Origin of the sequence: Mycobacterium asiaticum, from assembly GCF_001673315.1 — a bacterium.
Classification (GTDB): Bacteria; Actinomycetota; Actinomycetes; order Mycobacteriales; family Mycobacteriaceae; genus Mycobacterium; species Mycobacterium asiaticum_B.
Genome location: NZ_LZLQ01000065.1, coordinates 1 through 57,671 on the forward strand (window position 1 = coordinate 1; position 57,671 = coordinate 57,671).

The window sequence follows — 57,671 nt, forward strand, 5'->3', positions numbered from 1 at the left end:
GTACTGCGGTTCTGCTGGGCTGTATCCGGGGTGGATCAGCGGCACGAGTTTGGCGGACTGGGCGAGTTCGGCCAGCAGGTCCGGGGTGATAAGGCCGTCGGCGCCGATCTCGGCAGCCGGGGCGGTACCAGTGCCGTTGAGCGTGGACTGCTCGGCGATGACGTGGATGACGACCGGCGATACCGGCTTTACCTGCGCTGCAGTGCAGTCCAGGCGCCCGCAGCGACAATCCAGCCGGCCGCCCCCGGCGGCCAGCGCACCTAGGGCGTCGGCACGGCGTTGATCGCGGGTGCGCGGATCGTGCGGGCACACAGAAGCCGCCAGCGCGGACAGCTTGGCGTCCAAGGCACGTGCGTCAGGACTCGCCAGACTGCCATGGATTTCCGAGGTGCCCTCACAGTCCGCACTGATGTAAATCTCGCGGTCTTTGTGATTCTTGCGGCGGCGGTGCACCGCGTCGAGATCGATTCGGGCCACGATCGCATCGACTTTCCTCGCCAAACGCGCCGGGGTCAGCGAAGGCCAACGCGTCACATTGACGGCGATGCGCTCATCGACACGGGCCATTGCGTCGTCGTCCGTGATCAGGTCGGTGTGGCACACGATGGTGGCGAACGCCGAAAAGTTGATATCGCCGGCTACAAATACCTGGGCCACCTTGGGCAAGCGCTCCCGCATCGCCCGCGCATAGCGCACTTTCGACTGACCCAACCCCTGGCTGATCTTTAGGCCCGCAGCCACCTCCGCTGCGACCGCCGCCATCGTGTCGATGGCCCATCCCTCGGTCTCTGCACTGCGGGACAGGCGGTAGCTGAACAGTTGCCCGACCGCGACCAATTCCATTGCAGCGGCCTGGTTCTGCACCCGCGCGGCCGACTGGATATGCGCTACCCAAGCAGCGGACTCCGCGGTGGTAGCGCTGAGCCCTTCCCGGTGATCGATCACCGCGTCCATCCACTCCCGGAATCGGGCGAGCTTCTCCTCGGCCGACAACCCATGCTCTGTTTCGAACATACATTCGATATTACCTCACGGCACCGACATTCTGATTCGTGAGAAATTCGCAGGTCCGAGCCGGTTGGGTCACAACCACAGGGACCTACGAGCAATTCACAGGACCTTACACAGTTAGCCTAAGTAAAAAGTCCATATGGACAATTTCGCACGCGTCGCAGTGACGACGACGGCAATCGTCGTAGGTATCGGGTTGTTCGGCGTGGGAGCGGCTCAGGCGCAGCCTGGACCGCCCCCGCATTGGTGCCCAGGTGATTTCTGGGACCCGGGATGGGGTGCGAATCTGAACCCGTTTGCCTGTCACGACAACCCACAGGCGGCCGACCCGAACCTCATCCCCGACCCGAACGTGCTCGTTCCCGGACCCGTCGTACCCGAACACCACCCCTATCCCGGCCAGCCTGGGAAGCCCTATGGTTCGGATGGACCCGGGTACCCGGGCGGACCTGGTGGAACTCCTGGCGGTGCGCCGGGTGGGCCCAGCGGAGCGCCGGGTGCGCCGGGCGGTCCCGGGGGTGCGCCAGGTGGTCCCGAGGGTGCGCCGGGCGGTCCCGGGGGAGTTCCGGGTGCTCCGGGTGGCCCCGGAGGCGCTCCGGGTGGTCCCGGGGGTGCTGCGGGCGGTCCTGGGGGCGGCGGCAGCATCGGCGGTGGGCCGAGCGGCGGCGGCGGTGCGCCGGGTGGCGGTGCGCCAAGCGGTGGCGGCGGAAGCATTGGCGGCGGTGGCAGCAGCAGCGGCGGCAGTAGCGGCGGCAGCAGCGGCGGCAGTAGCGGAGGCAGCAGCGGCGGCGGTGGCAGTAGCGGTGGCAGCAGCGGTGGCAGTAGCGGCGGTGGCGGCAGTAGCGGTGGCAGCGGCGGTGGTGGTGGCGGTGGCGGCAGCCATTGATTCATTCAAGGCGCTGACCGAGTAACAACAGAGAAGGCTAAAGACGTTCGGCTAACTGAGTCATAGGGTGGGTATGCGCTGCTGAGAGAGTGAGATCAGACGGACCCAGAAGGGGAGAAGTATGTCGCACCCATCCAACGAGCCTGAGACTGCCACCAAGCGCCACCACGTCGTCATCATCGGAAGCGGATTCGGCGGCTTGAATGCGGCCCGAAAACTCAAGCGCGCCGATGTCGACATCACCCTGATCTCGAAAACCACCACCCACCTGTTCCAGCCGCTGCTGTACCAGGTGGCCACGGGCATCCTGTCCGAGGGCGACATCGCCCCGACCACCCGCCTGATCCTGCGCAGGCAAAAGAATGTGCGGGTGTTGCTCGGCGAGGTCAACGAAATTGATCTGCACGGCCGTACGGTCACGTCCAAGTTGATGGACATGGAGACCGTGACTCCCTACGACAGTCTGATCGTGGCCGCCGGCTCGCAGCAGTCCTACTTCGGAAACGACGAATTCGCGACGTTCGCGCCCGGCATGAAGACCATCGACGACGCTCTGGAGCTGCGGGGCCGCATCCTGGGCGCATTCGAGGCCGCTGAGGTGAGCACCGACGCTGCCGAGCGGGAACGTCGTCTGACCTTCGTGGTGGTAGGCGCCGGACCAACCGGCGTCGAGGTGGCGGGCCAGATCGTCGAACTTGCCGAACGCACCCTGGCCGGCGCCTTCCGCACCATCAAGCCCAGCGAGTGCCGCGTCGTCCTGGTCGATGCCGCTCCTCTGGTGCTGCCGCCGATGGGCGAGAAGTTGGGCGGTAAAGCGCAACGGCGGTTGGAAAAGATGGATGTCGAGATCCAGCTCAACGCGATGGTGACCGCCGTCGACTACAAGGGCATCACCATCAAGGAAAAGGACAAAGGCGAACGCCGCATCGAATGCGCGGTCAAAGTCTGGGCGGCGGGCGTCCAGGCGAGCAAGCTGGGCAAGATGGTCGCGGAACAGTCCGACGGAACCGAGACCGATCGCGCCGGACGGGTTGTCGTGGAGCCCGACCTGACCGTCAAGGGCCACCCCAACGTCTTCGTCATCGGTGACCTCGCATCGGTGCCGGACGTGCCCGGCATGGCTCAGGGAGCAATCCAGGGTGCGCACTATGCCACCAAGGTGATCAAGAACATGGTCAAGGGCAAAGACGACCCGGCCAATCGCGAGCCGTTCAACTACTTCAACAAAGGCAGCATGGCGACGGTCTCGCGGTACAGCGCCGTCGCACAGGTCGGCAAGCTGGAGTTCGGCGGTTTCATCGCCTGGCTGGCATGGCTGGTGCTGCACCTTGCATACCTGGTCGGCCACCGGAACCGGATCGCCGCACTGTTCTCCTGGGTGATCTCTTTCTTGGGGCGGACTCGTGGGCAGATGGCCATCACCAGTCAGATGATCTACGCGCGCGTGGTGACCAAGTGGATGGAAGAAAGCCAGGGTCTCTCACCTAACGAGAGCCAGGGCGCATTGGCCGCCGCCGAGCAGGCGGAAAAGGCGGAGCAGAAAGCCGGTTAGCTCAGGGCCTGGTCGATATCGGCGATCAGATCGTCGGTGCCTTCCAGGCCGACGGAGATCCGGACCACGCCGTCACCGAGCCCGATGGCGGCACGCCCCTCGGGACCCATCGCCCGGTGCGTCGTGGTGGCCGGATGGGTGACCAGCGACTTGGTGTCGCCGAGGTTGTTGGAGATGTCGATCAGCCGCAGCTTGTCCAGCACCTCGAAGGCGCGTCGTTTCGCTGTGTCTTCGCGGCCGTTCTGGCCGCTTTCCAGCTCGAACGTGACAACCGTTCCGCCGCCGGTCATTTGGCGCTTGGCCAGATCATGCTGCGGATGTGACGGCAGGAACGGGTAGCGAACCCAGCGCACCGCGGCGTGGTCCTCCAGGAATTCGGCGATGCGCTGCGCCGAGGCATTGCTGTGGTTGACCCGAACCGCCAGCGTCTCAAGGCCTTTCAACATGATCCAGGCGTTGAACGCGCTCATTGCCGGGCCGGTGTGCCGCATCAGCTTTTGCACCGGACCATCGATGTACTCCTGGTCGCCGAGGATGGCCCCGCCCAGTACTCGGCCCTGGCCATCGATGTGCTTGGTACCCGAGTACACCACCACGTCGACGCCGAGCGGAAAACCCTGTTGCAGCAATGGCGTGGCAAAGACGTTGTCCAGCACCACTTTCGCCCCGGCAGCGTGGGCCAGTTCGGTGACGGCCGCGATGTCGACGAGCGACTGCATCGGATTGGACGGCGTCTCGAAGAAGACGGCCTGGGTGGGCACCGACAGCGCCCGCTCCCACTGCTCCAGGTCGTCGCCGTCGACGAAAACGGTTTCGACGCCCCAACGCGGCAGGATCTCGTTGCACACCACGAAACAGGAACCGAAAAGGCTGCGCGCCGCGACCAAACGATCGCCGGCACCCAGTAGGGCCCCTAGCGAAACGAACACCGCTGCCATCCCGCTTGCCGTCGCGAAAGCGGCCGGAGCACCCTCGATCAGACGCAGCCGCTCCTGGAACATGCTCACGGTCGGATTGCCATAGCGGGAGTAGACGTAGTGGTCCACCTCGCCGGTGAACGACTGCTCGGCGACGGATGCGGACGGGTAGACGTAGCCGGACGACATGAACAGCGCCTCGGCGGTCTCCTCGAACCCCGAACGCGTCAGTCCCCCGCGCACCCCGATGGTCGCCTGGTCGACGCCTTCCGGGAGCGGGTTGTAGGTGCGAATTGAGTTTGGACCGGTCATCCCTGCGGACCTGTTACTAGCCCTGCTACTAGCCTTGTTTCCAAGGCAGCCCCACCGCTCGCCACCCCGTGTCCCCGCGGTGACCGTGACCACCGAGCTGACCTTCGAAGCCGTCCAGCACGTTGTATGCCGGCGTGATGCCTGCCTCGGTGGCTACTTCAGCCGCACCGATGGATCGGTTTCCCGAACGGCACAGGAACACCACTGGCCGCTCCCCCTCGGTGGCGGGCAGCTTGTCCTGCAATTGCGCGAGGAAATTGTCGTTGTGCTGTCCGTTGGACCGGTTCCACTCGATGTAGACCACGTCGCGCCCGAGGCTGGACAGATCGGGCACCCCCACGAAGCGCCATTCGGCGTCGGTGCGCACGTCCACCAGCACGGCCTGAGGGTTGTCCGTCAGCAATTTCCACGCCTCGAGAGGCGTGATATCTCCTGCGTAGCTCACCCGCGTGAGTCTCGCACATCCAGCCGCGACGCGACCTCTCGGGCGCGGTCGCGCGCGGTGGTCACGTCGGGTGCCGTGGCCAGCGCCACGCCCCAGCTGCCCGAGGCAGCACCGGGTTGCTCGCCGACGGTCGAGCCGAACACCCGAAGATCGCTCTCGGGCACCGCGAGCGCAGCGGTCAGCGCGTCACCACTCGGGGCCACACCCCGCCGAGTCGCCCCCTGCTCGATGACCCGGACGGCGCCCGGGGAGACCATCATGGTGTCTACCGCTACTCCCAGGACGGTCCGGGCCTGCAACTCGAATGCCGAAAGGCGCTGGCTGCGCAGCGTGACCCAGGCACTGTCGGATAAACCAGCAGTGACCTCCGAAAAATAGACTTCGTCGCCGTTGATCATCAGTTCCACGCTGTAGACGCCACGCCCGTCCAGCGCCTTCACGATGCGCGCGGCTATCGATTTCGCGGCGTCGAGCGCCGCTGTGGTCATCTCTTGCGGTTGCCAGAACTCCGGCGCGTCAGCGTCGCCGCTGGGGTGACCGATCGGTGAGCAGAATTCGATGGCCTGGCCGGACGTGCCCGCACCGCGAACCACGATCAGAGTGACCAGAAACTCGACATCGACCACCGTCTCGGCCCAGACCCGGCCGGCTCCACCTGCCGTCGCGCGTTCCCAGGCCGCAGCGACCTCGCCGGGCTCGCTAACGACCCCGCGATTTGCCCCGGTAACCGACTTGACCACCAGCGGGAAGCCGGCGTGAGCGGCCACTGCCTCGAGTTCGGCGAGCGATTCGACGAACCAGAACGGCGCGGTCGGCAGGCCGAGTTCGTCGGCCGCCAATCGGCGCAACGCTTCCGGGTCCGCGCAGAGTCGCACGCCGCGGGCACTGGGGACCAGCTCGGTGTCCAGCGCTTGGAGGCCCTCGATCGAAACCGCGTCCACAGCCCCGGGAAGCGTCACCACGAAATCCGGTTGCAGCCTCTGTACCACCGCTGCGAGCTCGTCGGCGTCGCCGCGCGTGGCCGCGTCCGCGGTGATCACCTCAGCGCCTAAACGCTGCAAGGCAACCGTGAGCTCTTCGCCCGCCTCGTTCGACCCGAGCATCAGCACCCGTGGTCCGACGTCGCCCCCGGTCTCGGCTGGTTCCTGCGGCGCAGCAATCTCTCCGACCGACAGCGCCGTCGTGCCTTCTTCGAGATCCGCCGGACGCTCGTGGTCGTCAGTCACCGTTCCAGGATATGGGCGGACGGCAGAAACCACGCGGCTGGACTCTGTGCATGAACATCTGTGAAACTCTTGTGAAAATTTGCAAACCGGCACCGTGCTGTCTCGACGACGAGAAACGCGCGCGTGCCGTGACGACCGAGCCGAGGGGGCACAGCGCGTGCTGGACAGGGAGTACGGTGCGCTACCGCCCGAGATCAATTCGGCCAGGATCTATTCCGGCCCTGGGTCGGCTCCGCTGATCGAAGCCGCCACCGCCTGGGAAGGCCTGGCCAGCGAACTGAATGCCACCGCGGAGTCCTATGCAACCGTGATCGCAGGGCTCGCCAGCCAGGAGTGGTTGGGTCCGTCGTCGATTTCGATGGCGGCCGCGGTGGCTCCGTATGTGACCTGGATGCGGGCTACCGCGGCCCAGGCCGAGCACGCCGCGGCGCAGGCGCTGGCCGCGGCAAACGCCTACGAAACCGCCTATGCGGCGACCGTCCCGCCGGTAGCCATCGCAACCAACCGCAGCACCGTCATCTCGTTGGCCCGTAGCAACATCTTCGGCCAGAACACGCCGGCCATCGCTACCAACGAAGCGGACTACGGCGAGATGTGGGCCCAGGACGTCGTCGCGATGGAAGGCTACGCCGGTAGCTCCGAAGCGGCTGCTCAGTTGGCGCCGTTCAGCCCGCCGCCCGGGTCCACGGACCCGGTGGTACTGGCCAGCGAAGCGTCCCCCGCCGCCGCGGCGCCGGCAGCGCCCGTCATTCCCTTACCGACTCCCTTCGAGGACCTCGACCTGCTGGTGCTCGCCACCGCGGGTCTGGCGGGTGCGAGCTTGATCGTGGCATTGGGGCAATTCAGCGAAGAGGTTCGCAGCGACGAAATCCAGGAAGAAGAACTCGAAAAGGGAAACGAGCTGGAAGAAGAAGAACTCGGCGAGGGCGAAATCGCCACGACCGGGCAGACCTTCGCCGGCCGGGATCAATTTGCGGTGCGGGGCGCGGGGGCACGGGCCGCCGCGCTCGCCGGTCAATCCGCCAATGTCGGCGCGCTTTCGGTGCCGCAGAGCTGGTACATGCCCCCGGCGGCACGCCAGGTCGCCGCGCTGTTCCCGGGCACGACTCCGCTCGTGATGACCGGTGCGTCGGACGGCGGCTACACCGGCCTGGCGGCAGCCGGGCTGGCCGGAACGGGCCTGGCCGGCCTGGCGGCACGCGCCAATTCGTCGGCGACCCCGACGCAGGCGGCCCCCGCGGCCAGCGGTGCTGGCGCCGCGGCGACCCGGCCCGCCGCCAACACCCCGTCCATCCCGGCGGCCGCGACCGCCGCGAACTTCCCAGGGTTGCCCGCCGGGCTCCCGCCAGGAGTGGTGGCGAACCTCGCCGCGACGCTGGCGGCGATCCCGGGTGCGACCATCATCGTGGTGCCCCCGGATCCGAATCAGGGCTAAGGCTGTCCGGGCAACAGCTGCACCATCAGGCCGTTGCCCTCGGCCAGCACCGCCTCGTCGCCGTCCACCAGTTCGGCGGAGACAAACGCCTTGCGGCCTTCAGTGCGGGTCATGCGTCCGCGGATCACCAGTGGCGTATCGATCGGGGTGATCTTGCGGTAGTCGACGTGCAAAAACGCCGTCCGGCTGATCGGTCGTCCGGACACATGCGAGATCGTGCCGAACACGTGGTCAAACAGCAGCGGCAGCACACCGCCGTGCACCGCCGAGTTGCCGCCTACATGAAACCGGCTGAAATGCCCCTTCATCTCGACACCATCCGGTTCGTAGCGCGTCAGGATCCAGGGCGGCATCAACAGGCTGCCCATCCCCGGCAGATCCGGGGTTCGCCCGGCCGGCGCCGCGCCTTCGGGCGCTTCGAACGGGGCCAGCAGCTCCACCAGGGCGGCTGCTCGCTGGGCCGCCTCGTCCCAGACCTCGTCACCGGGATCAGCGGACACCGCCAGGTCCTGCAGCCGTCGCATATTCGTCACAAACTTGCCGAAACCCGGACCTGGATCCGCCGCGCCGTATTCCGGGAACCCGCCGTGGTGCTCGTAGTCCGGGTCTTCGCTTCTGGGGTCGAACTCGCCCGGCTGTATGGCGGAGTAATGCGTCACCGGCGCGCCTGCAGGATATCCCGTCGCACGATGGTCTGATCCCGGCCCGGACCCACGCCGATGCACGAAACATGCGCTCCCGCAAGCTCTTCCAGCCGCAGTACGTAGTCGCGCGCCTTGGCCGGCAAGTCGTCGAACTCCCGTGCCCCGGAGATGTCTTCCCACCACCCCGGCAGCTCTTCGTAAACCGGCTCGGCGCGGCACAGCAGGCTCTGGGTCATCGGCATTTCCGGGGTTTGTTTGCCGTCGATCTTGTAGCCGACGCAGACCGGCACCGTCTCCAGGGTGGACAACACATCGAGCTTGGTCAGGAAGTAGTCGGTGATGCCGTTGACCCGGGTGGCATACCGCGCGATAACAGCGTCGAACCAACCGCACCGCCGGCGCCGGCCGGTGGTGACGCCGAACTCGCCGCCCGTCTTGGACAGGAACTCGCCGTTCTCGTCGAACAGCTCGGTCGGGAACGGACCGGAACCGACGCGAGTGGTGTAGGCCTTCAAAATCCCCAACACCGTGGTGATCCGGGTGGGGCCGATGCCGGAGCCGACGGCCGCGCCCCCGGCGGTCGGATTCGACGAGGTGACATACGGATAGGTGCCATGGTCGACGTCGAGCAACGTGCCCTGCGACCCTTCCAGCAACACCGTTTCACCGGCCTCCAGCGCGGTGTTGAGCAGCAGGCGCGTGTCGGCGATGCGGTGCTTGAAGCCCTCGGCCTGCTGCAGCAGCGACTCCACGACCTGTTCGGGCTCGAGTGCCTTGCGGTTGTAGATCTTGACCAGGATCTGGTTCTTGAGCTCTAGCGCCGCCTCGATCTTGTGTGCCAGCTGCGTGGGATCCAGCACGTCCGCGGCCCGGATGCCCATCCGGGCAATCTTGTCCTGGTAGCACGGCCCGATGCCCCGCCCGGTGGTGCCGATCTTCTTGCTGCCCATGTAGCGCTCGGTGACCTTGTCGATGGCCACGTGGTACGGCATCAGCAGGTGTGCATCGGCGGAGATCAGCAGCTTCGAGGTGTCGACGCCGCGATCTTCCAGCCCTTTCAGCTCGTCGAGGAGCACGCCGGGATCGATCACGACGCCGTTGCCGATGACGTTGGTGACCCCGGGCGTCAGCACCCCCGACGGGATCAGATGCAAAGCGAAGTTCTCGCCGCTGGGCAGCACGACCGTGTGCCCGGCGTTGTTGCCGCCCTGGTAGCGGACCACCCACTGCACTCGTCCACCGAGCAGATCCGTGGCCTTACCTTTGCCCTCGTCGCCCCACTGGGCGCCGATCAGGACGACTGCCGGCATGACGTGCTCCCAACTCGTCTCGCAGGTTGGGCCGCTTATTGTGGTCCAGCCGGTGACCTACCCTACCCAGCGGTGCCCGAGGAGTGTCATGAATGCGGCGGAGACGGCTTCCGGCGTGGCGGTTTTGCTGTTCGGCGAGGCGAGCCTGCCGCGCCCGTTGGGCGGCCTGCCCACCGTGTCGCACGACCTCGCCGATGTTCCGGGGCCTTATCGCCGACTCGTCGTGGTCGGCTCCGACTCCGATCTGGCCGCGGTGCTGACTCGGCTGCTGCGCAGCGACCGTCTCGACGTCGAAGTGGCGTATGTGCCGCCTCGCCGTACCCGGGCCACCAGGACCTACCGATTGCCGTCGGGCTTACGCGCCGCGCGGCGCGCCCGCCGCGGGTCCGCGCATCGAGTGCCGTTGATCCGCGACGAAACCGGGACGGCGATCGTCGGACGCGCCGCATGGTTGCCGGCTGACGATTCACGCTCGATTCACGGCGAGGCGGTCGTCGACGACACGGTGCTGTTCGACGGCGACGTGGCGGCCGTCTGGATCGAACCGACGTCGGCGCTGCCGGGACTGCGGGCGGCCCTGGCGCGCCGCTGGCCTCGCTGGGTCAGCGGGCGCGCCGCGCAGCTGGGCACGACGGGTGCTGCAGTGGTGCGCGACGGCGTCGCCCTCGCCCGGCCGGTCCGCCGATCGTCGTTCTACCGCAACGTCGAAGGGTGGCTACTGGTTCGGTAGTTTCGACCAGTGCGGCCCAGCCCGATCTTCCTTGGCCTGGTCGGTCTGACGGCCGCCGGCGCGGCACTGGCCTGGGCGGCGGGGTCGGTGGTGCGCCCGCTGGCCTACGCCGGGGTGTTCATCTTCGTCATCGCCGGTTGGCTGGTGTCGTTGTGCCTGCACGAGTTCGGGCATGCCTACACGGCGTGGCGCTTCGGTGACCGTGACGTCGAGGTGCGCGGCTACCTCACCCTGGACCCGCGGCGCTACAGCCACCTCGCGCTGTCGTTGGTGCTCCCGATGGTGTTCATCGCGCTGGGCGGCATCGGCCTGCCCGGCGCGGCGGTCTACCTGCATACGGGTTTCATGACGCCCGCGCGCCGGACGCTGGTGAGCCTGGCCGGTCCGGCAGCCAATTTGGTGCTGGCCGTGCTGCTGCTGACCGCCGTTCGGCTGGCCTACGATCCGGCGCACCTGGTGTTCGCGGCTGGGCTCGCGTTCTTGGGATTCCTGCAGATCACCGCGGTGGTGCTGAACCTGTTGCCGATCCCGGGGCTGGACGGCTATGACGCCGTCGAGCCGCATCTGAGCCCGCAGACCCAGCGCGCGTTGGCGCCGGCCAGGCAGTTCGGCGTGTTCGTGCTGCTGGTTGTGCTGCTGGCGCCGGGGCTGAACCGGTATTTCTTCGGGGCGGTGTACTGGCTCTACGAGCTGTCCGGGGTGGCGCCCCGACTGTCGATGGCCGGCGCCGCGTTGACCCGATTCTGGGGCGCCTGGTTCTGACGGCGAGTGGTTTCGTCGAAACTGCATGCAGGCACACGCCGAGCGGCGTGTCGGGTGCGTGGTGGCAGTGTCGGCGAGCGGCGAGCGGCGAGCGGGGGGCAGAAGACGGGGAGCGGGCGCCAGGCGCGCACCGGCTGGAACCCAACTATTGCGATATATGCGACTCTATGCATATATTACTGCGCATGGGTGCCGGGCACAGTCACACTCCCGCGGAGGCGGACGCGTCGCGGATGATTCCGCGGATGATCGGCGCGGCAGTCATCCTGGGGACGTTCTTCGTCATCGAGCTGACCACCGCACTGTTGATCAACTCGATAGCGCTACTGGCCGACGCGGGCCACATGCTCACCGACGTGGTCGCGGTGTTCATGGGGTTGGCCGCCGTGGTGTTGGCCCGCCGCGGCAGCTCGTCACCGGATCGGACCTACGGGTGGCACCGCGCCGAGGTATTCACCGCAGTGGCCAACGCGGCCCTGCTCGTCGGAGTGGCGCTGTTCATCCTCTACGAGGCGGTCGACCGGCTCGACGGAGCGCCTGCGGTGCCCGGCGTCCCGATGATCGTGGTGGCACTGGCCGGTGTGGGCGCCAATTTCCTGGTGGCGATGCTGCTGCGGTCGCATTCGGACGAGAGCTTGGCGGTAAAGGGCGCCTACATGGAAGTCGTCGCCGACACCGTCGGCAGCGTCGGGGTCCTGATCGCCGGCATCGTGACCGTCACTACCCGCTGGCCCTACGCCGATGTGGTGGTGGCGGTGCTGGTCGCGCTGTGGGTACTGCCCAGGGCGATCGCACTGGCCAGAGCCGCGCTGCGGATATTGTCCGAATCTTCGCCTGCACACATCGACGTGGAGGAGCTGCGATCAGCGTTGAGCGACGTCGACGGCGTCACAGACGTGCACGACCTGCACGTGTGGACGCTGTCGCCGGGCAAGGACGTGGTCACCGCGCACTTGACCAGCGACCGCGACTCTGCCCAGGTGCTGAGCGACGCACGTGCGGTGCTGTCGGCTCGCGGCCTGGCCCATGCCACCGTCCAGGTGGACTGTCCGGACGGGCACTGCGAAGAAACGTTCTAAAGACCCAGCGCCGACCGGGCCTCGGGATCGCAGTCGTCGAGCAGGTCCAGGCAACGCTGGTACTCATCGGTCTCCCCGATCGCGTCCGCTGCCCGTGCCAGCGACGCCACGCACCGCAGAAACCCCCGGTTGGGCTCGTGCGCGAAAGGCACCGGGCCGAAGCCGCGCCAACCGTTGCGGCGCAACTGGTCCAGCCCCCGGTGGTAGCCGGTGCGGGCATACGCGTAGGCCGTGATGGCGCGGTCGTCAGCCAGCGCCTCCTCGGCGAGCGTCGCCCAGGCCAGCGACGCCGACGGGTGCGCGGCGGCGACGATGCCGGGGTTTTCGCCGGCGAGCAGCGCGGCCTCGACCTCGCTGTCGCCGGGTAGCAGGATCGGATCAGGTCCCAGAAGATCGCCGGTCGGCCTCATGGCTCCATCTTGCCAAGCCTGTCGACGACGACGTGCACGCCAACCGCGATCCGGGTCGCTAAGCTCCATTCATGCCCAACGCACCTGAGTCCGACCGCGACGGCACGGAGTCCACCGCCAGGCTGAACGAGGCTACCGAGGCCCATCCCGTCAAGGGTGGAGACGCAGAAACCGAAGCCATCGCCATCACCAAACGCGACCCGGACGACACCGCAGGATCCACCGGCGCGGACGAGCCCGAGCGGCGGTTCACCGCGCCCGGCTTCGACGCCAAGGAAACCCAGGTAATCGCCACAGCGCCGGAAGCAGCCACCGAAGCCTTCGAAACCCGGCCCGGGCCGCCGCCCGGCTCGGCTACCCCACCGCCGCCCAAAGCCGCAGTGCCACAGTCTATTCCGCCTCGCGACGCGACGAAATCGACAGCCAAGCACCGCAACTGGGGCTGGGTGCTGGCGATCGTGGTGATCGTGCTGGCGTTGGCCGCCATCGCCATCTTCGGCACCGTGCTGCTGACCCGCACCAAGCACGCCAAGCCCTCGCAGATCGAGGAGGTACGCCAGACCATTCAGGGCTTCGACGTGGCGGTGCAGCGCGGCGACCTGACCGCGCTGCGGGGTCTCACCTGCGGCACCACCCGCGACGGCTACGTGGATTACAACGAGAAGGCATGGTCAGAGACCTATCGCCGGGTTTCGGCGGCCAAGCAGTACCCGGTGATCGCCAGCATCGACCAGGTGGTGGTCAACGGCCAGCACGCGGAGGCCAACGTCACCACCTTCATGGCTTACGACCCCCAGCTTCGCTCGACGCGGAGTCTGGATCTGCAATTCCGCGACGAGCAGTGGAAGATCTGCCAATCCAGCTAGTTCCGCGGTTAGTCCCGGATGCAGACCTCAGCCGGCGAGTGACTTGCCGGCGCAGTGCAGGTCATTGCACGCCTCGATAACCCGCTCGGTCATGCCCGCCTCCGCCTTCTTGAGGTAGCTGCGCGGGTCGTAGACCTTCTTGGAGCCGACGTCCCCGTCCACCTTCAGCACACCGTCGTAGTTGCTGAACATGTGACCGACGATGGGCCGGGTGAACGCGTACTGGGTGTCGGTGTCGACGTTCATCTTGACCACGCCGTAGCGCAGCGCCTCCTCGATCTCCGACTTCTCCGAACCCGAACCGCCGTGGAACACGAAGTCGAACGGTTTGGCGTCGTCGCCGAGCCCCAGCTTGTTGGCCGCCACCTTCTGCCCCTGGGCCAGGATGTCGGGGCGCAATTTGACGTTGCCGGGCTTGTAGACGCCGTGCACGTTGCCGAAGGTCGCTGCCAGCAGGTAAATGCCGTGTTCGCCGTGGCCGAGCGCGTCGATCGTCTTCTCGAAGTCCTCTGGCGTGGTGTAGAGCTTGTCGTTGATCTCGTTCGCGACGCCGTCTTCCTCTCCCCCGACGACGCCGATCTCGATCTCCAAGATGATCTTGGCGGCAGCGGCCTGCTTGAGGAGCTCCTGCGCGATCTCGAGATTCTCGTCGATCGGCACCGCCGAACCGTCCCACATGTGGGACTGGAACAACGGATTCTTGCCCGCCGAGACCCGCTCGTTGGAGATTGCCAGCAGCGGGCGCACGTAGGAGTCGAGCTTGTCTTTAGGGCAGTGGTCGGTGTGCAACGCCACGTTGACCGGGTACTTCGCCGCCACGATGTGGGCGAACTCGGCCAAGGCCACCGCGCCGGTCACCATGTCCTTGACGCCCAGGCCGGACCCGAACTCCGCGCCGCCGGTGGAGAACTGGATGATGCCGTCGCTGCCGGCGTCAGCGAAGCCTTTGAGGGCCGCGTTGATGGTTTCCGAGGAGGTGCAGTTGATGGCCGGGAAGGCGTACGCATTGTCCTTGGCGCGTCCCAGCATCTCGGCGTAGATCTCGGGCGTTGCGATGGGCATGAAGGGCTCCTCCTGAAGACTTGGTCTACTCAGTATGGCAACGCCGGTATGTTGAAGCGTCATGAGCACCACCGTGCTGGCCCTGCCCAACATCCTCGACCCCATGTACTGGGTCGGACCCCAGGGCTTATTCGCATCGGCAGTGCTGCCGACCATCCTGGCCATCGTGTTCGTCGAGACAGGATTGCTGTTCCCGCTGCTGCCGGGCGAGTCGCTGCTGTTCACCGGCGGGTTGCTGGCCTCCAAAGGAACACTGGACATTTGGGTGCTTGCACCGGCCGTCGCGCTGGTTGCCGTCCTCGGTGACCAGACCGGCTATTTCATCGGCCGCCGCATCGGTCCGGCGCTGTTCAAGAAGGAAGACTCGCGCTTCTTCAAGAAGCACTACGTGACCGACTCGCACGCCTTCTTCGAGAAGTACGGGCCGTGGGCGATCATCCTGGCCAGATTCATGCCGTTCGTGCGGACGTTCACACCGGTGATCGCCGGGGTGTCCTACATGCGGTACCCGGTGTATCTCGCCTTCGACATCGTCGGCGGCGTCCTGTGGGGTGCCGGCGTCACGATCGCGGGCTACTTCCTGGGCAATGTGCCATTCGTGCACCAAAACCTGGAGAAAATCATTCTCGGGATCCTGTTCGTGTCGCTGTTGCCGGCGTTCATCGCGGCCTGGCGCAGCTACCGATCGCGGCGCCGCGGACGGCAGGACGAAGCCGACCCGGTAGCGCTACCCGACTGATACCGCGTGCGCGGCTTCCATCAACATCCAGCCCGACAACTGCACCGACAGGTCCCGCTCGGGGGTCTCCGAGCTGTTCACCGCGCCCGCCACGAACTGCGCCTGCCGACCGCCCGCAGTGGGTAGTTCCGCGTCGCGGTCCCAGAACGCCCCGAATACGGGCAACCCGTCGACCGACTGCCGGTAGTCCCAGGCCGATTTCGCACTGGCCAGCACGATATTGCGGGCGGTATCGCGGGCCACCGCGTCGTCGGGGGAATCACCTGGCAGGTCGGTGGCGACCAGCGCCAGGTAGCGCGCGGTGATACCGGCGAACAGGCCGCCGTCACCGCCGCCGGCACTCTTGAGCACACCCGACGGAGCCATCTCTTCCTGTACGGCCGCGACCAGGCGGCGCACCCGCATCAGATGCCGCTCCCGCGCTTCGGCGCCGGTGCGCTTGGCCAACTCGGTCTCCAAGCCGAGCACCACGCCCTGGCAGTAGGTGTACTGCGCGCGCACCAGCGAGCCGTCCTTGATGCCGTCGAACACCAGATGCGTTTCGGGGTCGATCAGCGTGCGGTCGATCCAGTCGCTCATCTGGTCTGCGCGTTGCACGTGGTCTGCGTAGCGAGCCAGGAAGATTCCGGCCGGACCGTTGGACGGTGCGTTGAAGAATCGCTCGCCCCCTTTGCGCCACGGAATGCCGCCGCCGTTCTCCGGGGCCCATGAGTCGAGGAACTGGCCGGCGAGCTTGCGCAACGCCCGGTCGCGCTGCACCCCGGTCACCTTCGTGGCACGTTCCAGCGCCAGCGCCAGCCAGGCCATGTCGTCGTAGTAGTTGTTGGTCCAGAAGAAATTGTTGCGCAACCGGTGACTGCGCATCTGCCGCTTGATTCGGGTGTTCCGCTCCGGTTGCGGGTCACGCAACTGGGCATCGACCAGGCAGTCCAGCAGGTGCGCCTGCCACCAGTAGTGCCAGGTGCCGAACAACCGGTCGCTGCGTTCCGACGGCCACGCCACCACGCCCAGCTGTGTGCCCGGCAATCCCCACAGTCGCGTCAGGTGCCGTTGCGTGACGGCGGTTTCGGAGCTGCCCGCCCGGTTCGCCCATACCTGATCCATACTGCGATCCTGCCTTACCAGGCGCGGTCGAGGTCGCCGTGCTGCCGAATCCAGGCGTGCATCGCGATCCCTGCGGCCACACCGGCATTGATGCTGCGCGTCGAGCCGAACTGGGCGATCGATACCGTGATCGACGCCCCGGTGCGCGTGTCGTCGGTGATGCCGGGCCCCTCCTGGCCGAACACCAACAGACATTCGCGCGGCAACGAAACCTGTTCCAGCCGAACGGCACCGGGGACGTTGTCCACCGCGACCACGGTCAGCCCGGCACCGGCCGCGAAGTCCATCAACTCTGCGGTGCTGTCGTGATGACGCAACCGTTGATACCGGTCGGTCACCATGGCGCCGCGACGATTCCACCGGCGCCGGCCGACGATGTGCACGGTGTCCACGGCGAATGCATTGGCGGTGCGCACCACCGAGCCGATATTGGCGTCGTGGCCGAAGTTCTCGATCGCGACGTGCAGCGGGTGGCGCCGGCTGTCGATGTCGGCCACGATGGCCTCGCGGGTCCAGTACCGGTAGGCGTCCACGACGTTGCGAGTATCGCCGTCGCGCAACAGGTTTGGGTCATAGCGCGGATCGTCCGGCGTATCACCCGGCCAGGGGCCGACTCCCGCAGCCGGGGCACCCCATTCGGTGGGACCGGGTTCCGTCACCTGGTTGTCCAGACCGCGGCGTGGGTGCCGACTATCGCGACCGTCGCGTACAGCAACGCCTGGTTGATTTCGCCCTGCGTGCACAGCGACGCGCTGAGCTGGACCGCGTCCCGTGACGCGTCGGGCAGGACGAGCACCGAGGAACCGTAGGCAGCGCAGGCCGGGTTCAATCCGCGGCCGGGCAGGGTCGGAGTGGCCAGCAACATCATGGGTCCGCCCCGACGGGCAGAATCGTCGCGATACCGGGCCCCCACCGCGCCGGCCTCCAAGGCCAGCAGCATGTAGCCATTGCCGTTGAACGCTGCCGGGTCGCCCAACTGGGCCTTGGTGATGGGCATGCCGTCGGCGCGCCACGCCGTGGCGCTGGTGCTCTTGACCACCAACCCGGTGTCGTTGACGTTCGTCGGCAACAGGCCCACTGGAAACGCCGCCGGATAGGCCGCCGCGGTGTTGGGGATGCGCTCCTCGGGCGAATAGGTGTAGACGCCCCGCACGACGCTGCGCTCCTTGAGCGGGCCCAGACAGACCGTGCCGGTGAGCCGATTGGGGGGCGCGGTCAACGGGGTGCGCACTTCCGGCGTCTTGCTCACGGCGTCGTTGCAGCTGTTCAGCCCGTTGAACTCCATCGGATGGGACAGCGCGCCGTAGAGGCCGAAGCGGATGTCCGCGGGCTTGGCGTGTGGCTTGGCAGGATCGGTCGGGGATGCGTCGACGTCGATCAGCACGTAGTCCTCTGACCAGCGGAGGTTCGCAAGCGACATGTTCCAGCCCAGTACCGACTGCGATTCGCCGACCCGGGCGGTAGAGGCCCCGAAGATCCGACTGGGACTTTCCGAGCTCGAGCAACCCACCAGGCAGAACAGAACCACGGTCAGCGCAGCGAGAAATCGCACTGTCGGCGGCCTAGCCCAACCCCAGGTCGGCCAAACCCAGCACGCTGCGGTACGGCACGCCCTCGGCTTCGATCGCCTCAGCGGCGCCGGTGGCCCGATCCACCACCGTGGCCACCCCGATGACGTCACCCCCGGCGTCCCGCACAGCGCGCACGGCCGTCAGCGCGGAACCGCCGGTGGTGCTGGTGTCCTCGACCACCAGGACGCGCTGCCCGGCAACGTCGGAGCCTTCGATAAGCCGTTGCAGCCCATGGGTTTTCACCGATTTGCGTACCACGAAGGCGTCGATGGGCCGACCCGGCGCATGCATGATGGCGGTCGCCACCGGATCAGCGCCCAGCGTCAGCCCGCCGACCACTGCATAGTCCCAATCGTCGGTGACCTCCCGCATCAGGCGGCCGATCAGCGCCGACGCCCGATGATGCAAGGTGGCGCGGCGCAGGTCGACGTAGTAGTCGGCTTCCTTGCCCGACGACAGCGTGACGCGCCCATGGACCACGGATAACTTCCGCACCAGCCCGGCCAGTTCGGCCCGCGCCTGGCGATCAGGTTCGGCCACGACCGCTGCCGAATCGTTTGGTGACCACCCGCGTCAGCCGGCGCGGCATCGCCCGACCCGTCGCGACCAGGAACTTGTACTGCGCGCTTGGAATGCTGAGCACCTTGCCGTGCGCGATATCCGCAAGGCTTTCATTGACGACGTCGTCCACCTCGAGCCACATGAACGACGGAACCTCACCCATGTCGAGCCCGGCCCGGCTGTGAAATTCGGTGCGAACGTAACCGGGGCACACCGCGTGGACACCAACGCCGGTGCCCTGCAGACCATTTGCGAGTCCCTCACTGAACGAGATCACCCACGCCTTGGATGCCGAGTAGGTCGAACCGCGGCCCGGCAGCAGCCCGGCCACGCTGGCGATATTGATGACGGTGCCCGCGCCGGCTTCGAGCATGGCCGGCAGCGCGGCGCGGGTCAGCTGCATGACCGCCGTGACGTTGACGTCGAGCTGGCGTTGCAGCTGTGCGGGATCGGCGGACCAGAAATCCCCGGAGGTACCGAATCCGGCGTTGTTGACCAGGACCCGCACCCCGGCGGCGAGCCGGTCTGCGACTTTGTCGCGGTCCTCGGCCACGGCAAGGTCCGCCGACAATGTCTCGACACTGCCGGCCTCGGACTTCAGCTCGTCGGACAGCTTTTCGAGCCGCTCGACATCGCGGGCAACCAGCACCAGGTCGTAACCATCGCGGGCGTAACGACGCGCATATCCGGCACCGATGCCGGACGTCGGCCCAGTGATCAGCGCAACGGGTCGGGGCATGTGCTCTCAGTGCTGGTAGTTGCTGGCCTGTTGGCCGTTGCGGCCCGATCGCGGCTCCCGCTGGGCCTGCTCGGCGGGACGCCGGGCCGGATCGGGCAGCACGCCGGCAGCAGGGTCCACCTGGGGACGGCGCTGCGGCAACTCGGCGCGGGCGGCAGAGGCCAGCGGGCGACCCGGGGCCGCACTGCGCCGACCCTCAGCCTCCCGTTCGTCCTCCGAGGTCTCGGCCGGCAGCGGTGGCAGCACCCGCAACAGATCGTTGAACTGGCGTACCGTGCGCAATCCCTCGTCCCACTGGGCTCGGGTGCTGGCAATCGGCATGGCGACCAACGTCCAGTTCTGCTCGTTCCACATGATTTCGGCCGAGTCGGGCGCGGTGTGCGCGAACGTGACCATGCGCCGGTCGCAGGCGCGCCGGGCGGCGTCGAGGTTGGTCGAGTACACCATGCGGGGACCGATCGCCCCGAGCAGCCAGATGTCGCTCTCCCGCGGCTCTTTGAGGCCTTTCAACCGCAGGTCGACCACGACGTTGGTCCCCACCTTGCGGTGCAGCGCGATCACGGTGGCGACTTCCTCGAGATCGAAGATGTACACGGCCTCACCACGGATCTGACCAAGCACGACGTTGTGGGCCGGCACATCCCCGACCGTCGACATCACGCCGCGCTTCCACCGGTGCAGAATGTCGGTGGATTCGCGTTCGTAGTCGAAGCCGTGGGACCTGGCCCAGGACCTGCGGCGCCTGCTGCGCCCGCGACGTCGGTCGATATCGACGTACAGCAACACCGCCGCACCGACGAAGCACAGTGCGGAGAGCGTGAACCAGAGCGGGACCATCCCCAACAGAGTATCCGTAATCAGTAGCGAACAGAGAATCCGAGCAGGTCACAACCGAATCACAGGACTGAATAGTTGGTTAGGGGCTACCGGGATGCAACAGGACTATCGGCTGATCCGTGTCACCGTCACCGGCGGCGTTTGCCGGGCGACCATCGACCATCCGCCGATCAACCTGCTGGACGTCGCGTTGATGAACGAAATCGTCCGCCTTAACCGGGAGGTGGCGGCCGACGACGACGTGCGAGTACTGGTCGTCGACTCGGCCGACCCGGAGTTCTTCATCGCGCACGCGGACGTCGGGATGATCATGGACCTGCCCGTGGACGACACCGGACTGCACGACGAATTGTCGCCCTTTCACGCTGTTATGGAGACCTTCCGGACGCTGCCCAAGGCCACCATCGCCGTCATCGAAGGCATCTGCCGAGGCGGCGGCAGTGAGTGGGCAATGGCGTTCGACATGCGATACGCGGCGCTGGACAAGGCGATCTTCGGTCAGCCGGAAGTCGCAATGGGGATCATCCCCGGCGGCGGAGGCACGCAACGGCTGCCCCGACTCGTCGGCCGCGGCCGGGCGATGGAGGTGATCCTCGGCGGCATGGACGTGGACGCGGCGACGGCCGAGGCCTGGGGATACATCGACCGGGCGCTGCCGCCGGACAGATTGCGGCGGTTCGTCGACAAACTGGCCCGGCGCATCGCCTCATACCCGCAGTCGGCGATCACCAACGCCAAGCGCGCGGTCGACGCCGCGTTGTCCAACGAACTGGGGACAGGCCTGCGTATCGAGGATCAACTGTTTCGCGAAGCGCTCGCCCAGCCCGAAGCCCGCCGACGGCTGCAGACAGTGATCGACGCGGGCGCCCAGACTCGAGAATTCGAGCTGGGCGACCCGCGCCGCAACACTTAGCGCAGAATCAGCGCGTTTAGCGCAGAATCAGCGCGTTTAGCCCAGGATCAGCGCGTCGCCGTCCGCACTCACGTTGACGGGAACGATGTCGCCGTCATGCACTTCGCCGGCCAGCAACATCTTTGCCAGCTGGTCGCCGATCGCCTGCTGCACCAGCCGACGCAACGGCCGGGCGCCATACATCGGGTCGAAGCCCCGGTGCGCCAGCCACTGCTTGGCCGGCAGGGACACCTCCAGCGTGAGTCGACGCTGAGCGAGCCGCTTCTGCAGCTGGGCCAACTGGATGTCGACGATCTGGACCAGTTCCCCGGGCTCGAGGCCTTGGAAGACGATCACGTCATCGAGCCGGTTGATGAACTCCGGCTTGAACGCCGCGCGTACCGCCGTCATCACCATGTCCTCGTCGCCGCCCGAACCCAGGTTGGACGTCAGGATGAGGATGGTGTTGCGGAAGTCGACCGTGCGTCCCTGGCCGTCGGTGAGGCGGCCCTCATCGAGCACCTGCAGCAGCACGTCGAACACGTCGGGGTGGGCCTTCTCGACCTCGTCGAACAGGATCACCGTGTACGGACGCCGCCGCACCGCCTCGGTCAACTGACCGCCCTGGTCGTAGCCGATGTAGCCGGGAGGGGCACCCACCAGCCGGGCGACCGAGTGCTTCTCGCCGTACTCGCTCATGTCGATGCGCACCATCGCGCGTTCGTCATCGAAGAGGAACTCCGCCAGCGCTTTGGCCAGCTCGGTCTTACCGACGCCGGTCGGGCCGAGGAACATGAACGAACCGGTCGGGCGGTTGGGGTCGGCGACACCGGCCCGAGACCGTCGCACCGCGTCGGAAACCGCCTGGACGGCCTTGCGCTGTCCGATGACACGGCGGCCCAGTTCCTCCTCCATGCGGAGTAGCTTGGCGGTCTCGCCTTCGAGCATCCGGCCGGCGGGAATGCCGGTCCAGGCCGACACCACATCGGCGATGTCGTCGGGGCCGACTTCTTCCTTGAGCATCACGTTCTCGCGGGCTGCGCCGCTGTCGGCGGCCAGTGGCACTGCGGCGTCCAGCTTCTTCTCGACTTCCGGAATGCGCCCGTAGCGCAGTTCGGCGGCCTTGGCCAGATCGCCGTCCCGCTCGGCACGGTCGGACTCCCCGCGCAGCACCTCGAGTTGCTCCTTGAGCTCCCGCACTACGTCGATGGCGTTCTTCTCGTTCTGCCACCTGGTGGTCAGCTCGGCGAGTTGCTCCTTCTTGTCGGCCAGCTCGGCCCGCAGCTTCTCCAGACGTTCCTTGGACGCCGCGTCCTCCTCTTTGGCCAGCGCCATCTCTTCGATCTCGAGGCGCCGCACCAGCCGCTCCACCTCGTCGATCTCGACGGGCCGGGAGTCGATCTCCATCTTCAGCCGGCTGGCGGCCTCGTCGACCAGGTCGATGGCCTTGTCCGGCAGGAAGCGCGCGGTGATGTACCGGTCGGACAGCGTCGCCGCAGCGACCAACGCGGAGTCGGTGATCCGCACCCCGTGGTGCACCTCGTAGCGGTCCTTGAGCCCGCGCAGGATCCCCACGGTGTCCTCCACCGACGGCTCGCCCACGAACACCTGCTGGAAGCGGCGCTCCAGCGCGGCATCCTTTTCGATGTACTTGCGGTACTCGTCGAGCGTGGTGGCGCCCACCAGGCGTAGCTCGCCGCGGGCCAGCATCGGCTTGATCATGTTGCCGGCGTCCATCGCGCCCTCGCCGGTCGCGCCGGCGCCCACGATCGTGTGCAGCTCGTCGATGAACGTGATTATCTGTCCGGCCGAATTCTTGATGTCGTCGAGTACGGCCTTGAGCCGTTCCTCGAACTCACCGCGGTACTTCGCGCCGGCCACCATCGACCCGAGGTCCAGGGAGACGACGGTCTTGTCGCGCAGGCTCTCGGGCACGTCACCGGCCACGATGCGTTGGGCCAAGCCCTCGACGATGGCGGTCTTGCCCACACCGGGCTCGCCGATCAGCACCGGATTGTTCTTGGTACGACGGGACAGGACCTGCACCACGCGACGAATCTCGTTGTCGCGCCCGATGACCGGGTCGAGTTTGCCCTCGCGGGCGCGGGCGGTCAGGTCGGTGGAGTACTTCTCCAGAGCCTGATAGGTGGCTTCGGGGTCGGCGCTGGTGACTCGAGCGCTGCCGCGCACCTTGACGAACGCTTCCCGCAACGCCTGCGGTGACGCGCCGTGACCGTTAAGTAGCTTGGCGACGTCGGAGTCACCGGTGGCCAGACCGACCATCAGGTGCTCGGTCGAGACGAACTCGTCGTCCATCTCGGTCGCCAGATGCTGCGCGGTGGTGATCGCCGCCAGCGATTCACGGGACAGTTGGGGCTGTGAGCTGGAACCACTGATCTGCGGCAGCCGGTCCAGTAAGCGCTGCACCTCGGTGCGTACGGTGGCGGGCTCGACACCCACAGCCTCCAGCAGGGGGGCAGCGATCCCGTCGTTCTGCGTCAGCAGTGCCAACAGCAGGTGCGCGGGCCTGATCTCGGGGTTACCGGCCGCAGAAGCCGCCTGTAGCGCCGACGTGAGAGCCGCCTGCGTCTTGGTGGTCGGGTTGAAAGAGTCCACGACACCTCCGTTCGGGGAACGTAGTAAAAATGCTTGTCGCGTTGTACAACGCAGTCAAGGTTGAGTCTGTTCCGCTCAACTCTAACGAATTTTCCGCGGCTGCGGGGGAACCGTGGGGTGCGGGGGGCTTAATTGGGTGCCGAGTGTGCGAATGACGACGCGACGCGCCGGAGAAGCGTCGCCTGATTCACACTCGGCAGCGGTCGACGAGGCTCCGTAAAATCGGCGTCCGTGGGCTTGGACGACCGGACGGCATTGCAGGTGCTGCGCGACGCCTTCGCGCCGGACGAGGCTAGCGGCACCAACGACCTGGTCCACCGCTTCTACACCCAATGGTTTGCTCTCGACTCATCGGTGCGAGATCTGTTCCCGCCCGAAATGGGCGCTCAACGAGCCGCTTTCGCCCACGCGATGCACTGGCTCTACGGCGAACTGGTCGCCCAGCGGGCCGACGCGCCGGTTTCTTTCCTCGCCCAACTGGGTCGAGACCACCGCAAGTACGGCGTGCTGTCGGCCCATTACCAAACTCTGCGCAGCGCGCTGTACTCGACGCTGCGCACTCACCTGGGCAGTAGCTGGACCGACACTGTCCGGGAAGCCGCCGACCAGTCGCTCAACCTGTTCGCCGGGGTGATGAGCGGTGCGGCGGACTCCGACGACGAACCGGCGTGGTGGGACGGCACCGTCATCGAGCACACCCAGGTGTCACGCGATCTCGCGGTGGTGCGGCTGCATCTGGATCGTCCGCTGCACTATCACCCCGGCCAGTACGTCAACGTCCAGATCCCGCAATGCCCGCGCCGCTGGCGATACCTCAGCCCCGCCATCCCGGCCGACCCCGGCGGGGGGATCGAGTTCCACGTGCGGGTGGTTCCTGGCGGACTCGTGAGCAACGCCATCGTCGCCGAAACGCGACCGGGTGACCGGTGGCGGTTGTCCGGGCCGCACGGCGGCCTGCGCGTCGACCGCGACGGCAGTGACGTACTGATGGTCGCTGGAAGCACCGGACTGGCTCCACTGCGGACGCTGATCATGGACCTGAGCCGGTTCGCCGAGAATCCGCGGGTGCACTTGTTCTTCGGGGCGCGCTACCGCTGCGAGCTGTACGACCTGCGCACACTGTGGCAGATCGCGGCACACAATCCATGGCTGTCTGTGACCCCGGTGTCGGAGTACAACGGTGATCCGCCTTGGGCCGCAGAGTATCCCGACCCGTCGCCGCCGCGCGGACTGCACGTGCGCCAGACCGGCCGCTTGCTGGACGTGGTGACCCGGTACGGCGGCTGGGGCGACCGGCAGATCCTGCTCGCCGGCGGACCCGACATGATCCGCGCGACCAAGGCCGCGCTGATCGCCAAAGGCGCCCCGCCGGAACGCATTCAGCACGACCCGCTGTCGCGATAGGCTGACCAGGTGCACGTCGTCACGCTGCGCGACCCCTCGTCCTCGGTGGTGGCACAGTTCGTGCCCGAGGCGGGCATGATCGGCACGTCCCTCAGCGACGACGGAGTAGAGCTACTCGGTCAGCGGCGCGGGCTGGACGCCTACCTCGAAGCGGGCAAGACGATGGGTATCCCCATCCTGTACCCATGGGCAAACCGATTGGGCGCCAACAGCTATCGCGCCGAGCACCAAACCGTCACGCTGACGCCGGGCGAAAACGGAGTGCGCACCGACCCCAACGGATTGCCCATCCACGGGGTGCTGGCCGCCTATCCCGGGTGGAAAGTGACCGCAGAGTCGGCGAACGAGTTGAGTGCCGAAGTGGACTTCGGCGCGGACCCGCGGCTACTGGCCGCCTTCCCTTTTCCGCACATACTGCGGGTCACGACACGGCTTGCCGACCGGACTTTGACGGTGTGCACCACGGTGACCCCGACGGGCGAGAGGGCGGTGCCACTGTGCTTCGGCTTCCATCCCTATCTGCAGTTGCCCGGCGTGGCTCGCAGCGACTGGGTCATCGAAACACCGCCGCTGCGTCATCTGTCGCTGGACGATCAGGGGCTGCCCACCGGGGCGACAACTCATCACCGGGCCGGTCGGGAGTCATTGCGCGACAAGAGCTTTGACGATGCCTTCGACCAGGTGCCGGAGGGCGCGGTGTTCGCCTTGTCCGGCGGTGAGCGCCGGCTGGAAGTCCACTTCGAGCGCGGTTTCTCCGCGGCGCAGATTTTCGCGCCACCCGCCGAGGACGTGGTGTGCTTCGAACCGATGGCCGCGCCGACCGACGCGTTGCGTCGGGGCGGTTTCCGGTCAGCTGCGCCGGGCCAACCTGAGATCGCTCAATTCTCGATCCACGTGTGACTACCGCGCGTTGCGCGGCTGCCACACCACCAGCGCCCTGCTCTTGGGGACCACCGCAAGGTCGCGGCGCTGATTGGCACGCAAGACCGCGATCTCATCGGCCATCTCCTTGAGCCTGGACTGCAACGCCTCGACCTGATTGGTCAACTCGATGATGCGTTTGATGCCGGCGAGGTTGACGCCTTCGTCCTGGGAGAGGCGCTGCACTTCACGCAGCAGGTCCACATCATGCTCGGAGTAGCGGCGCCCGCCACCGGGGGTGCGCTGCGGACTGACCAAACCGAGCCGGTCGTAGGTGCGCAACGTCTGCGCATGCATACCGGCCAACTCGGCGGCCACCGAGATCAGGAACGTGCGCGACTCCGCATTCTTCTTCGAGTGCATAGCCATCAGCGATTACCTGCCCATCCGGCTCGCGGGTCGAACCCGCTGGACCGCTCGGCTGCCGCGTAGGCTTCCAGCGCCTCCTGGGCGGCGCCCTCGAGGTTCGGCGGCACCGCCACCTTGACAGTCACCAGTAGGTCGCCACTACCACCACTGCGCTTGGGCACCCCGCGTCCGCGCACCCGCAAGATGCGGCCGTCCGCGGTGCCCTTCGGCACCCGCACGCCTACCTTGCCGTCCAGCGTGGGCACCGAAAGCGTTGAGCCCAAGGCCAATTCGGTGAAGCTAACCGGCACGGTGACGGTGAGGTCGTCACCGTCACGCCCGAACACCTTGTCCGGCCGCACGTGCACCGTCACGTACAGGTCACCCGACGGGGCGCCCCGCAAACCGGCCTCGCCCTGTCCGGCCAGCCTGATCCGCTGCCCGTCCTCCACACCCGGCGGGATCCGCACGTTGATGGTGCGGGTCCGGGTGGTCGCGCCGTTGCCACCGCACTCCTCGCAGGGGTGCTCGATGATCGAGCCGCTCCCCCGGCATTCGGTGCACGGCTCGGAGAAGCCGAACGCGCCCTGGTTGCGGCTGATCACACCCGCGCCGTTGCAGTTGGGACACACCTTCGGGCTGGTGCCCGGGCGTGCTCCGCTGCCGTGGCAGTTGGTGCACGGGGCGGGGCTGGTCAGCCGCAACGGCATCGCGACGCCTTTGGCCGCCTCGACGAAATCCAGTTCCGTCTCGGTCTCGAGGTCGTTGCCGCGACGCGGCCGACTCGGACGGGTGGTGCCACCTCGCCCGAACAAGCCACCGAACAGGTCGCCGATGTTGGCGCCGCCGGATCGGCCGGCGGCGTCGAACAAGTCGTTCAGGTTGAACTCGGCGCCGTCACCGCCACCGCCGAAGCCACCGAAGCCACCGGTGTCGAACCGGCGGCCGCCGCCGAAGCCACCGCCGGCGAACAGCCGGCGGGTTTCGTCGTACTCCTTGCGCTTGGCCTCGTCCGACAGCACGCTGTAGGCCTCGGAGACCGCCTTGAACCGTTCGGCACCGCTGGGGTTCTTGTCCGGGTGCAGGTCGGACGCCAACTTGCGGTACGCAGTCTTGATGTCCTTGGCAGTGGCGTCAGAGGAGACGCCCAGCTCCTTGTAGAAGTCCTTCTCGACCCATTCCCGCTGAGCCATTTCGCGTCACCTCCTTATCTTCTCGCTGACCTTCTCGTAGATTGTCTGCCTTAACCACCGGAGCCGTCGGCGTTATCGCTCGTGTCGGCCGCTTCACTTGCCGAACCAGCGTCCCCGCTGGCCGACTGCTCACCGCCGACGGTGTCCACGACACCGACCATCGCGTGCCGCAACACCTGCTCACCGAGCTGGTAGCCCTGCCGCATGACCGTGCCGATCACCGGCTTGGTACCCGGCCCACCGTCACCTTCATGCTGTACGGCTTCGTGCAGCGCCGGGTCGAAGTCCTCGCCCTCGGCGCCGAACGCGGTGAGCCCCAGCCCGGTCAGCGTGCCGATCAGCTTGTCGGCAACCGCCTTCATCGGCCCCGACTCCAGGTCGCCGTGCTGGCGCGCCCGGTCCAGATCATCGAGCACACCCAGCAATTGACTGACTACCGTGGCCTTGGCGCGATCGGCGGCGGCCTGCTGGTCACGCATGGCCCGCTTGCGGTAGTTGGCGAAATCCGCCTGTACCCGCTGCAGGTCGGCAGTGAGCTCGGCGACCTTGCCCGACGAACCGGCCCCGGCCGGCTCTCCCGGCGCCGCAGCGCCGGAAGAAACCTGCCGTGCTTCACCAGTTTCAGGATCGATGCGCCGCTTGTCGGTGACAGTCACGGGTTCCTGCTGGTCGTCGGTCACTTTGCGCCGCTCCTCTTCATCGCTTCGCTCTGCATCGTCGCGGCGCGCGGTCACTTGGACTCCCGGTCGTCGTCGACCACCTCCGCGTCCACGACGTCGTCAGCCGAACCGCCCTGGTCGAAACCGGCACCGCCGGGCTGACCGCCGGCGGCGCCACCCTCAGCCTGAGCGGCCTCGTAGATGGCCTGACCCAGCGCCTGGGATTCCTGCCCCAGCTTCTCCATCGCCGACTTGATCGCGCCGATGTCCTGGCCGCCCAGCGCCGACTTGGCTTCGGCCACAGCGGCTTCCACCTTGTTCAGCGTGTCCTCGGGCACCTTCGAACCGCCCTCGGCCTCACGTTGTTCCTTGACGAACTTCTCCGTCTGGTAGACCAGCGTCTCGGCCTGGTTGCGAACGTCGGCTTCCTCGCGACGCTTGCGGTCTTCGTCCGCGTGCGCCTCGGCTTCCTTGATCATCCGGTCGATCTCTTCCTTGGAGATGCCGGAGCCCTCCTGGATGCGGATCGTGTTCTCCTTGCCGGTGCCCTTGTCCTTGGCCGTGACGTGCACAATGCCGTTGGCGTCGATGTCGAAAGTGACTTCGATCTGCGGGACACCACGCGGAGCCGGTGCGATACCGGTCAGCTCGAAACTGCCCAGCAGCTTGTTGGCCGAGGCGATCTCGCGCTCCCCCTGGAAGACCTGGATCTGCACCGACGGCTGATTGTCGTCGGCCGTGGTGAAGGTCTCCGACCGTTTGGTCGGGATGGTGGTGTTGCGCTCGATGAGCTTGGTCATCACCCCGCCCTTGGTCTCGATGCCCAGACTCAGCGGCGTGACATCAAGCAGCAGAACATCTTTCACCTCGCCCTTGAGGACTCCGGCCTGTAGCGCGGCGCCCACGGCGACAACCTCGTCGGGGTTGACGCCCTTGTTGGGCTCCTTGCCGCCGGTCATCTCCTTGACCAGTTCGGTGACCGCAGGCATACGCGTCGAACCACCGACGAGCACCACGTGGTCGATGTCGGCCACCGAGATGCCGGCGTCGGCGATGACCGACTGGAACGGCTTGCGGGTGCGGTCCAGCAAGTCTTGGGTGATGCGCTGGAACTCGGCCCGGGTCAGCTGCTCGTCGAGGAACAACGGGTTCTTGTCCGCGTCCACGGTGATGTAGGGCAGGTTGATCGAGGTGCTCTGCGAGCTCGACAGCTCGATCTTGGCCTTCTCGGCAGCTTCACGAAGCCGCTGCATGGCCATCTTGTCCTTGGTCAGGTCGATGCCGCTGGTGCCCTTGAACTTCTCCACCAGCCAGTCAACGACGCGCTGGTCCCAGTCGTCGCCACCGAGGTGGTTGTCACCGCTGGTGGCACGCACCTCGACCACGCCCTCGCCGATCTCGAGCAGCGAGACGTCGAAAGTACCGCCGCCGAGGTCGAAGACCAGGATGGTCTGTTCCTTCTCACCCTTGTCCAGGCCGTAGGCCAGCGCGGCAGCGGTCGGCTCGTTGACGATCCGGAGCACGTTGAGCCCGGCGATCTGCCCGGCATCCTTGGTCGCCTGACGCTGAGCGTCGTTGAAGTACGCAGGCACGGTGATCACCGCGTCGGTGATGTCCTCACCGAGGTAGGCCTCGGCGTCCCGCTTCAACTTCTGCAGCACCCGGGCGCTGATCTCCGGCGCCGAATAATTCTTGTCGTCAATGCCGACCGACCAGTCCGTGCCCATGTGACGCTTGACCGACCGGATGGTGCGATCGACGTTGGTCACTGCCTGGTTCTTGGCAGGCTGGCCAACCAGCACCTCGCCGTTGCGCGCGAACGCCACGACGGACGGAGTCGTCCGCGAGCCCTCGGAGTTGGCGACGACGACGGGGTCGCCACCCTCCAGGACTGCGACGACGGAGTTGGTGGTCCCGAGGTCGATGCCGACCGCACGAGCCATAGTGATTCCTCCTGAATGTGTAGAACGTCTTTTTTGTTGCACTATGCTGAGTGAACCCCGCTCAAGACTGCTCCGGGTCCGCATTTGCTGTCAACCCATACTTGAGTGTGATTCGCTCAACTTGCTGATCATCCTAACGGCGCCATACGCAACTTTGTTCCCGGGGGTGTGCATATGCGCCTTCTATGAAGAGCAAAATCCGAAAATTTATTCGTGATCTCGTCGTTAGGCTTGCCGAAAGTCTCAGCGGGGGGAAGAAGGTCGGGGGGCCGATGTCGGGTTCGGAACGCAAGAGGGGTTCGGAACGCAAGAGGGGTATGTCCTCGCAGGGCCGCATGCTCGGTTACAGCTCGTTACTCGCACTGAACGCGGGTTGGGTGAACGCGGTGGCGATCCTGATCATGGCGGTTCCCGTCGGCAACCTCACCGGCATCACCACCCAAATCGGCATGGACAGCGCTCACCCGTGGCGCTACGAAAGCCATGTGCTCGTGGCGATTCTGGTGGGTTTCCTGTTCGGTGCGGCCATCGCCGGGGCGTTGCTCGCGTCCAAGCGCGTGCATATCGGCACTCGGCACGCGTCAGTCTTGGCGCTACAGGCCTCGCTGCTGTTGCTGGCCGCTGCCGGCATCGAAGAATCCGATATCAAGTCGATGATTCTGGGATCCGGCATCGAGGAAACCGCCGTGCAGGCGCTGCTGGCCGCGTCGGCGCTCGGCCTGCAGAACGGCCTGACCTCTAGCTTTCGCGGCATGCCGGTCCGCACCACGCATTTCACCGGTACCGTCACCGACCTCGGGCTCATGCTGGGCCGCAGCCGCCGAGAGAGCCTCGACAAGTGGAAGGCGGCGATCCTGACCTCGACGCTGCTGTTGTTCCTGACCGGGGCGGTGGCCGGCTTGATGACCGGGGCCCATATCGGTGGGCACGCCCTGGTCGTTCCGGCCTCGATCTGCCTGGCGTTGGCCGCGTTCGGCATGATGCGCAGCCGCAAGCTCCGCGTCCGGGATGGCATCATCACCGCGCAGGTAGTCAGCGCTCCAGCCTGAACCCGCACGCGAACACGAACCGGGTTCTCGCTGCGGCGCACCGCCTTCGCCGCAACACCGCCCGCGGGCAGATCCGTGCCGCGGTGCGGGCCGTCCTGGAAATAGAACCCCGCAACGGACCCGGAAGGACCCCGTCATGACGATCAACTTGACCTACGACGACAAGATCGCCGTTTTAGACCTCGGTGACGACGAAAACCGCTTCTCTCCGGAGTTTCTCGACGCAATCAATGCCCGCATCGACGAGGTCGAGGCGAGTGACGCGCACGGTCTGGTCACCACGGCGGGCGGCAAGTTCTACACCAACGGACTCGACCTCGATTGGCTGGGCGCACACAGCGATCAGCTCCAGTCCTATGTCGGCCGGGTGCAAAACCTGCTCGCACGGATGCTCACGCTGCCCATACCGACCGCTGCCGCGGTGGTCGGTCACGCCTTCGGCGCCGGCGGGATGTTGGCCTTGGCTCACGACTTCCGGGTAATGCGCGCCGACCGCGGGTTCTTCTGCTTCCCGGAGGTGGATATCCGTATCCCGTTCACGCCGGGTATGGCCGCATTGATCCAGGCGAAGCTCAGCCCGCATGCCGCGGTCGCCTCAATGACCACAGGGCGACGCTTTGGCGGCGCCGATGCGGCCGGCATCGGAATCGTCGACGCCACCGCGGGCGAGGGAGCGGTGACGGCCGCCGCGGTGGAGTTGCTAAGCCCGTTGGGCGGCAAGGACCGGGGCACCCTCGGCGCCATCAAAACCACCATGTTCGGTCCGGCCGTGGCTGCGCTCACCGCCGTCTAGACGCTGCTGAGTCGCTGCTGAGGCGGTGAACTGCCGGTGCGGGCGCCGTGGGATAGCCTGGCAGGCAATCTTGCGGCGTCCCGCCCAAGCTTCGGCGATAGGAATCGATGACACCGCCCGCACGCGCGCTGGACCGGGAAGACGTCGGTTATCACAAAGCGCTCAAGAACCGACAGCTGCAGATGATCGCCCTCGGTGGCGCCATCGGGACCGGGTTGTTCCTGGGTGCCGGCGGTCGGCTCGCCACGGCGGGACCGGGATTGTTCGTCGTCTTCGGGATCTGCGGCGTCTTTGTGTTCTTGATTCTGCGCGCACTCGGCGAACTGGTGCTGTACCGGCCGTCGTCGGGCAGCTTTGTGTCCTACGCGCGCGAATTCTTCGGCGAGAAGGTCGCTTTCGTCGCGGGCTGGATGTACTTCCTGAACTGGGCCATGACCGGGATTGTCGATACCACCGCCATCGCGCAGTACTGCCGCTACTGGAGGCTCTTCCAAGGCATCCCTCAGTGGACCCTGGCGCTGATCGCGCTGGTGGTCGTGCTGTCGATGAACCTGATCTCGGTCAAGCTGTTCGGCGAACTGGAGTTCTGGGCCGCCCTGATCAAAGTGCTGGCCTTGGTGACCTTCCTCGTCGTCGGGACGGTCTTCTTGGCCGGGCGTTTCAAGATCGAAGGTCAGCAGACCGGGTTGTCGATCTGGGCCGACCACGGCGGGTTGCTGCCGACGGGGGCGCTGTCACTGGTGCTTGTCACCGCTGGGGTGGTGTTCGCCTACGCCGCCGTGGAACTGGTCGGCATCGCGGCCGGGGAGACCGCGGAGCCGGAGAAGATCATGCCCCGCGCGATCAACTCGGTGGTGTTCCGAATAGCTGTCTTCTACATCGGTTCCACCTTTTTGCTGGCACTCCTGCTGCCCTACACCGCTTACCGCGACGGGGTCAGCCCGTTCGTGACGTTCTTCGACAAGCTCGGGATTTCCTGGGGCGACGACCTGATGAATCTCGTGGTGCTCACCGCGGCACTGTCGAGCCTGAACGCGGGTCTGTATTCCACCGGCCGAATCCTGCGGTCGATGGCGATCAACGGCAGCGGGCCGAAGTTCACCGCGCCGATGTCGAAGAACGGAGTGCCCTACGGGGGCATCCTGCTCACCGCCGGGATCGGCCTGTTCGGCATCGTGCTCAATGCCGTCACTCCCAGTCACGCGTTCGAAATTGTGCTGCATATCGCCGCGACGGGAGTGATCGTGGCATGGGCAACGATCACCGCATGCCAGTTGCGCTTCCATCACCTGGCGAAGTCCGGCGAGACCGAGCGTCCGACGTATCGCATGCCGCTGTCCCCCTATACGGGCTGGATCACATTGGTGTTCCTGGCGGGCGTGCTCGTGCTGATGATGTTCGACAAGGTCTACGGCCGCTGGATGCTGGCCGCCATTGCAATCGGGATCCCGGCGCTGATTGGCGGCTGGTTCCTGGTACGCAAACGCGTGCGGGACATTGCCGCCGCGCAGGCTGAGCACGTCGAGGATGCGGGTTCGGCTGAGGTCTCCCCCTCCGCGGAACCCGTTGAATGAGGCCAGAGGGCCATATGTGGATCACGCTTTGCCATCGCCGGCGTTGCAACAGCGCGTCACTGCGGTTACTTGCGCGCTGACGCCCTTAATCTGACTTCCTGATATCTCGATTTCGGGGAGTAGCGCGTGCGGTTATTGCCAATGGCGCGGTGGGGCGTGCTCGCCACTGCCGTGCTTGTTGCTGGATGCAGCAGCACCGTCGACGGCAGACCTATCGCCTCACCCGGGGCGGGTCCGACCGAACCCACTTTCCCCACGTCTCGGCCGTCTCGGCCCAGCACGGCACCACCGACTTCTTCGTCGGCCCCCGCCCCGGCACCGCCGCCGGCCGCACCGACCAGTCCGACCCCCGGCGCGATACCGCTGAAGCCCGATCAGAACGGCTACGTCTTCATCGAAACGAAGTCGGGGCTGACGCGGTGTCAGATCAACAAGGAGAGCGTCGGTTGCGAGGCACCGTTCACCAACTCACCCATTCAAGAGGGCGAGCACGCTAACGGGGTGCACATCACTTCCGGCGGAAACGTGCAGTGGATCTTGGGCAACCTCGGGGCCATACCCACCGTCACCATCGAATACAAGACCTACGATGCGCAGGGCTGGACCATCGTCGCCAGCAAGGACGGCACACGTTTCCAGAACAACGGCACCGGCCACGGGATGTTCGTCAGCATCGACAAGGTGAACACGTTCTGAGCTGACCGGGGGCCGACCTATACCATCGGCTTGTGGCACGCTACGGCCCACCGGACGACTTCAACAACCAGCCCACCGAGTACGGCGGCTTCGGCGGTTACCCGCCGCAGGGCCCGCCTGCAGGTGGGCCTCCTCAGGGTCCACGCCCGCCGGGGCAGCCGCCCGGTGGACCGCCGTATGGGCCCCCTCCGCAGGGTCCGCCCCCGGGACCGCAGCAGCAGCCGACGGTGGAAGGCCAACCGCCGGGTGCGCCGATGCAGTACCAGCCCACCGTGGAGCACGGCTCCCCACTGAATCAACCCACCGTGGAACATGGCTCCCCGCTGGATCGGCCCACCGTCGAAGGAACCCCGCCAGATCAGTTCCCTCCGCTGGACGACGATCCGGACGGCGGGGCGCGGCCCTGGTACCGCAAGCCGGTGGCCCTGATCGGCTGGGCGATCCTCGTCCTGATTCTGCTCGGGCTGATCGCCTATGGCGTCACCCAGCTGATCGGCGGCGGGGAGAGCAAAAGCCCTGCCCCGAGCACCACGTCGTCGTCGACAACCACCACGACCACGGAGCCGACCACGACCACCACCACCAGCACCACCACGGAGCCGACCCCCACCGAAACCACGGCAGAGCCCACCACGGCGGCGCCACCAGCCAATCCGCCAAGGAGCCAGCCGCCAGCCCCCCAGCCGTCACAGCAACCGACCCATCGGGTCCCGCACCTGCCTCCGCTGCCGTCCACCATCACCATTCCCGGCGGACCGACGATTACGGTGCCGCACCTGCCGTAGCGCAGGTCACCGATCGGCAACGGGCCCGCGTGGCGGCGCTTTGCAGGTCGCGCCGGCCACTAGCATCGGCGGCCGTGACCAGGTACGACCCGCCTAACAACGGCGCCAACGACCCGACTGCCTACGGCAATTACGGCCCCGGGCCGGTCGGCGGTTATGGACCCCAACCGGATCCGACACCCGGGTGGCGTCGACCGTTGGCGCTGGTCGGCTGGGGCGTGCTGATCGCTGTGCTGATCGGGCTGATCATCTACGGAATTGTGCTGTTGTCCCAGGGCCGTCCCAGTCCCGCTTCCGTTACCACGACGACCACCACCACTCCGACGACGACGACCACCACGACTCAGCCGACCACCACAACCACAACCACGACGACCACAACAACGACGACGACCACCACGACGACGCCAACTACGACTACGGCGCCGTCCACCAGCGACACGACGACGCCGACTACCGGCACGAGCCCGACCACGACGCCGGCCAATTCCCCAGCACCCGGGTTGCTGCCGAGATTGCCGTCGCAGATAACGTTGCCGCAGATTCCCACCGTCATCAATCTGCCGCCGGGCCTCTGACCCGGCTCGGCCGTCTAGCAGACGGCTAGGGTGGGGAGCGGCCGTCGATCGCCAGCAAAGGAATGGACTCAGGGGTGTTGATATGAGCGAGTCGCTCGGGTTGTCGATCGGGGTTGCAAACCTGGTCGCGGCCCGCTCGGGTAGCGTCCCGGTGTCCCGCACGCCGGTGTTGACCCTGTTCGAGAACCGCCCCACCGAAGTCGGTCTCCCCGAGGAGAATCCGAATCTGACCGAACCCGGCCTGGTCCTGCGCGGCTTCGTGGAACGGGTCGGCGATCCTGCGCCACTGGTCGCCGCGGACGGGACGAAGTACCTGGGGCAGGCGCTCACGATCGAAGCGCTGGAAGCGATGGCGCGCACCGTCGGCTACGGGACCCCGATCACTATTGCGGTTCCCGCCTATTGGTCGGAAAACCAGGTCGCCGCGTTGCGTCAGGAGCTGTTCGCTCAGCCCGATCTGGCAGCCAGGGGTGGCACGCCGACGTTGATCTCAGATGCCGCGGCCGCGCTGGCAGCCCTGAACGCCAGACCCGGATTTCCGCGCAGCGGTGTCGTGGCGTTGTGCGACTTCGGCGCCGGAGGAACCAGCATCACCCTGGCCAACGCCGGATCCAATTTCCAACCGGTCGGCGGCACAGTCCGCTACAGCGAATTCTCCGGGGACGACATCGACCAGCTGATCCTGAATCATGCGCTGACCGCCTCCCCCAGCGTCGACAACACCAGCGTCTCGGGCACCGCCACCTCCATGGGATCGGTGACGCGAATGCTCGCCGGCTGCCGGGCCGCCAAGGAGCAACTGTCGGCAGCGACGGTGGCAACCGTTGCCGCCGGCGCGGGGAGCGGTGTGCAGCTGACCCGCACCGATTTGGAGCAATTGATCTCCGGCCCGCTGGAGCGGTTCATCTCCTCGATCGGGGATGTGTTGCAGCGCAACGGTATCGCCAACCTGGCCGCGGTGGCGACGGTCGGCGGTGGCGCCCAGATCCCGTTGATCACCACCCGACTGTCGGAGCGATTGCAGGTGCCGGTCTTCACCACACCGCAGCCTCTGTTCGGTGCTGCGATCGGCGCGGCCACGCTGGGTACCGTCGCGCAATCGGCCGCCGCGGCACCCACCGGTATGGCGCCCGCGGTCGACGCACCTACCGGCCTCGCTGCTGCCGCCGGTGCCGCGGGCGCGGCGACAGCTGCATCCCCTACCGCGGCGTCCCCGACCACCGCGGTACCCACCGAGGCCCTCCCAGAGGACGCCAGACAGGGCGGTGCGCTGGCCTGGTCTGAAGACAGCGGCACCGGGATGGAGCCCGTCCCCTACACCGGCCCCGCCGACTACACCGGCCCGGTTGGTCCGCCGCCCGGTCCGGCCTTCCCCGACACCGAGCAGGACCAATACCCCGGTGAAGCGGAGGTCCCGCCGTGGTACCGACGCCCGGCGATCCTTTTGAGCCTGGCCGGTGCCGGCGCCGCCATTCTGTTGGCCGTCGTGCTGGCGTTGACGCTGCGCTCAACCGACGCCAAGCCCGTAACCACCACGTCCCAGCCGCCGCCCATCACCACCACGGTGATCGGAACCGACAACAGCCCGACCGAGACGGTGATCACGCCGCCGCCGGTCACCGTGACCTCGCAGCCGCCGTCCAGCACGACCACCAGCCCGCCGGAAACGACCACAACAGCTAGTTCGACGTCGACCACGCCGTCGACCACCACGACTCAGCCGACCACGACCACCCAGCCCACCACGACCCAACCCACAACCACGAACCCGCCGACCACCACCCAGCCACCGACCACGACGCAGCAACCGCCTACCACCAGCGCTGCGCCGCAGCCGTCGACCTCCGCCGCATCCGCGCCGGCGACCTCAGCCGCGCCCGCGCCGGCGACCTCAGCCGCAGCAGCGCCGGCCACCTCTGTCGCCCCCGCGCCGGCGACCTGATCGGGCTCAGCGACGCGCCGGGAACTCGGCCAGAACCGCTTCGGCACTGCGCACCGCAGCCCGGCAGGCGCGGGTGGTAAACGGATCGTTGAGCGGATGCTCGGCTCGGCGTCGCCACCATCGCGCCGCGGCGAACGCCCCACGCGGAGCCTCCTGCGGGTCGACCCGGCACAGGTCGGGGTCCAGGCCCAGTCTGCTGACCGGGTCAGTCCCGGAGCCGCCCAGGATACGGCGCAGCGAGGACATCTCCTCTGCGTCGAATGTTGTTGCACGAGAACCTAATTGACCAAGCAACCGGAGTTCCTCGAACGCGTGGGTGTCGGCCAGCAGCGGGTCGATGTCGGCGATGACGTACGGCGTGGCCAGGACGGGGTGCGTTTCGACGAATCTGCGCAATGACACCAAAGCGGTGTGCGCCTTGAGCATGTCGGAACGCTGCGCGAATTGCTGGTCGATGACGTCGCGCAGCGCCACCAACCCGCTGCGCTCGAGCAGTTCGGCGGCCAAACTCGATGCGTCCGCGACGCCGGCCGCCAACACGGCGATCGAGATGCGGATGCCGAACATGCCGAAGCGTTCGAGCAGTTGCGCACGAATGGGCGCATCGACCGGCAACGGACTGTCCGGCCGCACGAACCGGTCCACACTCAGTAGCGCCTTGTTCAGTTCGGCGGAGTCGGATTCGGCCAATTTCTTCAGCGCGACGAACTCACCCTGTCGCAGGGTGCGCGCGGTCATGGCGAGCAAACCGGAGACCGGAACCACCGCCTGACAGATACCAGTCTGGTTCATCTCGCTGGTGAACCGCTTCGCCACGTCGTTCGCCGACAACATGGCGTCGATGCGGCCCGCACCGATCTCATCAGCTCGCGACGCGACGCCGATGATGCCCAAAGCGCCGGCGGAGCCGCCCACCAACCCGCCGATCTGTTTGAGCAAAGCGACGTCCGCCGCATTGAGGGTGCGCAACAAGAACACCACCGCATCCACCCGGGGGACCCCGTCGGCGGGCACCAGCAGTTGCAGGGTGCGCTCCGATGCCTCGCGGGTCAACGACGAGGTTCCGGGGGTGTCGATAATCGTGGCGTTCACCAACTCCTCTGCGGGCCACTCGACGTGCAGGTCCACCACCTCGGCAGGATTGACTCTGCTCAGATCGAAGCTCAGTCCGTCCCGGTGCGTGATAGGCACGTTGCTACGCCGCCCGCCGCGGTGATTGGCGGTGACTTTGGGAGTGGGGCCGTGCCGGAACCAGGTGACGATCCGGGTGGCCTCGGTGGCGTCCGTCGGTGCGATGTCGTCCCCGACCAACGCGTTGACCAGCGTCGACTTTCCGGCTTTGAGGGTGCCCGCCAACGCAATCCGAATGGGCTCGTTGAGCCGCGCACCGATGCGGTTCAGTTCATAGAAGACGTCCGGGCGCTGACGATAGGCCGGTTCCCCTCGGTACGCCTCGATGGTGCCGCCCAGAATGGCGCGGACCCGATCGCTTGTGCTCACCTTCGTCCTATGGTCGCCTGCGGCCTCAGTTTGTCTAAGTTTTCGGTGACCTGGCGCAGGATGTCCAGTTGCCGTTCCAGCTCGCGGACCCTGCTGTCACGCTCGACGTCTTCCATATGCGCTGCGGTGAGGGTGGCTTGCAGTGATTCGTTGAGCGATCGGCTGAGCTCGTTGGCGATGTCGCGATAGTGGTCACGCAAGGTGCGATGGATCGTCTTGAGCCGGTCGCGGGACTCCTTGCCCACCACGAACGACACTTCGTCGACGAAGCGGCGCAGGTTGGCCTTGGCCTCCGCGCGCGCCCGCAGCACTCGGCTCTCCTTTTCCTCCTTGTAGGCCATCCGGCCGAGTAACAGCCCGGCGCCCACCGACACCGGATTGAACAGACCCAGCCCGGCCACCGACGAGAGCATGCCGATCATGACCACGCCACCGTAGGAGCCGCGCAGTCCGGAAATCATCTTCTGGCCTTTGCCCTGGGGCTTGGATTCCAGTTCCGACAACGCTTTGAGCTGGTCGAAGTTGCCGGCCATCAGCCGCGACGTCAGTTCGGGCGACATCACCGAATTCAGCCCGGCATCGTTGAAGGAGCGGGCGACATCGATGGCGAGCGCCTCGGCCCGTTGGTATGCCCAGACAAAGTTGTCGCCGACGGCGGTGGCCACCGCATCCTCCGCGTCGGTGCCGATCTCCGCCCAGTGCAGGGTGGGGTCGCAGGAGTCGATTTGCCGCTCGAGGTCGTCGGTGAGAGCGCGGAACCGGGCGCGCAAGTCGTGGTCCACGTCGTTGCTCAGGTCGGTGAACCCGTCGTTGAGGACCTGCTGCCACAGCGCGGTTGCTTGCAACGCGTCTTGGGCTTCCTGCTTGCGCCGCTCGAGATCCGCGGCGAGCTGGTCACGTACCCGGGGGTCGTTCACCACGGATAGTTCCGAGCTGGCGGAGACTGTCAATTGTTCTGTTGCCGAACGGATTTCGGCCAGTACCTCGTCGCGTATCCGATCGTTCTCACGGGATAGCACTCTTTCGCTGAGGAACTTGACGATTGCGGGGAAGTTGGATTCGTCGTTGAGTTCCTTGTCGTTGAGGCTGACCGCATGGCTGCGCAGCAGCGAGGAGACCGGGATGATCGGCATCGGTACCCGGGCACGGTGCAGGTGGGCCGCGTTGGTGTTGACGATGTCGCGCCACCGCGGATACAAGTCCGTTTTAGTCGCGACCACCACTCCGACCGGGCAGACCTGGTGCGCTTTGCGCAGGAACCACATTTCGGGTTCGGTGAACTCCTGGCTCGCATCACTGACCATCAGGAGCGCATCGGCGTCGGGCAGCAGACCGAGAGTCGCCGAAAGGTGCGGCTGACCATGCCCACCGACGCCCGGGGTGTCGATGAACGCCAATCCCCCTTGTAGCAGCGGGCTGGGCGCGCCGATTTCGACCCGGAGCACGCGGCGACCAGCAGCCTGTGGTGCCTGGCGCAGATCCGAGTTGATGGCGTCGACGGGAAGGTCCACGGTGGCGGTTTCGCCGTTGGGCCCAGCCGCCAGGACCAGCCGGGCTGTCGGCTGGGGGCTGTAGCTCACGACGGTGATGACGACCGTGGCTTCGTCATCGCCCACCCGCGCGACCGGGAGATTCAGCAGCGAGTTGAGCAGCTGACTTTTGCCCTGCTTGAGTTGACCGGCGATGACCACCCGGATCTGCGGGTCGGTGATTCGCGCGCGGGCCCGGCGCAGCCGCTGCACCAGATCGTCTCGTTCGTGGAGATCAGCGATAGCGATCGTGTGGTCGATCAACTCGACGATCACGCTGACCCGACGTGGGTCGTCGGCGGGTTGCGTCACCCTACTGCCCCACTTTCTCGAATCGCGGGTCTGTCAGAACACGGTATGTGCATAAACCGGCGGGGACCATGGTGGTCCCCGCCGGTGCTCAGCTGAACGGTCGAGTCAGAACCCGTGATGGTCGGGCGCGCCGTGCGTCCCCGGGACGTCGGTGTGCGCCGGCGGCGTGTGCGCCGCGGGGGGTTCGTGACCGAATACCGACGGGCTTTGCGGCTCGTGGTGGGTTGGCTGTTCGATCGGCTGGTGCTGCTGCGGAGTGACCACCGGGCCGTGGTCGACCGGAGCCGGATGCGTCGGCGTCTCCACCTGCGGGGCAGGGGTGTGCGGGACATTGATCACCGGCGGGGTGGTACCCCCGTGACCCGCGTCGCCCTGGCCCGTCGTGCTGCCCGGCGCCTGTATGACGGGACCGTGACCACCGCCCGCTGGCGGCGTGGTGCCTTGACCGGCAGGGAAAGTCGGCGAGTGGTCGCCGGGAGTCACGCCGCCGGTTCCGGTACCGCCACCTGCACTGCCGGGCGCGGTACCGACGCCCGCGGGCACACCACCACCGAGCGTCGTACCTTCCTGCCCGAGGATGTCTCCGTGTCCCCCGGCGCTGCCGGTAGCCGGCGCGCCGTGTGTCCCAGGCCCCGTTGCGACACCGCCGGGTCCGTTCGCCACGCCGCCGGGGCCGCCCGCGGCGGCGCCCGGTCCGCCGGCATTCACGCCGGGGACGGTCTGTGTCCCGGCTCCGACCTGTGTTCCGGCTCCGGCCTGTGTCCCGGCTCCGGGCGCAGCAGAGGCAGCCAAGGGCTGAGGAGCCGGGTGGGCCCCGGCACCACCGAACCCAAGTCCGGCTCCGCCGCCGGCGCCGGTCTGCGCTCCTACCCCGACACCACCCATGGGGCCTGCAACCTGAGGTGCGGCAGCGCCGTGCAGTGCGGCGCCTTCGCTGGCAATCAGACCGGCTTGGCTGCCTGCGCTGGCGCTCACCGCGGGGGCGGCGCCGACGTTGCCGAAGGCGCCGATATTCCCGGTGCCCGCGATTCCGCCACCCGCTGCTACGGCGGCTTGGGAGCCGATTGCCGCCTGACTGGCCAGACCTGCCTGGCTGGCCAGACCTGCTTGGCTTGCGATACCGGCCTGGCTCGCGATACCGGCCTGGCTTGCGATACCGGCTTGGCTTGCCAGACCCGCCTGGCTGGCCAGACCCGCCTGACCTGCGATACCAGCCTGGCTTGCGATGCCGGCTTGCCCCGCAAGGCCCGCTTGACCGGCAAGGCCAGCTTGACCGGCAAGGCCAGCTTGACCTGCGGCTGCAACGCCAGCTTGGGCGCCCACCGCGCCACCGACGTGGCCCGCGGCTCCGACGCTGCCACCGATCGCACCGCCGACCTGGCCGCCTACGCCGAAGCCGCCACCGAGGCCGCCGCCAATGGCACCGCCGGCCTGACCGCCGACACCCACAGCGCCGCCAACCTGGCCACCCACAGCACCACCAACCTGACCGCCAACACCCACAGCACCACCGACCTGGCCGCCCACACCGCCGCCGATCGCACCGCCAACCTGGCCACCAACACCGACGGCACCGCCAACCTGGCCACCGACAGCACCGCCGACCTGGCCACCAACACCCACAGCCCCGCCGACCTGGCCGCCAACACCGCCACCGATCACACCACCGGTCTGGCCACCGATCGCCCCACCAACCTGGCCACCCACGCCGAGGCCGCCAGCAATTCCACCGCCAACGCCAATTCCACCGCCAACGCCGACGCCACCGCCAACGCCGACGCCACCGCCAACGCCAACACCACCGCCGAGGCCCACACCGGCCTGCGCACCGATCCCCGCCTGGACACCAAGGCCGATGCCCAGACCCGCTTGGGCATCCACACCAACACCGGTGCCGACACCGATTCCGGCTTGCACGTCGAAACCGACGTCGAGACCGGCTTGTACACCAACGTCGACTCCCGCGCCGACGCCGCCGACCGGTTCGACGAACGCGAGCCCCGGCGCAGGCCCGATGACGCCCGGCGTGAGGTCGACTCCGGGTTGCGCGACGAGTCCTGCGTTAATCCCGCTGGCCAGCCCGGCGCCGACGTTGCCGGCAACCATGCCTGCGTCAGCGGCCACGATGCCCACGTCGCTTGCAACTACCGCCGGATTGCCGAGAACCGGAGCGGCGGCGCCGAGCACCGGCGCCGCATCTGAGGCAACAACCGTGGAGAGCGCGGCCGGGTCGGAAGTGAACGGAGTGAGGCCGTGCTGGTCGGCCACCGCTTGCTGCAGACCAGCAATCGGGTCGTCCGACGAAAGCGCCACTCCCGGAACGGCACTGGCAACAGCCGACGAGACTTCAGTCGGCGACACGTTGACCAGTCCAGCGTTGGTCATCGCCTGCCCAGGCGCGGCGACGAATGACCGCGCCGCTTCTTCACTGCGAAACAGGCTCAGGATGTAGTCCACAAGCGAGGTCATGTCGTTCCCCTTCGATCAAAATCTTGCGTAGTTCTCTGCCGCCGTACTCGACGCTTGCAATAGACCGTATGGATTTCGCGGCCCTCACGAATCGGGGTCCGCGCCCCCACCCTTGGCAAAGCCCCCAGGGGATTGATGGAAAGCCCCGATAGGGGATTAGGGGGTAATCGCGGGGGGCGCCGGACAGTCCGAATGAACGCATTTCCGCACGTCGAGCGGGGTGGGCGCGCAGAGGCGAGGACGAACGAGAGAGCTCAGCCGTGGATGCCGAAGCCGTCATGAGCGGGCGGAGCGTCATGCAGGTGGGCGTCCGGGTGGATCACGGAGTGATCCCATATGTCGTGGCCGTGGTCTGGGAATCCCCCGTGGTCGACGGCGGCTTCCGGCAATCCACTATCTGCGAGCAGCACCGATGGTTCGGGATGGGCGAAGTCGACAAATTGCGGAGCCGCGGGCGCTTCACTCTGTGCCGGCGCGGGCGAGTGACTGATCACGCCGCCCGTCACCTGCTGGGGCACCACGGCCGCGGGCGCATGGGGCGTGAACGCGTCGAAAGCCGCAGTGGCCGCCCCACTGGCCCAAACATTGCCGTGATCGGCTACGGGCGCACCGGCTCCGCCAATCGACGGCGCGGCCATCGACAACGAATCCGACACGACGGGAATCAGATTGTTAACATCCGTGCTGGTCACGTCCGTAAGGTGAGCATCGGCGATGGCTTGTGCAGGGTTAGCGGCATACCGCGCGGCGGCATCGGGATCACGCACTAAAGAGATGACAAAGTCGAGCAACGAATTTGCCATTACGCACCTCCTCGCCCCCTCCTCGGCACAGATGCCCAATACAGCACACATGCCCAATACATCCAGCGTTAGCAAAATCCTATCGGCTCACCAGCAACCCGTGTTCGGTGCCGACCCCGCCCACCCCAAGGCATCATTAGGGGATAGCGCGTTAGGGGAATGTCAGGGTTACGGGGTTAAGGGGGCTAGGAACGATAAGGTGAGAAGCCGCTGCTGACCACCAGTAGAGCACAGGGGGCAGGCAATTGACCGACCCGCTGAATGCCGGAATCGATTACCCGCACACCGCCCGCCGTCTGGTCGAGGATCTCGCGAACGCCCCGACCGAGCCGGTGCAGGCTTTCGTCAGCGGCGGCATCGGCACCGGCAAGACCACGCTGCTCGCCACCGTCCGTGACACGTTGCGCCGTGCCGGCCGCACTGTCCTCACCCACCCACCGCGAGACGGCGATCCGTCCGGAGCAGCACTCGTCGTCGACAACGCCCATCTATGCACCGACGCTGACCTGCTTCGGCTGACCGAATGCGTTACGGCAGCCGACAGCACCGTCGTCACCGCGGCCGAAGCGCACGAGCAGCGCCCCGCCCTGCGCGGCCTGGCCCTGGCCATCGAACGGGAGAGAGGACGGATAACGCTGGGTCCGGTGCCGGTCGCCGGACCTCTCCTGGACTGCACGGCAGGCCTGCCCTTCCTCGTTCGGGCAGTTTCCGACGGCGGGCATGCGCCGCACCGTGTGGCCCGGGCGGCGCTCGCGACACGGTTGCGCCAACTCGACGAACCCGCGCTCGACGCCCTGCTCATCATGTCCTTAACCCAAGAACTGGGTGCCGCCGATGTCGCAGCCGCGTTGGGAATCCCGGCGTTAGACGCAAGCATCCTGGTCGACCGGGTCCGCGCCAGTGGGCTCGTCGAGCCGTCGCACCCGGGCGCCTTTCTGCGGCTTGTTCACGACGCAGTCGTCCAAACGGTCGGCAACGCGCACCACCGCGAAGTCGAAACGTCCTTGCTGCGTTCACAACTCGACATCTCGACGGTGTCCGCGGACCTCGCGCTGCGGCTGGCTGAACACGGGCTGCGCGACGAGCGGTTGGCCGGCGTTCTCGCTGAACACGCCGCGACCGCCCGTGACGACTCCAGCCTTGCCGTGCGGTTGTACCGGGCCGCGGTCGATGCGGGGGCCACGCGACTGGCGTCCCGGCTGGCTGACGCACTCGTCCTCACCGGCGACTGTGTCGCCGCGACCGCCCTGGCCGACGATCTACTCGGCTCGCCGGATACCGCCGAACGTGCCGCGGCGGTGCGCGTCGCGGCCAGTGTTGCCACGCACGACGGCAACGCCGGTCAGGCCGCTGAGTTGTTCGGCTGGCTCGGCCCCTACCCCGATGCGGTGGTCGGCTCGGCCGCCGCAATCGTGCTTGCCGCGACGGGTGACCTGGCGGCCGCCCGCGTCGCGTTGCGTCTGAAAGACCCCGGTCCGCCGACCATGGCCGCGCGCGCGTCCCGCAGTCTCGCCGAAGGCCTCCTGCTCACCATGGATCAGCCGTACCCGGCCGCCATGTCCCGAATGAGCCAGGCGATTGCCGTCGAACAGTCAATCGGCGAAGCCTTTCCGGACAGTCCGGCCGCACTGGTCGCGCTGGCCGCCATCCACGGCGGCGATCCGGTGCGGGCCCGCAGCGTCGTCGGCCGCGCGGTGCGCACCGGCGGAGGAACGCCATTCCTGCCCCGACACCTACTGCTGTCCGGCTGGATCAAGATGCAAGACGGGCAACTTTCTTCGGCCAGCGCGGATATAGCCGCGGCCATTTCGGGCGCGGCGCTGCATCGTCGCGATGCGTTGTGGGCATCCGCCCTGCAAACCGCTATCGCTCGCCGCAGCGGCGACACCGGCGCGCTGCAGAAACATTGGTATGCGGCCATGGAAGTCCTCACCGAATACTCCCTGGACCTGTTCGCCCTGTTGCCATTAGGCGAGTTATGGGTCGCGTCGGCTCGCATGCGCCAGGTGGACCAACTGCAACACAGCTTGGAACAGGCGTTCACCCTCCTCGGCGCACTGGGAAACCCTGCGCTGTGGGCGAACTCGCTGCACTGGGCCGGAGTGCATGCAGCAATCCTGGCCAGTTCGCCGGAATCCGTTGCCCCCCACGGACAAGCGCTCAGCTCTGCCGCCGCCCACAGCAGTCTGGCGTACGCGCTGTCGAACGCGGGCCGGACCTGGCTGCGCGTGCTCGCGGACCAAGTGGATGCCGACGAGGTCACCGTGGCGGCGCGGTCACTGGCTCATGTCGGGCTGACCTCAGATGCGACCCGTCTGGTTGGTCAGGCCGCCTTGCAGACCTCCGATGCCCGGGTATCCGGGGCGATGCTCCAGCTCGCCCGGGATCTCAAAGCGGGCACGGGTTTTGGCAGCGAAGCCTTGGACGTGACTCCAGCCCTGGACACGATCGCGTCGGCAGCACCCCGTCATCCGGCCTCCGGGTCACCGCTGTCGGACCGCGAGCGCGAAGTTGCCGAGCTGCTACTGCTCGGCATGCCCTATCGCGACATCGGCGGCCAGCTTTTCATCTCCGCAAAGACCGTCGAGCACCACGTCGCGCGGATCCGTCGTCGGCTCGGCGCGGGTTCCCGCTCGGAGATGCTGTCGATGCTGCGAACGATGCTTGCTCCGCAAAGCTGATCGTCACCGGCTGCACGGATGTAGGACTGATCACACCGCCAAGCGTCTGCGCTGGTGATGTACGCCAACTTAGGTCAGCCTTTCTCGCGGCGAATGCCGCGGAGATGTCACTATGAGCTGGTTAAGCAGCAAAGGCGCCTCTAACGCGCGCTGCCTTCTGAGTAACGACGAATTGGGGTGACCTTCCGTGACCACGCAGACGCTCATCAGGCTGGTACTGGGCATGGGCATGACCGCGGTCGTGATCCTGTTGGCCCTGAAGCGTGTCTGGTGGTTGTACAAGCTGGTCACCTCCGGCCAGCCGGCGAGCGGACGCACCAACGACATCGGCTCTCGGATCTGGGCGCAGGTCGCCGAGGTGTTCGGTCAGCGCAAGCTGTTGAAGTGGTCGATACCCGGCCTTGCCCACTTCTTCACCATGTGGGGCTTCTTCATCCTGCTCACGGTCTACATCGAGGCCTACGGGGTGCTGTTCCAGCCCAACTTCCACATCCCGATCATCGGCCGCTGGGACGCGCTGGGCGCCCTGCAAGACTTCTTCGCACTGGCCGTGCTGACCGGCATCGTCACATTCGCGATCATCCGATTGCGCAGCGAGCCCAAGGAATACGGCCGCGACTCCCGGTTCTACGGCTCCCACACCGGTGGTGCCTGGCTGATCCTGTTCATGATCTTCAACGTCATCTGGACCTACGCCATCTTCCGCGGGGCCTCGGTCAACGCCCTTGGCGACGAATTCCCTTACGGCAAGGGCGCGTTCTTCTCCCACGCCATGGGCGCAGTCTTGCACCCGTTGGGCCCCAACACGAACGAGCTCATCGAGACCGTCGCACTGATGCTGCACATCGGCGTCATGCTCGCCTTCCTGCTGATCGTGCTGCACTCCAAGCACCTGCACATCTTCCTAGCCCCCATCAACGTCGTATTCAAGCGACTGCCGGACGGCCTGGGCCCGCTACTGCCGCTGGAGGCCGACGGGAAGCCGATCGACTTCGAAAACCCGCCCGACGACGCCGAATTCGGTCGCGGCAAAATCGAGGACTTCAGCTGGAAAGGCATGCTCGACTTCGCCACCTGTACCGAGTGCGGGCGGTGTCAGTCGCAATGCCCGGCATGGAATACCGGCAAGCCGCTGTCGCCCAAGCTCGTCATCATGGACCTGCGCGACCACTGGATGGCCAAGGCGCCCTACATCCTTGGCGAGAAGGAAACTCCGCTGGAGAGCACACCCGAGGGCGGATTGGGCGAAGAGCTGCGCGGTGAGAAGCACGCCGAGGAGCACCACGTTCCAGAGTCGGGCTTCGGTCGGGTCATGGGCTCCGGACCTGACCAGGCCACCCGCCCGCTGGTCGGAACCGCCGAGCAGCGCGGTGTCATCGATCCCGACGTGTTGTGGTCCTGCGTCACCTGCGGCGCCTGCGTCGAGCAGTGCCCGGTGGACATCGAGCACGTCGACCACATCGTCGATATGCGCCGCTACCAGGTGATGATGGAATCGGAGTTCCCCTCCGAACTGTCTGTACTGTTCAAAAACCTTGAGAACAAGGGCAATCCGTGGGGCCAGAACGCCTCTGACCGGACCAGCTGGATCGACGAGGTCGACTTCGACGTCCCGGTTTACGGAGAGGACGTCGAAAGCTTCGACGGTTTCGAATACCTGTTCTGGGTGGGATGCGCGGGCGCCTACGACGACAAGGCGAAGAAGACCACCAAGGCCGTCGCCGAACTGCTGTCCATCGCTGGGGTCAAGTTCCTGGTGCTGGGCACCGGTGAAACCTGCAACGGCGACTCTGCACGCCGGTCCGGCAACGAGTTCCTGTTCCAGCAGCTGGCTCAGCAGGCCGTGGAGACGTTGGACGGCCTGTTCGAAGGCGTGGAGACCGTCGATCGCAAGATCGTGGTCACCTGCCCGCACTGCTTCAACACGCTGGGCAAGGAATACCGCCAGTTGGGCAGCAACTACAGCGTGTTGCACCACACCCAGCTGCTCAACCGCCTGGTGCGGGACAACAAGCTGGTGCCGGTCAATGCCGTCTCCCAGAACATCACCTACCACGACCCTTGCTACCTGGGCCGACACAACAAGGTCTACGAAGCGCCGCGTGAGCTGATCGGTGCCGCGGGCGCCACGCTCACCGAGATGCCCCGCCATGCCGAGCGCAGTTTCTGCTGCGGCGCCGGCGGAGCGCGGATGTGGATGGAAGAACACATCGGCAAGCGCATCAACCACGAACGCGTCGACGAGGCACTGGCCACCAACGCTGCCACAGTCGCCGTGGCGTGCCCGTTCTGTCGGGTCATGGTGACTGACGGTGTCAACGACCGGCAGGAAGAAGCCGGGCGAAGCGGCGTCGAGGTGCTCGACGTGGCCCAGGTATTGCTCAATTCGCTCGACCGCGACAGCGTGAAATTGCCCGAGAAGGGCACCGCCGCCAAGGAGGCGGAGCAGCGTGCCGCCCAGGCCGAAAAGGCCAAGCCGAAGGCCTCCGCACCGGCGGCACCGGCTGAGGCGGAGACCAAGACCGAGCCCGCCGAAGAGGTGTCGGCCAAAACAGCGGAGAAGCCGGCCGCCGCCGCGCCCGTCAAGGGTCTGGGGGTGGCAGGCGGCGCCAAGAAGCCCGGCAAGAAGGGTGCGGCGGCACCGGCTGCGGAAGCTTCCGCTGCTCCCGCTACTCCCGCTACTCCGGCCGCGCCCGCGAAGGGGCTCGGCATAGCAGGAGGAGCCAAGCGGCCCGGCGCCAAGAAGGCCGCTGCGCCAGCCGCCGACAAGGCCGCCGACAAGGTGGAGGAGACGCCGAAGGCTGCCGCGACCGAGGCACCCACCAAGGGTCTCGGCCTGGCCGCCGGGGCCAAGCGACCCGGCGCCAAGAAAACTGCCGCTCCGGCCGCCGAGCCGGCCAAGGCTGAGCCAGCCAAAGCCGAGCCGGCCAAGGCTGAGCCGGCCGAGGCCAGCGAAGCGTCCGCGGAGCCGACCAAGCCGTCGGCCCCGGTCAAGGGCCTGGGCATTGCGGCCGGCGCCAAGCGCCCGGGCGCGAAGAAGAGCGCACCGGCCGCCTCCGCCCCGGCTGCCGAGGCGAAGCCGGAGCCGACAGCCGCAAAGCCAGAAGCAAAGGCCGAAGCCACCCCGCCCGCCGAGGACAACAGTGACACCGCGGCACCCGCCAAGCCCACCGAGCAGGTCAAAGGCCTCGGCTTGGCCAAGGGCGCCCGGCCACCGGGCAAGCGCTGATCACGGTTTGACACCGATCAGCAAATATCGGTGGACAGTGATGGGACGATGGTTGACGTGACTACCCACCAGCTGCCCGCGCACACTTCCGGCCACCACCGGCAGCGGGCGTTCGCGCAGTCGTCCAAGCTCCAGGACGTCTTGTACGAAATCCGCGGCCCCGTGCACGCCCACGCGGCCCGGTTGGAGGCCGAAGGACACCGCATCCTCAAGCTGAATATCGGCAACCCGGCGCCGTTCGGCTTCGAGGCGCCCGACGTGATCATGCGCGACATGATCCAGGCGCTGCCCTATGCGCAGGGCTATTCCGACTCCAAGGGCATCTTGTCGGCCCGTCGCGCGGTAGTCACCCGTTACGAAGTCATCGACGGCTTCCCCCGGTTCGACGTCGACGACGTCTACCTGGGCAACGGCGTTTCCGAGCTGATCACGATGACCCTGCAAGCACTGCTGGACAACGGCGATCAGGTGTTGATACCCGCGCCCGACTACCCGTTGTGGACGGCGTCCACCTCGCTGGCAGGCGGCACGCCGGTGCACTATCTGTGCGACGAGACGCAGGACTGGCAGCCCGACGTCGCCGACCTGGAATCCAAGATCACCGAGCGCACCAAGGCGCTGGTAGTGATCAACCCCAACAACCCGACCGGCGCGGTATACAGCCGCGAGATCCTCACGCAGATAGTCGATTTAGCGCGCAAGCATCAACTGCTACTGCTCGCCGACGAAATCTACGACAAGATCCTCTATGACGACGCCAAGCACATCAGTCTGGCATCGCTGGCACCAGACATGTTGTGCCTGACCTTCAACGGTTTGTCCAAGGCCTACCGGGTCGCCGGATACCGCGCCGGTTGGCTGGCAATCACCGGCCCCAAGGATCATGCCAGCAGCTTCATCGAAGGAATCAGTCTGCTGGCCAACATGCGCCTGTGTCCGAATGTTCCGGCGCAGCACGCCATTCAGGTCGCGCTTGGTGGTTACCAAAGCATCGAGGACCTGGTGTTGCCCGGTGGCCGACTGCTCGAGCAACGTGACGTCGCATGGAACAAGCTCAACGAAATTCCCGGGGTGTCGTGCACCAAACCGGAGGGCGCGCTGTATGCGTTTCCCCGGCTCGACCCCGAGGTCTACGACATCGACGACGACGAGCAACTCGTCCTGGACCTGTTACTGCAAGAGAAGATCCTGGTGACGCAGGGCACCGGATTCAACTGGCCCGCACCAGATCACCTACGAATCGTTACGTTGCCGTGGGCCCGTGATCTGGCGGCGGCCATCGACCGCCTCGGCAACTTCCTGGTCAGTTACCGCCAGTAAGCATTGGCCCTGACCGCGAGTGTGACTCTGCCGACGCGCAAACGGCGTGTCGCGTCGTGAGATTCACACTCGGGGCCGCCAAAAGCGCTGAGTCAGCTGCGTTCCAGCAACTCCAGCAGGTAACTACCGTAGCCGGACTTGACCAGTGCGTTGGCGCGCTGCGCCAGTTGCTCGTCGTCGATCCAGCCGCGGCGCCACGCAACCTCCTCCGGCACACTGACTTTCAAGCCCTGCCGTAGTTCCAGCGTTCGAACGAAGTCGGATGCGTCCAGCAGCGAGTCGAACGTGCCGGTGTCCAACCATGCGGTGCCACGCGCCATCACCTCGACCGACAACCGACCCAGATCGAGGTAGATTTGGTTGACTTCGGTGATTTCGTACTCGCCCCGGGCCGATTTCTTCAAACCCTTGGCGATCTCAATCACGTCGTTGTCGTAGAAATACAAGCCCGGTACCGAGTAGTTCGACTTCGGCGTCTCGGGCTTCTCCTCCAGTGACAGCGCCCTGCCGTCCGCATCGAACTCGACGACACCGTAGGCCGACGGGTTGGCCACCCAATAGGCGAAAATAGCTCCGCCACTGACAGTTTGGAATCGGCTCAAACTGGTACCGAGGCCGGGGCCATAGAAGATGTTGTCTCCCAACACCAACGCCACCGAGTCCTGCCCGATGTGCTCGGCACCGAGGACGAACGCCTGCGCCAGGCCGTCCGGCTGGTCCTGGGTTACCCAGCTGAGGTTGATGCCGAACTGCGAGCCGTCACCCAGGAGTCGCCGAAAGCCGGCGGCATCGTGCGGGGTCGTGATCACCAGAATGTCGCGGATCCCGGCCATCATCAGCGTGGACAACGGATAGTAGACCATCGGCTTGTCATAGACCGGCAGCAACTGTTTGCTGATGCCGATGGTGATCGGGTGCAGGCGGGTGCCGGAACCGCCGGCCAAGATGATGCCTCGCATATTTCGCTCCTACGACCTCACTCGACGCGGTCGGCTTCGGTGAGTTCGGTGGCGGCCAACGCCGACGCCAGGTCGTCGTGCCGGAACACCGAGGTGACATGGTCGCGAACCACGCGAAATGCCGACGCGGCGGTTGCCGCGGCGAAGGGCTTGTTGCGGTCGCTGATCTGCTGTTCTGCGACCACGATGCCGTCGTGCACGTATATCCGGCCCAGCTCCGCGCGTGCCGTGAATGAGGCCACCCACCTGCGCAGTGCATCATGCCCCTGCGCGGCGCCGTGCGCGTCACCGATCTCGATGTCATCGCTGGACAAGCTCAACAAAGTCTGCAGGTCCGAGGCGTTGAGAGCGTCGTGCCAAGCGAGCACGGTGGCGATCTCCGATGTGGTCATGGGATGCAAGTCTAGAGAGGCGTGCGATCCAGCCATCTTTGCCATACGGACTCGTCGCCGAACAACGCGATACCGGTGTCACCAACCCGGACTCGGCGCGTCATCGCCAACAACAGCTCACTGGCCGCGCCACGCAGCGCCACGGTGCCCTTGCCGTGCTCGTGCGCCCAGCTGATCTGGCCGCCGTCGAGGGCGATCGTCCATTCGCCGCCCGACTCCAGCCCGGGGTCAGTGGCATGCAAATGAACTGTGTCGCTGCCCTCGATCGGCAAAGGCGCGCCGTCGGCTCCGGCCCGAATCGCGATGCGCTCCAAGAACTCTTCGATTCCGTCGGCCGCCACGTCGGCCGGCACCGTAGCATCAGCCCCGAGTGCGATGGCCGCATCCGCGCGGTGCACCGCGTTCTCGTGCAGCCGGCGACGGATCCACCAGTTCGCGGGTCGAGGGCCGAGGAACGTCCACACTGGAGTCTCCGCACCCGTGAGCTCGACCGCGTCGACTAACCGCTGGGCGCCGCCGTTCAGCCACGAGATCGCATCGTCAAGGTCCGGGGGCGGCTTGCCGGCTTCGACGCTGCGAAAGTCCAGAAAGCTGTCCATCCGATCGCGCACGATCTGCGCGGCCCACCGGTCGCCGCGACCGACGTGGCGGAAGAGTTGCTCGATGGTCCAGCCCGGGCAGGCCGGTACCGGCGTCGATTGATCGGCGGTGCGGATCAGTTCTCCGAACGCGCGAGTCTCCTCCAGGTAGGCCGACGCTCGATCCACTCCGGTGAGGTTACTCGTCCTGTCAGTACACCGATACCGAGTTGGCTTGAGCCCAGGCCTTCTCAGCGTCCGAACCACCGGGCGGCGGGACGAGGCCGTTGATCATCCACAGGTCCTCACTGGTCTCGTCGACGTGGAACTCCCAATGCAACTCGGGGTGCGCCTCGACCACGGGCGTCAGCAACCGGCCAATCCAGCGGGTGATCCGCTGACGATCCGCCTTGTCAGCGGAACTCCGTGCGATGTGGTCGATGGCGATGCGCACACCAACCTGCGTGGGCTCGCCCCCGACGTAGAAGTCTTCGGGTCTGGCCTCGTTGAAGATCGTCACCACGTAGAAGCGGGGCAGTCCCGCCTTCTCGTACTGATCAGTGATTCGGCCGGCGAGTTCACGCTTGCCCGCATCGCTGAAGATCCCGGGCGTGTGGTGAATCATCCAGAGCGGCATTGCAATTCCCTCCCCTTCAGCTCGCCAGCGAAAACGTCAGATTTTCCACCGGGCCGGACAGCGCCGCTTTCACTTTGACGGTCACGTCGTCGGTGAGCACCTCGACGGCACCGGCCTCTAGGCCGTCCACGATGCGCTTGGCCACGTCGGCCGGGGTCGCCTTCTGCCACGGAATCGCCGAGACCATATCGGTGTCGATGAACCCCGCATGGACCCCGACGACCTGGGTGTGTTGCGCCGCGAGTTCTGCCCGAAGCGAGTTGGTAACCGACCAGATAGCGGCTTTGGACGCACCATAGGCGCCGCTCCCGGCCAGCCACGACAGCACCGAATGCACGTTGACCACCGCACCGCCGCCATTCGCGGCCAGTATCGGCGCGAAGGTCCGTGTCACGCGCAGTGGCCCAAAGACGTTCGTGTCGAAGGTTTCTGCGACGCCGTCGAATTCACCGGTCAACAATGAGTCGGGAATCAACACGCCGGCGTTGTTGAACACGATCTCGGCATCCCCGGCGATCTCGGCGAGTGCTGCGACGGACTTCGCCGAACGCACCTCGAGCTGGTGGGTGACCACGTTGGGCCGCTCGTCCACGAAGGGCGACCTGGCCGTGGAGTACACCTTGCGCGCCCCGCGGGCCAGCACCTCGTCGACCAGGGCCGCACCCAAACCTCGCCGGCCGCCTGTCACCACGACGACTTTGTCCGCTACTGCAACCATCCCACCGCTCCTCCTAGCTGAATAACGATAACGTTAGTGAGATATAATCACTGCTGTCTGAGTAACGCAAGCGTTAGTCATGTGAGGGACGTCATGAAGTTTGAAGACAAGTTGCGCGATCGGCAGCAGTGGTCGATCGGCGACGGATGCTCCATGGCGAAAGTCCTGGACCTACTGAGCACCAAGACCGCATTCCTGATAATCCGTGAATGCTTCTACGGGACAACACGATTCGAAGACTTCATGGAGCGAATCGGCGCTTCGGCACCAGCGGTATCACGGGCCATCAAACAGCTCGAGGCAGCCGGGATCCTCACCCGGGTGCCTTACCAGGAACCGGGGAAGCGAGCGCGGGACGAATACCGGTTGACTGCGGCGGGCCGGGATCTGCTGCCGGTCTTCTTGTCGCTGATGCAATGGGGCGACAAGCACCTGCAAAACGGCCAAGGCCCGCTCAGGTTCGTTGCCGCCGACACGGGCCGACCTGTCGGAGTGCGCCTCACCGACGACCCCGATGCACCGGGACCGAACCCTGACGAGATCGAGGTCAGATTGAATCGCGGGTTCCAGCGGGCCCGATAAGGCCCCGGGGGAACCGTCGGCGCGCGCACGTCAGACATGTTCACGGGAAGCGTGCCGACGCCGTAACGTCTCAGGCATGCGCACCCACGGATGGGGCGGTGCCAAGCCCGCGACCGACGAAGAGGCGGTCGAACGCATCCTCGATGCCGCCAGCCGGGCCATCGACGAACGTGGCGGAGACATGCGAATCGCCGACGTGGCACGCACCCTGGGCGTCTCGCGTCAAACCGTCTACAACTACTTTCCCGGCACGAACACCCTGGTCGAGGCCGCCGCCACCCGGTCCAGCATGAGGTTCCTGGACAGGCTGGCCGAGCACCTGGCGGGCATGACCGACCCTGTCGATGCTTTGGTCGAAAGCCTGGCCTTCACCCTGGAGTGGTTGCCGGACGACAAGCACGTGCAGTTGATGCTGGTACACAACTTCGCCAAGGCGTCGACCGGGGTGACGTCGGAGCTGGGGATCAAGTTCGGCCACGGGCTGTTGGCGGGTCTGGACGTCGACTGGGCGTCACTCGGCCTGGGCGACGCCGATCTCGACGACCTGGCGGAGTACACGCTGCGAATTCTGCAGTCCTTCATGATCGATCCCGGCCGCCCGCCGCGCACCGGCGAGGTGCTGCGCGCGTATCTGCGACGTTGGGTGGCCCCGGTGCTGATCGCGGAGATCGCGGCCCACCGGGTTTGACCAGTGCCGCCGCAGCGGCTTGACGATCTGGGTAGCATGTCCAGTCGAGTGAGGTGATGGCATTGACTTTCGACACAGTGGTCGAAAACGGTAGGTGGTTCGACGGCACGGGTGGTCCCTCGGCGATTCGCAGTATCGGCATCCGCGACGGCCGGGTGGCCGCCGTGTCCCCGACGCCGCTCGACACCGACGGTCGCCCGAATGTGATTGACGCCAAAGGCAAGTGGGTGATACCGGGCATCATCGACATCCACACCCATTACGACGCCGAAGTGCTCGCGGCGCCCACCTTGTCGGAGTCGCTGCGACACGGCGTGACCACGATCGTGATGGGCTCGTGCTCACTGTCCACCGTGCACGTCGACGCCGGTGATGCCGCTGACCTGTTTGGCCGGGTAGAAGCGATCCCGCACGAGCACGTCGTTCGCATCGTCGGTGAGCACAAGACCTGGAACAACGCTCGCGAGTACATCGACGGCTTGGAGTCACTGCCGCTCGGTCCCAACGTGACCGCGTTCATCGGTCACTCGGACATGCGGACCTCGGTGATGGGCTTGGACCGGGCCACCCGCAAAGATGTGACACCCACCGCGGCCGAGCAGGCCCGGATGGAACAGATGCTGACCGAGGCCCTGGATGCCGGATTCCTCGGAATGTCCTCGCAGCAGCTGCTTTTCGACAAGATCGACGGTGAAACCTGCCGATCCCGTACGCTGCCGTCGACCTACGCCAAGCGCCGCGAACTGAGCCGGCTCAAGACACTGCTGCGCCGCACCGGACGCGTGCTGCAGTCCGGTCCCGACATCAGCCATCCGCAAAACATCGTGTCTCAAGCGCTGCAGTCGTTGGGCATCCGTGGGCCGCTGTTGAAGACCAGCCTGCTGGCCGCCGCGGATATGAAGTCGGCTCCGGGGACCGTGTGGTTGACCAGCGGGCTTGCCGCGTTGGTGAACCGCTTCGGTGGCGACTTCCGCTTCCAGCACTTGCCGGTGCCCTTCGAGGTGTACGCCGACGGGATCGACCTGGTGGTGTTCGAAGAGTTCGGCGCCGGGGCGGCGGCCCTGCACCTCAAGGACGAACTCGAGCGCAACGAACTGCTGCGCGACGAGGAGTATCGCAGACAGTTCCGTAAGGACTACGACACCAAGTTCGGCCCGCGCGCCTGGCACCGCGATTTCTTCGACGCCGAGATCGTCGCGTGTCCCGACGAGTCGGTGGTCGGCAAGTCGTTCGGCGAGGTCGGAGTGCAACGCGGCGGCCTGCACCCGGTCGATGCGTTCCTCGATCTGGTCCTCGAGCACGGCACCGCAATCCGTTGGCGCACAACAATTTCCAACCACCGGCCGAAGATGCTGCGTCGCCTGGCGCAGATGCACGGATTGCAGGTGGGTTTCTCCGACGCCGGAGCCCACCTGCGCAACATGGCCTTCTACAACAGTGGGCTACGGCTGTTGCGCCACGTGCGGGATGCCGCGAACGAAGGCCAGCCCTTCCTGTCCGTCGAACGAGCGGTGCACCGGCTGACTGGTGAGCTGGCCGACTGGTACGGCTTGGATGCCGGTCATCTCAGAGTGGGCGACTGGGCCGACTTGGTGGTCATCGACCCAGAGCGCCTCGATGACTCGCTGGATGCCTACCACGAGGCCAATATCGAAGCCTATGGCGGACTTTCGCGGATGGTCA

53 protein-coding genes and 1 pseudogene (1 of these 54 running past the window's edge) are annotated in these 57,671 nt (G+C 66.5%); 25 read left to right on the plus strand and 29 right to left on the minus strand.

The genetic code is table 11. The features are described 5' to 3' along the window. The coding region (locus A5636_RS09780) for a 13E12 repeat family protein (protein ID WP_155763730.1) at positions 1 to 1,014 on the minus strand (1,014 nt) is incomplete at its 3' end. Positions 1,015 to 1,427: 413 nt separating this feature from the next. On the opposite strand from A5636_RS09780, the gene A5636_RS26075 reads away from it, so the two are divergent. Continuing rightward, positions 1,428 to 1,922 carry a hypothetical protein gene (locus tag A5636_RS26075; RefSeq protein WP_155763731.1) on the plus strand — a complete coding sequence of 165 codons (495 nt, stop codon included), beginning with the start codon at positions 1,428 to 1,430 and terminating at the stop codon, positions 1,920 to 1,922. Between the two features lie 96 nt (positions 1,923 to 2,018). After that, positions 2,019 to 3,449, plus strand: a complete 1,431-nt coding sequence (locus A5636_RS09790; protein ID WP_065158442.1) for an NAD(P)/FAD-dependent oxidoreductase — start codon at positions 2,019 to 2,021, stop codon at positions 3,447 to 3,449. Here A5636_RS09790 and A5636_RS09795 read toward each other — a convergent pair. From A5636_RS09795 to purT, 3 genes are read right to left on the minus strand one after another with little or no spacing between them, the layout of a single operon-like run. Continuing rightward, the gene (locus A5636_RS09795; protein WP_065158443.1) at positions 3,446 to 4,678 is read right to left on the minus strand and encodes an O-succinylhomoserine sulfhydrylase; all 1,233 of its coding nucleotides are present in this window, start codon (positions 4,676 to 4,678) and stop codon (positions 3,446 to 3,448) included. The genes A5636_RS09790 and A5636_RS09795 overlap by 4 nt on opposite strands. A gap of 28 nt (positions 4,679 to 4,706) precedes the next feature. Further along, entirely contained in the window at positions 4,707 to 5,123 is a 417-nt protein-coding gene (locus A5636_RS09800) for a rhodanese-like domain-containing protein (RefSeq protein WP_065158444.1), read from the minus strand. After that, on the minus strand, positions 5,120 to 6,283 hold the full coding sequence (purT, locus tag A5636_RS09805; protein ID WP_253900555.1) for a formate-dependent phosphoribosylglycinamide formyltransferase: 1,164 nt from the start codon (positions 6,281 to 6,283) through the stop codon (positions 5,120 to 5,122). Before purT ends, A5636_RS09800 begins: the two co-directional genes overlap by 4 nt. 223 nt (positions 6,284 to 6,506) lie before the next feature. Here purT and A5636_RS09810 point away from each other — a divergent pair, with 223 nt between their 5' ends. Continuing rightward, complete coding sequence (locus A5636_RS09810) at positions 6,507 to 7,784, plus strand: PPE family protein (RefSeq protein WP_065158446.1); 1,278 nt, start codon at positions 6,507 to 6,509, stop codon at positions 7,782 to 7,784. Here the strand turns inward: A5636_RS09810 and A5636_RS09815 are convergent. Both A5636_RS09815 and A5636_RS09820 read right to left on the minus strand, forming a co-directional pair. After that, positions 7,781 to 8,425, minus strand: a complete 645-nt coding sequence (locus A5636_RS09815) for a PaaI family thioesterase (protein WP_155763735.1) — start codon at positions 8,423 to 8,425, stop codon at positions 7,781 to 7,783. The two genes, A5636_RS09810 and A5636_RS09815, sit on opposite strands and share 4 nt — an antisense overlap. A gap of 14 nt (positions 8,426 to 8,439) precedes the next feature. Further along, positions 8,440 to 9,738 (minus strand): adenylosuccinate synthase, encoded by a 1,299-nt coding sequence (locus A5636_RS09820; protein WP_065158448.1) that lies wholly within the window; start codon positions 9,736 to 9,738, stop codon positions 8,440 to 8,442. Between the two features lie 88 nt (positions 9,739 to 9,826). Between A5636_RS09820 and A5636_RS09825 the strand changes: the two genes are divergently transcribed. From A5636_RS09825 to A5636_RS09835, 3 genes are all read left to right on the plus strand, one after another. Next, positions 9,827 to 10,468 carry a peptidase M50 gene (locus tag A5636_RS09825; protein ID WP_065158449.1) on the plus strand — a complete coding sequence of 214 codons (642 nt, stop codon included), beginning with the start codon at positions 9,827 to 9,829 and terminating at the stop codon, positions 10,466 to 10,468. Between the two features lie 9 nt (positions 10,469 to 10,477). Then, entirely contained in the window at positions 10,478 to 11,230 is a 753-nt protein-coding gene (locus A5636_RS09830; RefSeq protein ID WP_065158450.1) for a site-2 protease family protein, read from the plus strand. A gap of 185 nt (positions 11,231 to 11,415) precedes the next feature. Then, entirely contained in the window at positions 11,416 to 12,309 is an 894-nt protein-coding gene (locus A5636_RS09835; protein WP_065158451.1) for a cation diffusion facilitator family transporter, read from the plus strand. Here A5636_RS09835 and A5636_RS09840 read toward each other — a convergent pair. Beyond that, positions 12,306 to 12,719, minus strand: a complete 414-nt coding sequence (locus A5636_RS09840; RefSeq protein WP_065158452.1) for a DUF3151 domain-containing protein — start codon at positions 12,717 to 12,719, stop codon at positions 12,306 to 12,308. The genes A5636_RS09835 and A5636_RS09840 overlap by 4 nt on opposite strands. Positions 12,720 to 12,790: 71 nt before the next feature. On the opposite strand from A5636_RS09840, the gene A5636_RS09845 reads away from it, so the two are divergent. Then, positions 12,791 to 13,585 carry an Rv0361 family membrane protein gene (locus A5636_RS09845; RefSeq protein ID WP_065158453.1) on the plus strand — a complete coding sequence of 265 codons (795 nt, stop codon included), beginning with the start codon at positions 12,791 to 12,793 and terminating at the stop codon, positions 13,583 to 13,585. A 27-nt stretch (positions 13,586 to 13,612) separates the two neighbouring features. Here A5636_RS09845 and fbaA read toward each other — a convergent pair whose 3' ends face one another. Then, positions 13,613 to 14,647: a class II fructose-bisphosphate aldolase gene (gene fbaA, locus A5636_RS09850; RefSeq protein ID WP_065158454.1), complete on the minus strand. Its 1,035-nt coding sequence runs from the start codon at positions 14,645 to 14,647 to the stop codon at positions 13,613 to 13,615. A 61-nt stretch (positions 14,648 to 14,708) separates the two neighbouring features. Here fbaA and A5636_RS09855 point away from each other — a divergent pair, with 61 nt between their 5' ends. Continuing rightward, positions 14,709 to 15,386, plus strand: a complete 678-nt coding sequence (locus tag A5636_RS09855) for a DedA family protein (RefSeq protein WP_065158455.1) — start codon at positions 14,709 to 14,711, stop codon at positions 15,384 to 15,386. On the opposite strand, the gene A5636_RS09860 is transcribed toward A5636_RS09855, so the two are convergent. From A5636_RS09860 to ttfA, 6 genes are read right to left on the minus strand one after another with little or no spacing between them, the layout of a single operon-like run. After that, positions 15,375 to 16,490, minus strand: a complete 1,116-nt coding sequence (locus A5636_RS09860; protein ID WP_065158456.1) for a glycoside hydrolase family 76 protein — start codon at positions 16,488 to 16,490, stop codon at positions 15,375 to 15,377. The two genes, A5636_RS09855 and A5636_RS09860, sit on opposite strands and share 12 nt — an antisense overlap. A gap of 14 nt (positions 16,491 to 16,504) precedes the next feature. Beyond that, a complete protein-coding gene (locus tag A5636_RS09865) occupies positions 16,505 to 17,149 on the minus strand; it encodes a TrmH family RNA methyltransferase (RefSeq protein WP_065158457.1) in 645 nt (214 codons plus the stop codon). Next, positions 17,146 to 18,042, minus strand: a complete 897-nt coding sequence (locus tag A5636_RS09870) for a hypothetical protein (RefSeq protein WP_065158458.1) — start codon at positions 18,040 to 18,042, stop codon at positions 17,146 to 17,148. Before A5636_RS09870 ends, A5636_RS09865 begins: the two co-directional genes overlap by 4 nt. Positions 18,043 to 18,052: 10 nt before the next feature. Next, a complete protein-coding gene (pyrE, locus tag A5636_RS09875) occupies positions 18,053 to 18,601 on the minus strand; it encodes an orotate phosphoribosyltransferase (RefSeq protein ID WP_065158459.1) in 549 nt (182 codons plus the stop codon). Beyond that, positions 18,588 to 19,361 (minus strand): SDR family NAD(P)-dependent oxidoreductase, encoded by a 774-nt coding sequence (locus A5636_RS09880; RefSeq protein ID WP_065158460.1) that lies wholly within the window; start codon positions 19,359 to 19,361, stop codon positions 18,588 to 18,590. The genes pyrE and A5636_RS09880 overlap by 14 nt, the downstream gene beginning before the upstream one ends. 6 nt (positions 19,362 to 19,367) lie before the next feature. Further along, entirely contained in the window at positions 19,368 to 20,198 is an 831-nt protein-coding gene (ttfA, locus tag A5636_RS09885; protein WP_065158461.1) for a trehalose monomycolate transport factor TtfA, read from the minus strand. Between the two features lie 94 nt (positions 20,199 to 20,292). Between ttfA and A5636_RS09890 the strand changes: the two genes are divergently transcribed. After that, positions 20,293 to 21,111, plus strand: coding sequence for an enoyl-CoA hydratase/isomerase family protein (locus A5636_RS09890; RefSeq protein WP_065158462.1), 819 nt, complete (start codon positions 20,293 to 20,295; stop codon positions 21,109 to 21,111). Positions 21,112 to 21,147: 36 nt separating this feature from the next. Here the strand turns inward: A5636_RS09890 and clpB are convergent, their stop codons facing one another. Beyond that, positions 21,148 to 23,706 carry an ATP-dependent chaperone ClpB gene (gene clpB / locus A5636_RS09895; protein ID WP_065158463.1) on the minus strand — a complete coding sequence of 853 codons (2,559 nt, stop codon included), beginning with the start codon at positions 23,704 to 23,706 and terminating at the stop codon, positions 21,148 to 21,150. 231 nt (positions 23,707 to 23,937) lie between these two features. Here clpB and A5636_RS09900 point away from each other — a divergent pair, with 231 nt between their 5' ends. Both A5636_RS09900 and A5636_RS09905 read left to right on the plus strand, forming a co-directional pair. Beyond that, entirely contained in the window at positions 23,938 to 25,110 is a 1,173-nt protein-coding gene (locus A5636_RS09900) for an FAD-binding oxidoreductase (protein WP_065158464.1), read from the plus strand. A 9-nt stretch (positions 25,111 to 25,119) separates the two neighbouring features. Then, a complete protein-coding gene (locus A5636_RS09905) occupies positions 25,120 to 26,010 on the plus strand; it encodes an aldose 1-epimerase (RefSeq protein ID WP_065158465.1) in 891 nt (296 codons plus the stop codon). Here A5636_RS09905 and A5636_RS09910 read toward each other — a convergent pair whose 3' ends face one another. Genes A5636_RS09910 through dnaK form a run of 4 tightly spaced genes read right to left on the minus strand, consistent with a single transcriptional unit; the run spans position 26,011 to position 30,174 of the window. Beyond that, positions 26,011 to 26,394, minus strand: coding sequence for a heat shock protein transcriptional repressor HspR (locus A5636_RS09910; RefSeq protein WP_155763736.1), 384 nt, complete (start codon positions 26,392 to 26,394; stop codon positions 26,011 to 26,013). A gap of 5 nt (positions 26,395 to 26,399) precedes the next feature. After that, positions 26,400 to 27,572: a molecular chaperone DnaJ gene (dnaJ, locus tag A5636_RS09915; protein ID WP_065158467.1), complete on the minus strand. Its 1,173-nt coding sequence runs from the start codon at positions 27,570 to 27,572 to the stop codon at positions 26,400 to 26,402. Positions 27,573 to 27,622: 50 nt separating this feature from the next. Further along, the gene (gene grpE / locus A5636_RS09920; RefSeq protein ID WP_065158499.1) at positions 27,623 to 28,252 is read right to left on the minus strand and encodes a nucleotide exchange factor GrpE; all 630 of its coding nucleotides are present in this window, start codon (positions 28,250 to 28,252) and stop codon (positions 27,623 to 27,625) included. Between the two features lie 50 nt (positions 28,253 to 28,302). Next, positions 28,303 to 30,174, minus strand: coding sequence for a molecular chaperone DnaK (gene dnaK / locus A5636_RS09925; RefSeq protein ID WP_065158468.1), 1,872 nt, complete (start codon positions 30,172 to 30,174; stop codon positions 28,303 to 28,305). Between the two features lie 272 nt (positions 30,175 to 30,446). Between dnaK and A5636_RS09930 the strand changes: the two genes are divergently transcribed. The 7 genes from A5636_RS09930 to A5636_RS09960 all read left to right on the plus strand — a co-directional run bounded on the left by A5636_RS09930 (position 30,447) and on the right by A5636_RS09960 (position 37,591). After that, on the plus strand, positions 30,447 to 31,223 hold the full coding sequence (locus A5636_RS09930; RefSeq protein WP_253900552.1) for a YoaK family protein: 777 nt from the start codon (positions 30,447 to 30,449) through the stop codon (positions 31,221 to 31,223). A gap of 136 nt (positions 31,224 to 31,359) precedes the next feature. Then, positions 31,360 to 32,016, plus strand: coding sequence for an enoyl-CoA hydratase-related protein (locus A5636_RS09935; RefSeq protein ID WP_065158469.1), 657 nt, complete (start codon positions 31,360 to 31,362; stop codon positions 32,014 to 32,016). 107 nt (positions 32,017 to 32,123) lie between these two features. Beyond that, positions 32,124 to 33,590, plus strand: a complete 1,467-nt coding sequence (locus tag A5636_RS09940) for an amino acid permease (protein WP_065158470.1) — start codon at positions 32,124 to 32,126, stop codon at positions 33,588 to 33,590. Positions 33,591 to 33,716: 126 nt separating this feature from the next. Next, positions 33,717 to 34,286: a hypothetical protein gene (locus A5636_RS09945; RefSeq protein ID WP_437339816.1), complete on the plus strand. Its 570-nt coding sequence runs from the start codon at positions 33,717 to 33,719 to the stop codon at positions 34,284 to 34,286. A 32-nt stretch (positions 34,287 to 34,318) separates the two neighbouring features. Next, positions 34,319 to 35,071, plus strand: coding sequence for a hypothetical protein (locus A5636_RS09950; protein ID WP_065158472.1), 753 nt, complete (start codon positions 34,319 to 34,321; stop codon positions 35,069 to 35,071). Between the two features lie 74 nt (positions 35,072 to 35,145). After that, positions 35,146 to 35,649 carry an oligopeptide transporter substrate-binding protein gene (locus A5636_RS26500; RefSeq protein ID WP_172827200.1) on the plus strand — a complete coding sequence of 168 codons (504 nt, stop codon included), beginning with the start codon at positions 35,146 to 35,148 and terminating at the stop codon, positions 35,647 to 35,649. An 82-nt stretch (positions 35,650 to 35,731) separates the two neighbouring features. Next, the gene (locus A5636_RS09960; protein WP_065158474.1) at positions 35,732 to 37,591 is read left to right on the plus strand and encodes an Hsp70 family protein; all 1,860 of its coding nucleotides are present in this window, start codon (positions 35,732 to 35,734) and stop codon (positions 37,589 to 37,591) included. 6 nt (positions 37,592 to 37,597) lie between these two features. On the opposite strand, the gene iniC is transcribed toward A5636_RS09960, so the two are convergent. From iniC to A5636_RS27585, 3 genes are all read right to left on the minus strand, one after another. Continuing rightward, a complete protein-coding gene (iniC, locus tag A5636_RS09965; RefSeq protein ID WP_065158475.1) occupies positions 37,598 to 39,091 on the minus strand; it encodes an isoniazid-induced dynamin-like GTPase IniC in 1,494 nt (497 codons plus the stop codon). Further along, a complete protein-coding gene (locus A5636_RS09970; protein ID WP_065158476.1) occupies positions 39,088 to 40,932 on the minus strand; it encodes a dynamin-like GTPase family protein in 1,845 nt (614 codons plus the stop codon). Before A5636_RS09970 ends, iniC begins: the two co-directional genes overlap by 4 nt. Before the next feature lie 105 nt (positions 40,933 to 41,037). Next, positions 41,038 to 42,255: a hypothetical protein gene (locus tag A5636_RS27585; RefSeq protein ID WP_301336705.1), complete on the minus strand. Its 1,218-nt coding sequence runs from the start codon at positions 42,253 to 42,255 to the stop codon at positions 41,038 to 41,040. Between A5636_RS27585 and A5636_RS27205 the strand changes: the two genes are divergently transcribed. Beyond that, complete coding sequence (locus A5636_RS27205) at positions 42,244 to 43,134, plus strand: hypothetical protein (protein WP_253900556.1); 891 nt, start codon at positions 42,244 to 42,246, stop codon at positions 43,132 to 43,134. The genes A5636_RS27585 and A5636_RS27205 overlap by 12 nt on opposite strands. A gap of 126 nt (positions 43,135 to 43,260) precedes the next feature. Here A5636_RS27205 and A5636_RS27210 read toward each other — a convergent pair. Both A5636_RS27210 and A5636_RS26805 read right to left on the minus strand, forming a co-directional pair. Continuing rightward, positions 43,261 to 43,401 (minus strand): annotated as a pseudogene (locus A5636_RS27210) (IniB N-terminal domain-containing protein); the annotation flags it as partial. A gap of 254 nt (positions 43,402 to 43,655) precedes the next feature. After that, a complete protein-coding gene (locus A5636_RS26805) occupies positions 43,656 to 44,204 on the minus strand; it encodes an Rv0340 family IniB-related protein (RefSeq protein WP_065158478.1) in 549 nt (182 codons plus the stop codon). Positions 44,205 to 44,449: 245 nt separating this feature from the next. Here A5636_RS26805 and iniR point away from each other — a divergent pair, with 245 nt between their 5' ends. The 3 genes from iniR to A5636_RS10000 all read left to right on the plus strand — a co-directional run bounded on the left by iniR (position 44,450) and on the right by A5636_RS10000 (position 51,434). Further along, positions 44,450 to 46,885: an isoniazid response ATPase/transcriptional regulator IniR gene (gene iniR / locus A5636_RS09990; protein WP_065158479.1), complete on the plus strand. Its 2,436-nt coding sequence runs from the start codon at positions 44,450 to 44,452 to the stop codon at positions 46,883 to 46,885. A gap of 187 nt (positions 46,886 to 47,072) precedes the next feature. Continuing rightward, a complete protein-coding gene (locus tag A5636_RS09995; RefSeq protein WP_065158480.1) occupies positions 47,073 to 50,114 on the plus strand; it encodes a heterodisulfide reductase-related iron-sulfur binding cluster in 3,042 nt (1,013 codons plus the stop codon). A 30-nt stretch (positions 50,115 to 50,144) separates the two neighbouring features. Next, the gene (locus tag A5636_RS10000) at positions 50,145 to 51,434 is read left to right on the plus strand and encodes a pyridoxal phosphate-dependent aminotransferase (protein ID WP_065158481.1); all 1,290 of its coding nucleotides are present in this window, start codon (positions 50,145 to 50,147) and stop codon (positions 51,432 to 51,434) included. Between the two features lie 92 nt (positions 51,435 to 51,526). On the opposite strand, the gene rfbA is transcribed toward A5636_RS10000, so the two are convergent. The 5 genes from rfbA to A5636_RS10025 are packed head-to-tail and all read right to left on the minus strand — an operon-like array spanning position 51,527 to position 54,718. Next, positions 51,527 to 52,393, minus strand: coding sequence for a glucose-1-phosphate thymidylyltransferase RfbA (gene rfbA / locus A5636_RS10005; protein WP_065158482.1), 867 nt, complete (start codon positions 52,391 to 52,393; stop codon positions 51,527 to 51,529). Positions 52,394 to 52,410: 17 nt separating this feature from the next. Then, complete coding sequence (locus A5636_RS10010) at positions 52,411 to 52,785, minus strand: nuclear transport factor 2 family protein (protein ID WP_065158483.1); 375 nt, start codon at positions 52,783 to 52,785, stop codon at positions 52,411 to 52,413. Positions 52,786 to 52,796: 11 nt separating this feature from the next. Next, on the minus strand, positions 52,797 to 53,552 hold the full coding sequence (locus A5636_RS10015) for a maleylpyruvate isomerase family mycothiol-dependent enzyme (RefSeq protein ID WP_065158484.1): 756 nt from the start codon (positions 53,550 to 53,552) through the stop codon (positions 52,797 to 52,799). A gap of 22 nt (positions 53,553 to 53,574) precedes the next feature. Beyond that, complete coding sequence (locus A5636_RS10020; RefSeq protein ID WP_065158485.1) at positions 53,575 to 54,000, minus strand: tautomerase family protein; 426 nt, start codon at positions 53,998 to 54,000, stop codon at positions 53,575 to 53,577. A 16-nt stretch (positions 54,001 to 54,016) separates the two neighbouring features. After that, positions 54,017 to 54,718 carry an SDR family oxidoreductase gene (locus A5636_RS10025; RefSeq protein WP_065158486.1) on the minus strand — a complete coding sequence of 234 codons (702 nt, stop codon included), beginning with the start codon at positions 54,716 to 54,718 and terminating at the stop codon, positions 54,017 to 54,019. 93 nt (positions 54,719 to 54,811) lie between these two features. Here A5636_RS10025 and A5636_RS10030 point away from each other — a divergent pair, with 93 nt between their 5' ends. The 3 genes from A5636_RS10030 to A5636_RS10040 form a co-directional block, all read left to right on the plus strand. Beyond that, the gene (locus A5636_RS10030) at positions 54,812 to 55,300 is read left to right on the plus strand and encodes a winged helix-turn-helix transcriptional regulator (RefSeq protein WP_065158487.1); all 489 of its coding nucleotides are present in this window, start codon (positions 54,812 to 54,814) and stop codon (positions 55,298 to 55,300) included. A gap of 76 nt (positions 55,301 to 55,376) precedes the next feature. After that, entirely contained in the window at positions 55,377 to 55,988 is a 612-nt protein-coding gene (locus tag A5636_RS10035; RefSeq protein WP_065158488.1) for a TetR/AcrR family transcriptional regulator, read from the plus strand. A gap of 56 nt (positions 55,989 to 56,044) precedes the next feature. Next, on the plus strand, positions 56,045 to 57,671 hold the 5' portion of the coding sequence (locus A5636_RS10040) for an N-acyl-D-amino-acid deacylase family protein (protein ID WP_172827201.1). Its footprint extends 155 nt past the window's final position; only the first 1,627 of its 1,782 coding nucleotides appear in the window; its start codon is at positions 56,045 to 56,047; its stop codon lies off the right edge, out of view.

Coding starts and splice junctions, on each gene's coding strand:
- A5636_RS09960 (WP_065158474.1), top strand. CDS start 35,732: ATGAGCGAGTCGCTCGGGTTGTCGATCGGGGTTGCAAACCTGGTCGCG.
- A5636_RS09910 (WP_155763736.1), bottom strand. CDS start 26,394: ATGCACTCGAAGAAGAATGCGGAGTCGCGCACGTTCCTGATCTCGGTG.
- A5636_RS09880 (WP_065158460.1), bottom strand. CDS start 19,361: ATGCCCCGACCCGTTGCGCTGATCACTGGGCCGACGTCCGGCATCGGT.
- fbaA (WP_065158454.1), bottom strand. CDS start 14,647: ATGCCCATCGCAACGCCCGAGATCTACGCCGAGATGCTGGGACGCGCC.
- A5636_RS09825 (WP_065158449.1), top strand. CDS start 9,827: ATGAATGCGGCGGAGACGGCTTCCGGCGTGGCGGTTTTGCTGTTCGGC.
- A5636_RS09935 (WP_065158469.1), top strand. CDS start 31,360: ATGACGATCAACTTGACCTACGACGACAAGATCGCCGTTTTAGACCTC.
- A5636_RS09855 (WP_065158455.1), top strand. CDS start 14,709: ATGAGCACCACCGTGCTGGCCCTGCCCAACATCCTCGACCCCATGTAC.
- A5636_RS09820 (WP_065158448.1), bottom strand. CDS start 9,738: ATGCCGGCAGTCGTCCTGATCGGCGCCCAGTGGGGCGACGAGGGCAAA.
- A5636_RS09860 (WP_065158456.1), bottom strand. CDS start 16,490: ATGGATCAGGTATGGGCGAACCGGGCGGGCAGCTCCGAAACCGCCGTC.
- dnaK (WP_065158468.1), bottom strand. CDS start 30,174: ATGGCTCGTGCGGTCGGCATCGACCTCGGGACCACCAACTCCGTCGTC.
- A5636_RS09845 (WP_065158453.1), top strand. CDS start 12,791: ATGCCCAACGCACCTGAGTCCGACCGCGACGGCACGGAGTCCACCGCC.
- A5636_RS09930 (WP_253900552.1), top strand. CDS start 30,447: ATGTCGGGTTCGGAACGCAAGAGGGGTTCGGAACGCAAGAGGGGTATG.
- A5636_RS10010 (WP_065158483.1), bottom strand. CDS start 52,785: ATGACCACATCGGAGATCGCCACCGTGCTCGCTTGGCACGACGCTCTC.
- A5636_RS10035 (WP_065158488.1), top strand. CDS start 55,377: ATGCGCACCCACGGATGGGGCGGTGCCAAGCCCGCGACCGACGAAGAG.
- A5636_RS09890 (WP_065158462.1), top strand. CDS start 20,293: ATGCAACAGGACTATCGGCTGATCCGTGTCACCGTCACCGGCGGCGTT.
- ttfA (WP_065158461.1), bottom strand. CDS start 20,198: ATGGTCCCGCTCTGGTTCACGCTCTCCGCACTGTGCTTCGTCGGTGCG.
- A5636_RS10025 (WP_065158486.1), bottom strand. CDS start 54,718: ATGGTTGCAGTAGCGGACAAAGTCGTCGTGGTGACAGGCGGCCGGCGA.
- dnaJ (WP_065158467.1), bottom strand. CDS start 27,572: ATGGCTCAGCGGGAATGGGTCGAGAAGGACTTCTACAAGGAGCTGGGC.
- A5636_RS09840 (WP_065158452.1), bottom strand. CDS start 12,719: ATGAGGCCGACCGGCGATCTTCTGGGACCTGATCCGATCCTGCTACCC.
- A5636_RS10030 (WP_065158487.1), top strand. CDS start 54,812: ATGAAGTTTGAAGACAAGTTGCGCGATCGGCAGCAGTGGTCGATCGGC.
- A5636_RS09940 (WP_065158470.1), top strand. CDS start 32,124: ATGACACCGCCCGCACGCGCGCTGGACCGGGAAGACGTCGGTTATCAC.
- A5636_RS09795 (WP_065158443.1), bottom strand. CDS start 4,678: ATGACCGGTCCAAACTCAATTCGCACCTACAACCCGCTCCCGGAAGGC.
- A5636_RS09835 (WP_065158451.1), top strand. CDS start 11,416: ATGGGTGCCGGGCACAGTCACACTCCCGCGGAGGCGGACGCGTCGCGG.
- A5636_RS10020 (WP_065158485.1), bottom strand. CDS start 54,000: ATGCCGCTCTGGATGATTCACCACACGCCCGGGATCTTCAGCGATGCG.
- A5636_RS26805 (WP_065158478.1), bottom strand. CDS start 44,204: ATGGCAAATTCGTTGCTCGACTTTGTCATCTCTTTAGTGCGTGATCCC.
- A5636_RS09790 (WP_065158442.1), top strand. CDS start 2,019: ATGTCGCACCCATCCAACGAGCCTGAGACTGCCACCAAGCGCCACCAC.
- A5636_RS26075 (WP_155763731.1), top strand. CDS start 1,428: ATGGTTCGGATGGACCCGGGTACCCGGGCGGACCTGGTGGAACTCCTG.
- rfbA (WP_065158482.1), bottom strand. CDS start 52,393: ATGCGAGGCATCATCTTGGCCGGCGGTTCCGGCACCCGCCTGCACCCG.